Genomic DNA, 57,671 nt, shown 5'->3' with positions numbered 1-57,671 from the left:
AGATGGTATTAAAGACTGGATTAAAAACTCACAAGAGCTTAAACCAGGAAACATAATGCCAGAAGAAAAAGCTTTAAATAATGGTAAAGAATTCACAGATGAAGAGCTTGATGCTTTAGCCGCATACTTAATGGGTCTATCTGTAGAAAAATAATTTGATTTAAATCATATTGAGGGAGGTTAAAGTTGTGAGCTCAACTGCAAAGAAAAAGGGCTTTGGCGCAACTATTTGGGACTACTTAACAACAGTAGACCATAAAAAAATCGCCATTCTTTACCTTATTGCCGGTACGTTCTTCTTCGTAGTCGGTGGTATAGAAGCAATGCTTATTCGTATCCAACTAGCAAAACCAGATAATGATTTTGTGAGTGCGGGTCTTTTCAATGAAATTATTACAATGCATGGTACAACAATGATATTCTTAGCTGCAATGCCATTGTTATTTGCATTTATGAACGCCGCTGTACCACTACAAATTGGTGCACGTGATGTTGCTTTCCCATTCCTAAACTCTTTAGGTTTTTGGTTATTCTTATTTGGTGGTATTTTCTTAAACCTTTCATGGTTCTTAGGTGGAGCTCCTGATGCAGGTTGGACTTCTTATGCATCATTATCTCTAGCATCACCAGGTCATGGTATTGATTTTTATGCTTTAGGTTTACAAATTTCAGGTGCGGGTACACTAATCGCGGGGATTAACTTCCTTGTAACGATTATTAACATGCGTGCACCAGGTATGACATATATGCGTATGCCATTATTCACATGGACTACATTTGTAGCGTCTGCTTTAATTTTATTCGCATTCCCTCCACTTACTGTGGGATTATTCTTCATGATTTTCGACCGTATGTTCGATGCTAACTTCTTTGATCATATTAATGGTGGTAATACAGTTATCTGGGAGCACTTATTCTGGATCTTTGGTCACCCTGAAGTATATATCTTAGTACTTCCTGCATTCGGTTTATTCTCTGAGATTTTCGCGACATTCGCAAGAAAACGCTTATTCGGTTACTCTTCAATGGTATTTGCGACTATCTTAATCGGTTTCTTAGGCTTCATGGTATGGGCTCACCATATGTTTACTGTAGGTCTTGGACCAACTGCAAACGCAATCTTCGCAGTAGCAACAATGGCGATTGCTGTTCCAACAGGTATGAAAGTATTTAACTGGTTATTAACAATTTGGGGCGGTAACATTAAAGTTACGACACCTATGCTTTATGCATTAGGTTTCATCCCATCATTCGTAGCTGGTGGGGTAACAGGGGTAATGCAAGCATCTGCACCTCTTGATTACCAACTACATGATTCTTACTTCATCGTAGCTCACTTCCACTACGTTATCGTTGGTGGTATCGTATTAGCGTTATTTGCTTCAGCACATTATTACTGGCCTTTAATGTTCAATCAAATGTTAAATGAAACTCTTGGTAAGATTACATTCGTATTCTTCTTTGTTGGGTTCCACTGTACATTCTTTGTTCAACATTTCTTAGGCTTAATGGGTATGCCACGCCGTGTGTTCACATTCATGGGCGGACAAGGTTGGGACCAATTCAACTTAATTAGTACGGTTGGTGCTTTCTTAATGGCAATCGGTGTTATTTTACTAGTAGTAAACGTAATTATCACTGCTATTAAAAACGAACCAGCAGGACGCGATCCATGGAAAGATGGTCGTACTCTTGAGTGGGCTATTCCGCAACCAGTACCATATTATAACTTTAAACAAACTCCACTTGTTCGTGGATTAGATACTTTTTGGATTGAAAAAATGGAAGGAAACAAAGAGGGTATGACATATGCTGAACCAATTTCAGATATCCATATGCCAAACAACTCATTCATTCCATTTATGATTTCACTTGGTTTATTCGTTGCAGCATTTGGTGCACTTTATCACCAAGATGCAGATAAAACTTGGTCAATTCCAGTATTAATTATTGGTTTAGCGATTACATTCGCTTCAATGATTGTTCGTTCTCTAAAAGATGATTTAGGTTATCATATTCATAAAGAGGAATTAATGAATGAAAAAGGGGGTAAACACTAATGGATTTAAATAAGAAATTTACCCCACAATCTTGGCCAGCACATCCCGAGAACTCTACACTTGAAGGGAAAAACAAAACACTTGGTTTTTGGATTTTCCTTGGTGGTGAAACAGTTTTATTCGCTACTTTATTTGCGACTTTCTTAGCGCTAAAAAATAAAGGGCCAGCTGGAATGGAATTCTCAACTCAAAGTCTTTTTGAGTTACCACTTGCTTTCATTATGACGATGTTACTTTTAACTTCTTCATTAACAAGTGTTTATGCTATGTATCATATGAAAAACTATAATTTCAAAGCAATGCAAGCTTGGTTAATCGTTACTGTTTTATTAGGATTAGGATTCCTTGGTCTTGAAATTTATGAGTTCTATCACTATGTACACCTTGGCTTTACATTTACTCAAAGTGCATTCGGTTCTTCATTCTACACTTTAGTAGGTACTCACGGATTGCACGTAATTCTAGGTTTAGCTTGGTTTATCCTGTTAATGCTACGTAACTCTAAACGTGGCTTAAACCTTTATAATGCGCCTAAGTACTACTTAGCTTCATTATACTGGCACTTTATCGACGTAGTTTGGGTATTCATCTTCACTGTAGTTTACTTGATGGGAGTGTTGGGCTAATGTCACATGACGTTGAAGCACGTACAAGAAGTAAACACGAGTATGAATATGCTCGTAAACGCGCAAACCAAGGTATGCGTAATCAAGTAACAGTATTTGCGATTATGATTTTCTTAACATTCATCGCATTTGCTGCAGTTCAAGCAGGAATGTCTGCTTACTTAGTTGCACCGCTTATTTTATTATTTGCGGCTGTACAAGTAGCGCTACAATTGTATTACTTTATGCACTGGAGCGAAAAAGGTCATGGAATGGCACAATTCTTCATGTACTCTGCTGCATTCATCGCTTTTACAATGATTCTTGCTTTTGTAACAATCATTTGGTGGTAAGAACCAGAGCAAAAAAACCGAGTCTATTACAGGCTCGGTTTTTTGCTTTTTTGCTAGATAGTGTTAAGGATGGAAGATGCAATCAAACTTTATGTATTAAATTCTCGAATTGTTTTTTCTCACGGTCAAAGTAAGAAGAGATGACTTTAGTTTGCAACATCCAGTGCTTGTCGAGGGCCCACAGGATGTGGGTCACGTAACCGTTGCGGCAGGACGCCGCGAACTTAGGTTACGTTCCATAAGCGAGATATCCAGCTTTGCGCGTTAGCGGCTCGAGGTCACTTCCACTTTCTCGGTCAAAAGCTGGAAAGATGCTTTTGATTCGAAAGTTTCAGTGCTTGTCGAGGGCCCACAGGATGTGGGTCACGTAACCGTTGCGGCAGGACGCCGCGAACTTAGGTTACGTTCCATAAGCGAGATATCCAGCTTTGCGCGTTAGCGGCTCGAGGTCACTTCCATTTTCTCGGTCAAAGTCTGAAAAGATGACTTTGATTCGAAAATTCCAGTGCTTGTCACCGCTGAACGAACGTGCAAAGCATTTAATAATAAATTGTCATGATTCGTTCATTGAAGTTCGTGGGGCTGGGACTTATAATGGAGGTATTGAGACTAAAGGAGCGAAATACTATGCCTCTAAGTATATTTGGATTTCAAGCAATGTGGAGCCCTTATTTAATAGGCGTCATTTTGTTTTTAACTGTACTATATTTTCTTATTACTGTTAAATGGAGAACGGACTTCAAAGAGAGTGAACCTTTGAAGAAACGAGAGGCGATCAATTTCGTAATCAGTATGATATTGCTATATATTGTTATGGGTTCGCCAGTCGATTTAATGGCTCATATTATGTTTACAATGCATATGGTGCAAATGGCTTTACTACTTTTATTAATACCGATTTTCTTGATTCAAGGGATTCCAAATTGGTTATGGAAGTATGTCATTGAATTACCTTATATCAAACCTGTATTTCATTTTATGACTAAGCCCATGTTTGCTTTAGCATTTTTCGTTGCATTATTCTCTTTTTATCATATTCCAATGGTTTTGGACTATATAAAACTAAATGAAACGATGCATGGATTGTATACATTACTTCTGTTTGTATCAGCGTTATTTATGTACTGGCCTCTTATTAATTCTGTAGAGGGACAACCTCGTATGAAGGATTTACACAAAGTTGGTTATATTATCGGGAATGCGGTTCTTATCACGCCTGCTTGTGCGTTAATTATTTTTGCTTCATCGCCATTCTATGCTACATATACAGATGGTGAATTGTGGATGAAAGCAATGGAATTATGTGTGCCTGTATCAACATTAGCAGGACTATCATTATCGGGACCAGAATTATTTACTAATATGGACCCTATGTACGATCAACAGCTAGGCGGAATCATTATGAAAATTATTCAAGAAATTATCTTTGCAGCTGTATTAGGTAAAGTATTTGTTAAATGGTATCGTAATGAACAAGAGAACGCGGAAGAAATTACGCAAAAAGCTTTATTGGAAAGACAACAATTAAATGCTAATCAGTATAATTAATACCAAAAAGATTGTTAGGAGAAAAACGCATGAATGTACCTATTTTACCTACAATTAGTACAACTTTTATTGCATTAAGTGCTATCTTAGTAGCAATTGGTTGGGCACTAATTAAACAAAGAAAAATTGAAGCGCATAAGAAAACCATGATTGCAGCTGCAATATCTGCAATGTTATTCTTTATTATTTACGTATCACGTACTGTATTTATTGGTAATACAGCATTTGGTGGACCAGATAATTTGAAAATTTATTATACAATTTTCCTTGTATTCCATATTTGCTTGGCAACTACAGGTGCCGTTTTCGGTATCGTAACGTTATTAGCAGGATTCAAAAATAACCTTGTACGTCATCGTAAAATTGGACCGATTACAAGTGTGATTTGGTTCTTCACAGCCATTACAGGCGTAGCAGTATATATATTACTTTATGTATTATACAAAGGTGGAGAAACAACTTCAGTTATTAAAGCTATTTTAAGTCAGTAAAGATAAAAAGCTGTTCCCTTATTATTATTTAGGGGAACAGCTTTTTTATTTGATAAATTTGCTTAGTAATCCAGCTTCCTTAGCTGTTATAAATACCATGACAATTAATGGACCTATAAAAAAACCTAAGAACCCAAATAATTGTAAGCCGATATACATACTAATTAATGTAGCAAGTGGAGGTAATCCGATTTGAGCACTCATAACCTTCGTCTCTAATATTTGGCGAAGAATAATAATGACAATCGCTAATGCTGCCAACTTGATACCCATTGCCATTTGATCAGTAAGCATAGCGTAGATCGCCCAAGGAGCTAATATAACAATGGCACCTAATATAGGTAGTAAATCGACAAACCAGATGATTAAAGCCATAATAATGGCGTATTTAGGAATGATGAATAGTAAAGCGCAAAAAGTAACAACTAAAACACATAAGCTAACGATTATTTCAGCTTTAATATAACCAAATAATACAATATGGAGTTTTTGAAAAAGTACTTTCCACTTTTCAGCCTTATTTTGAGAAATATATGAGTTAAACTTTTTTTTGAGTTTCGGCATTTCAGACATAAATAAAAATAAAGCAAACATATAAACAAGTAAATTGAGTAAAAAAAACGGTAGCTTAGATACGATCATTTTTAACCTATCATAGTTAAAGAATTCGATAAATGAGGATTGAAGTCTTTCAATGACTCTGTCAATACCAAGTTGAATTTCAGTAATTACTTCAATAGGTAGATCGTGAGTGATCTTTGCTAATCGATTTTGAAGATTCATCCAAGAGGCGGTTAATTGGTCGAAAAGTTCAGGAGCTATTTTTGATAAATGAGAGACTTGAGTGATAGCATTTGTGATGGCGAAGTACAGGATACTTGATAATACGATTAAAAAGAGAGAGAATATAATGATGACTGAAAATCGTCTGGATTTAATCCATTTTCGCTGTAGAAGTTGTATAAGTGGCTCAAGTAACAGAGCGGTCACAAGAGATAGTAAAATAGGTATAGATGCTGGAATCAAAATGTATAATAGTAATAAGACTATAATAGTTAGTAAGATTTTTTTTAATATACTAAAAAAACTGGATTTAGCCAATCAAATCACCTATCTTTTAAATTTACGCTCATAGTATGGATAAATTTCTAATTTTTATCCAATAAAAAAAGTGCTGAAAGATACCAGCACTTAAATAAAACTATTAAGCATGAATTTCAAATGATTTAATTTGTTTTTCAAGAGATTTTAAAATTTCTTGGCAAGATTTTACTAGATGGGCAGGGAATACTTCACCTTCACCATATTCTACACCGTGTGGGAAGTAGTGTTTACCAAGAGCTGGTTTTAATAGTGTAATCATTGCATCATTAGCGCCGATGTCACCTTCTTTTGTGAAACCGAATACACGTAGGTAGAATGTACCTTCACGTACATCAAAGCGTCTGTCCCAAGTTACGCGTTCGTAGTCCCAGCCTGTAGCACGGATTAAACCATGTTCGCGCATAAGATCATCAAGAAGTGTAATGTCAGCTAAAGTGTTTTCAAGTCCTGTATTTTCGAAATACATAAATTTCGTCCTCCTTTGACTCATCGTACCATATATACGTTCCATTTTATAATAGAGCAAAAATGCATCGGTTGCAATGGCAACATTGTGAATACATCACGGCAATTGGTATAATAAAATAACTAAACAAATTGGGGAGAGGCCATGTGAAAGCGTTATTTCGAATATTAATTATATTAGCAGCTATATTAGTTGTTTTCTTCTATACAAATCAGTCCGTAAAGGAAAATGAACTATTAACAGCTCCAAATTCACAAGGAAAAGTAATACCTAATCAAGATGTTCCAAATGTGAATGATAAGGCAATACCTAGACCGAAAGATGGACTATCCTCATTAGTAGGAAAGTCTACTAATGCATTAGAAAAATTAAAAGGCAAGCCAAGCCGAGTAGAACCGTCTGCTTATGGTTATGAGTGGTGGGTATACGATGAGGGTTATGATGATTATTTAATGGTTGGTGTAGAGGGACGTAAAGTAACACAAGTGTATATTGCCGGTGTTAATGGTGAAGCTACACCTTTTAAAATAGGTCAGTCTTTAGATGATATATATCGTTCTACTATTATTGATACAGAAGTCAATGTACAAATTGAAGAAAATATTTACACTTTTATTTTAGATGAAGAAGATATGAAAACACGTATTTTAACGATGTATGATGGTTTATATGCTCAAATGTATTTTGATGCGAAAGATCGAACCTTACAGGCAGTACGCTTCATTGATGGAGAAACACTAGTGAAACAGCAGCCTTATGATATGACATATGTGGGCGACATGATTACACCAAACGTACCTTCATCTTATTTACAAGTTGAAATAGATTTAGCGAATCAGCGACAACTTTTTGATTTGACGAACGTTTATCGGACTCAAAAAGGGTTGCCAGCTTTAAACGCAGCAATTGATTTAAATAGTATTGCTCAAAGTCATGCTGCAAGTTTAGCGCTTGGCAATTTTTCAAAAGAGGGCGTTCAGCCAGATACTTTAAAAGAGCGATTAAAAAATGCAGTTGTTAATTTTGATATGGCAGCAGAAAATATAGCGGAGGATTACCTAGATGCTCCCGAAGCAATTAATGGATTACTTAATTCAGAGAAACACCGAGACACATTATTAAATGAAGACTATAATCAGCTCGGATCGGGTGCTTTTGGTAAACACTTTTCACAGGTGTTTATTCAAAGTATAGATAGTATATCGGATGAGCCATGATGAATAGCAGGTATGATTAGTGTTCCTTGATCCATAGAAAAAGTATTTCGAATATGCAGTGTGAGATGGTGTTTTTCTGCCGTCTCCGCTGCTTTTTTTTGCACTATTGGATGGCTATCATTGAGTAACTCGTGGAATTCGGGATACGTTAATTTCGAAATTAATTCTGCGTTAGCATTAATTTTAGGATTGTAGGTCATAACTCCAGGAACGTCTTTATAGTATTCAATAAATTGTGCCTTCAAGGCAGCTCCAAGTAGCGCCGCGGTTAAATCACTACCGCCACGTCCTAACGTAGTAATATCTCCCTCTGCAGTGGAACCTTGAAAACCTGGGACGATGACGCAAGAAGTCTCGCTTAAAGCTTTTTCAATGGCTGTTGTGTGAACAGCATGGATTTCTGCATCACCAAAGTTATCGGATGTTTCAATACCAATCCCTTGACCATACAACAAAGTATTATCGATACCACTTTGTTCTAATTCAGCTGAAATGACTGCTGCTGCAATCATCTCGCCACATGCTGCAACGAGGTCTTTAGATTTAGAATCGTTTTTAAAAGCGCTTGTTAAGGTTAACAAGGTGTCAGTGGCATAAGCATCACCACCGCGGCCCATAGCTGAAACAACGATAACTGCCTTTTCAAATTTATGAATAGCCTTACGTATATGAAGGATGCAATGTTTACGCGAAGCTTCGGATTGCATTGCGATTCCACCAAACTTTTGAATAATCATAGTGAATACTCCCATCTTTCTTCGTGTCATTTTGTGCACTCTCTTCATACGATACAAGTGAATAGCGGATTGTAATAATGTATTCGATGATGTTAAAAACGTGCAGGAGGAAAGCAGTTGATCTTAGCAGAGCTTATTAAGGATTGGCCTTGTGAAGTACAGGGCGGCTCGATACGTGTAGAAATTAGTGGAATAACTGATGTTGCAGAACAAATCCAGCCAGGTAATATTTTCGTTGCAAGGAAAGGAAAACAGCATAATGGTTGGCACTTTGTTTCCGAAGCAGTGGAAAAAGGGGCAGTAGCCATTGTGTATGATCAAGACCAGCCAATTGAACATTCAGAAGTGCCTCATGTTTGGGTACCTGATTGTTCAACATTTTTATCCTATGCATGTAAAGCTGTTGTAGGGGATAAAATTGAGTTATTGACTGTCATTGGGGTGACCGGAACAAATGGCAAGACAACTGTAACGCATTTTATTGGGCAGATATTACAAAAGCTTGGAGCTAAAGTAGCTGTACTTGGCACATTAGGATTATGGATAAATGGTGAGCGTCAGGATCAGAATACATCCTCTATGACCACACCACCTCCAACCTATTTGTACCCGATTTTTGCGCAATGCGTAGACTTGGGCGTGAAGTATATTATTATAGAAGCATCTTCTTTAGGATTGTCGCAACATCGATTAGATCATTGCCCAATTGACTATGGTGTATATTTAAATATGAGTAGAGACCATTATGATGAACATGGTAGTAAGGAAAAGTATGAATTAGCCAAGAGAAAATTGGCTACTTTTGCAAATAAAATAATCGTTAATGCTGACGATCCATTCTGTTTAAATATGAAACAGCATCATGTAAGATCCTTTACTTTTGGTCGACATCGAACCGCGGACATTAGCGTCATTCATAAAGAGATAAATGGTACTTCCACCGTTTTACTTGTGCAGTATTTGGAAAATCCAGTTGAACTAACGATGCCATTTGTAGGAGAGCACCACCAACAAAATGTATTAGCAGCAGTGGCAACTGTACAACAACTTGGATATTCGCTTCAAATCATTGCTCCAAGTATTCCTTATCTCACATTGCCTTCAGGAAGACAACAAGAAGTAGAGAATGATCTTGGTATACGAATCATCGTTGACTACGCTCATACACCGAGTGCTCTTGTAGCGGTTTTACAATCTCTTAAATTAATATCTAAAAAGAAATTAATAGTTGTTTTTGGCTGTGGGGGAGATCGGGATCAAGGAAAACGTCGTGAAATGGGGAAAGTAGCAGATAGTTATGCTCATAAAATATGGTTAACAAGTGACAATCCCCGTAGAGAACAAGCGGATATGATCATTGCTCAAATTGCACAGGGCATTGATCTGACACCATATGCAATTAAAATTAATCGAAAACAAGCGATTGAAAGTGCAATAGCTGAAGCTAATCCTGGGGATACTGTTTTAATCGCGGGAAAGGGGCATGAAACGACTCAAATAATTGGTAATGAAGTCGTCCCATTCTCAGATTATGAAATTGCTAAAGAATATATAAAACTATTAAAAATGCGGCTCAATGACGAAAAATGATCCAGTTATGAATGCGGTATGTTAGCCAACTTCCTTTTCAATCGAAAATTAGAGTACCATAGTACGATTACCTTGATAAATAGATTTAGTTTTGCAATTAATATATTTTGATAGAGGTTTTCACATAATATAATGTTAAATTATTCGTATCTACAAGGTAATCATCTGCTACAACGTAATTGGAGCATGTTTCTATACAAGTTTATCAATAGTAGTTGCTATGATATTAACATTTGGTAGGATAGTAAGTGAAATTGGAAAAGAAATCGTTCTAATACTACTATGTCATGTGCTTTGGAAGCATGAAATGTGAAGTAATTTGCAACTCGCATATTGAAAAACTCCTTGAATAAATAATAGTAAGATCCTATTTTTACAGAATACTCCACATTTCTTAATGTAATAAACGTAGAAATCAGACGTATTCGGCTTTACTGAAATTTATTTAGTTTGACCTAGATCTAGAAGTACCTGAAATTATTTATAGGAAAACCTCAATGTATTTAAAATAACAAGTATCATGACGGAGGATGAAAATTGACATCCTTCGTTTTTTTATTGTCTAGTAAATATTTTGGAAAATGGATTTATTAATGATAATGACGAAAAAACCTTTAATAAAAAAATATTAGAGCTAGGTTTAATTATACTTAGAATTTTCTTTTTTAAAATTGTCGTACAAGTAATGCGCCTTGAATATGATGCAAAGACACTATTATATCGGAGGGGTATTTCATGAATTCCATAGTTCCCTACTTCTTTTTAGGGGTATCTTTAGCCACACCAATTGGCCCTGTTAAAGCAACTTTATTAAATACAGGTATTAAAAATGGATTTTTCCATGCTTGGTTTTTTGGGCTTGGTGCAATCGTCACCGATATTTTATATATGGTCATGGTGTACTTTGGCATTGGGCACTTTATAGAAATACCTTTTATAAAAACGCTACTTTGGTCATTCGGTTTTTTCGTACTTATGTACACAGGGATTGAAAACCTACTTACATTACATACTATTGAGATGGATTCAAAATTTGGAAAAGTGGTTCGTTTAAGACATTCATTATTATCAGGTTTTTTAATGGCATTGTTAAATCCATTAACAATCCTTTTTTGGTTAGGTATATATGGATCGGTCCTTGTAGGAGGAGCGGGAACATTATCAGGGGTAGAAATAATTCTTTATAGTGCATTCATATTACTGGGCATTTCTTTAGTCGATTTAATAATGGCCACTATATCAGGTGGTTCACGGAAAATATTATCGACATCATTTTTAAGAATCATTTCCGTCATTTCTTCTTTATCGATGATTGGATTTGGTATTTATTTTGGTATTCAAGCTTACCATTCAATTTTTTAATTTGTCTAGATGTTCACAACACTCTTTTCCTTAATATACATAATGTATATCCAAACGAATAAAAAAAATAAGCAAGGAAATCATACCTTTAATAATTGAAAATAATCTAACAGTTAATAGAGGTGTGTGGATGGGGAATGTTGGTAATCGTAAAGACAATGTCAGCCTCTGGTGTATAATCAGTTTGGCCTCAATTCCATTAGTTATGACACTTGGGAATTCTATGTTAATTCCAGTGTTACCGATTTTGGAGAAAAATGTAGGGATTTCTTCTTTTCAATCAAGTATGATTATCACCAGTTATTCAGTAGCGGCAATTATTCTCATTCCAGTTGCAGGCTACTTATCTGATCGTTTTGGGAGAAAAATGGTCATTTTACCGAGTTTAATCTTAGCGTTAATCGGTGGTCTAATAGCTGGTATAGCCTCTTGGAAAATGGAAAATCCGTATATGGGTATTATAATTGGAAGAATTTTACAAGGTGCGGGTGCGTCAGGTGCTATGCCGATAGTATTACCTCTAGTAGGTGACTTATATAAAGATGATGATGAAAAAACAAGTTCCTGTTTAGGAATCATTGAAACCTCAAATACGTTCGGAAAAGTATTAAGTCCAATTCTAGGTTCATTGTTTGCAGCTTTTATATGGTTTTTACCTTTCTTCTCTATATCTGCTTTTAGCTTAATCTCAATCGTACTAATTTTCTTCTTTGTGAAAGTACCTAAAGAAAAAGATGAACCAGTAAAACTAAAAGAATTTTTGAACAATGTTAAAAACACATTTAAGCAAGAGGGAAAGTGGTTATTCACCGTATTTCTAAACGGGGCATTTGTTATGCTTATTTTGTTTGGGGCATTATTTTTTTTATCTGAAAATCTTGAAAAAACACACGATATTAAAGGTATTAAAAAAGGATTTGTGTTAGCCATTCCTTTAATGATGCTCTGTATAGCATCTTTTATTACTGGCAGGAAGATAAAAGGTGATATGAAGCTCATTAAGAAGCTAATGATTATCTGTTTAATTGTCCTTTCTATTAGTGTTGTGTTTGTTGGATATACAGCAGAAAAGTTGGTTCTATTGTTAGTAGTGACCAGTATTGTGGGTATTGCAATCGGAGCAATATTACCAGTGTTAGATGCTATCATTACTGAAAATATTCGGAAAGAGGAGAGAGGTACTGTCACTTCTTTTTATAGTTCAGCCAGATTTATCGGTGTTGCAGCAGGCCCACCTGTTATGTCACTGGTTATGGAGAAATATCTAAATATGAGTTATATTTCAGCAGGTGTAATAGGGCTTATTATCTTGTTTTTAGTATTTAAGTTCATTCAAATTGATAAAATCGGGCAAAAAAATAGTGCCACATAATAAAAAGGAGCGATCAGTTAATTTAGCTGAATCGTTCCTTTTTTTGAATATACATGATGTTTTTACTTACTTAGAATTCAAACTGAAAAGGATGAGGAAAATTCCTGAGAATAGGCAAACCATTTTGAGTAATGAAACCTTTTCGGCTAAGCCGAATAATCCAATACCAGTTGTAACAATTAAAACAGTAGGTCCAACTAATGCTAGGAGAGTATTAATATAAAATGCTTTTTCTAAATCGTTGAACTTAAACATAAACAGTGCTGCTGTCACCTCAATACTCCCTGAACATAGTCTTAATAAAATCATTAAAAGAAGAGCTTTTTCGATAAAAATGACCACCTTATTTTTTCATATTCAATGTAAGTAGATAATTTAGCTCGTACAGAAGTAGTGAAAACTGGATTAAGAGAAATATGTAAATTTAGTTTATTGGTAACTATCATTTTGGCTTTTTTATAGTGTATGTATGCTTTTCCACTATTATCAATAAGTCATGCTTTTTGATAAGATAGTTGCAACAGTTAATAAATGGGATGATTTGTTTATGTTTTTAGTGCAGTTATGCAAAGGGGATATATGGTTTGATTTGAAGAAAAAAATAAGGAATTTTAAGTGAATAACTTTTTTTTCAATCGCTAACTTAACAATCAAACAATAAATCTGTTATGATATTAATGGAATGGAGGAATGAAATATGATGATGACTTCTGAGTGGGCACAAATCCTTGATGAAGTAGATGTCCTGAGTAAAATGATACGATCCTCCAAAGAAATAGCAACGTTGCAGCATGCCTACAACAGTGTTTATTCCGATGTTGAACTTGTAGAAGAAATTGCTTCATTCCAACGGATGAAAGAGCAATACGAAGATGTTCAACGTTTTGGGAAGTATCATCCGGATTACCAAACAATAATGAAATCGATCCGTTTGCAAAAACGTAAACTCGATTTAAACGATAAAATAGCAGCCCTGAAAGTTGCCGAAAATGATTATCAAGATTTATTAGATGAAATCAGTTTGTTAATCGGCAAAACGGTATCAGAGGCTGTAAAAGTGCCTGTTAGTAACCCGTTCTTAAACTCTAGCTCATCATGTGGTTCGGGTTGTGGAACTGGCGGTAGTTGTTCTTGTTCAGCATAAGAAAAAGACTTATACGAATTTCGTATAAGTCTTTCTTTTTTTGTATATAACTCTGTTATTCATTTAATAGTTCAACTGCTAAATCAGGACGATCAGTAACAATACCTTTTGCACCTACTGCGAGTAATTGCTCCATTGTTGATACGTCGTTGATTGTCCAATAATGTACTGGAATATTCAAGTTTTCTAAGAAACGTATAAACCTAGCATTATCTAAAGCAAAAACACCAAATTTCGATGGAATTTGGAATACGTCAACTTTTGGATGATATAGATGGCTGAATTGACTAGTGAAAGAAGTATAAGCCTTTTTAACTTCACCCTGTCCAGCACCTAAAGCAACCTTATTTTGAGCATAAAGATTGAATCGATCGATTTGTTCGTCGAAGAAGCTTGTCACCACAACACGATTTTCGACACCTAGCTCTTCGATTAAACGCCAAAGTTTTGAAGGCATTAATCCTCCCTCATATGTATCTGGCGCATCTTTCATATCAATATTTACAAGCATTTGAGGAAATTCTTCTAACAATGAACGTAATGTAACAATTGATTGTTTATCCTCTCGGTATGGTAAGTAACCATCCAAATCAACAAAATTATAGCCAAAGTTTAATAACTGTAATTCTTCTAAAGTTAAATCTGCTACGCGACCTGATCCGTCACAAGTACGATCTACGTACTCATCATGGAAAACAACGATTTCTTCATCTTTTGTTAAACGAATATCGATTTCGAAGCCATGAACACCGAGTTCTGCTGCTTTACGGAATGCAGCCATCGTATGTTCTGGTGCTAAATGTGAGCCGCCACGATGTGCAAGTACAATAGGTTGGTCATATTGTAATGCATCTTTATCGCTTCGTTTTTGAGGTTTTGAAAGAGCTTTTGAACCTGCCCATGCTGCTGCGCTTGCCGCTGCAATTGCGATTGCAACTTTCGTTTTCTTTCCCATTATAGTCCTCCTCTAAATGCAGACTTCTAATTTTATTATAACGGATAAACCATATCTCTGTCAGCTAAACTTGGTTGCGATTGAATTCCAAGCTATGGTATTCTTGTTTGTAAGAAAAGAGGGAATCCATATGAAAGACCGACAAGGCCTGATTGTGTATGTCCATCATTTAAAACAAGCAAAATCTTTGCGAAGATATGGACATGTACACTATATTTCAAGAAAATTAAAATATGTTGTACTTTATTGTGATCAAGATGAAATTGAAGCGACGATGGCCAAAATGATACGACTTCCGTATGTTAAAAATGCTGTGCCCTCATATCGTCCTTTTGTATCAACTGAGTTTGAAAATGCGAAACCTGATAAGGCAAAAGAATACGATTATAAAACTGATTTATAAAACTTTGGTTATATTTGTCGATAAAAAGAACATCCAGTATATTGTTGTCAAACTGAATGGAAATTGATGAAACGTATCAGTTAGTACATGGATGGGATATAATGATTGAGACGCATAATACCAATAAGATATTGGTAATAGAGAGTACTTTCTGCAAATTCAGATGAGTGTTTTACGTTTAACGTAATTGCTTGTCTGCCGATTTCAGTTATTTTATTTTCGAATAGTTGAACTCGTTTAGAAGGCTTTGTTTGTGAATGCGAAATACCTTCTCTACAAATATAAAGTGGTGTAAATTTACTTTCACCAACTGGATTAAAAGCTACTGCAAGAGAAGCTACACTTTTGCCGTTATGTTCAGATACAAGTATGAAGGCATTACGATAGCGATGCTGATTTGTTTCTGCAAGTTCGCATAGTTCAAAAACGTCACCAAAACCTTTGCCGAGTTCAATAAATTGTTGAATCATTGTTCGTACACATCCTTTCCTAACACATAGTATCATGATGCAGGAGGATTAGCACATGAAATTTGCTGCCAGCTTATTTTCAATTTTATTATTTTTAAACGGCATAATGTTAACTTTTCAGTACCATGTCTTTTCGGATCAATTGTCTGAGGAGGATAAGGTATTTAACTATGACCAAGAAATAGAAGTGATTTATCGTAAAGGAAAGTTGATAGTGAACCATCACTTTACCGACCTCCCTCAAGATAATGTGAAGCTTATTTGGCCAACTAAGAGTAAGAAAAAGGCATGTCTCTTAGATGACGTAAAAAGTTGTGAACGTTTAAACGAGCAACTAACTCAGCTGAAAGCAGGAGATGAAGAGAAACAATCCATCTCTTATGAAATTCCAATATCTAAAAAAGGGCTTACTTCAGGTGAAATTTTACGTAATATTTTTTTAACTCTACAAAATGGGACCCCAGTACATACACAGGTTCACATTTCTGATGAGACAAAATCGGGTGGTCAATGGTTTACTGGTCTACAATTAGTAGGTCAAAAAACACTAGATCTAGTAGATTATTCAATGTATAGCGGTTACGGAGCAGTGACTGATTTATATTGGCAAAAACAAAAGTTGAAAACTGTCTTTGAAAATGAGCAAGTTACTTTATATAGTGACAAGGCGATATCGAAGGACTTAAAAACAGAATTAAAGGACTTTTCTTTGGATGGCTTTAATCATGTAGCGATTATGCAAAGTTCAAAGAAAAACTCAGCAACACGAATTTTATTTACACCAGTATTTAATGTTGGGTCTATTGAAAAGAAAATCGTCATGTCTCAGATTGGACAACAATATGACTTCGTAAGTAATAACAATTGGTTACCAATTGCCGTTGCGTCCTTTATATCGGGGAAAGAAATTGGTTCTGATAAGGCGCATGAAATCACTCAGATTGTAAATAAGTACATGACAAACGAACAATCAAAAGTATGGAAAGAAAGTTTGATTGCACAAAAAGGTGAAGTAATCTCACCAAAAGTACTCGACAAATTGTTGTCAAAAACACTTGATTTACAAACGTCATTTTTTGAAATGAATGACAATGATCGTACTGAGATTGCTCCGTTGTTATTTGAAGATGCGCGACATGTGTATTTGAAAGATAATGAGGATGAAGATACGCAAGTTATTTTCAAAGATGGTCGTATTTTTTATAAAGCAGTACCGGTATTAAATGGTCTTGGTTATGAAGTAAGCACGGGGAAAAATGGATTGTATATAGAAAGTGATACGCGAAATTTCAGATTCCCAATGAGTGAGTCATTCTATGTTTATAATCAAAAACGCTATAATATCATTTCGCAACCTTTCGAAAAATTTGGTGACGATTATTATGTGGAAGAAGCATGGCTTGTTAGGTTATTCTTGGTCGATGTAGAAAAGTCGGATGACAAAATTAATATTGCGCCATCTGCTATTTTGAATTAAAATCGATTAAAAATGTAAGTAAGAGAAGGTTTGGTGAAACAATGAGAGTGATTGCTGGTGACAGAAAAGGGATGCCTTTAAAAGCGGTATCTGGCACAACCACTAGACCAACAACAGATAAAGTTAAAGAATCATTATTCAATATATTAGGTCCGTTTTTTAATGGTGGTACCGTTTTGGACTTATTTGCAGGTAGTGGTGGACTTGGTATTGAAGCCATTAGTAGAGGAATGGATAAAGGTATTTTCATTGAAAAAGATGGACGTGCCTTCCAAAATCTAAAAGAAAATATACAAAAATGTCGTTATGAAGAACAGACTGAGCTCTATAGAAATGATGCGGTTAGAGCTATGAAAGCCCTTATAAAAAAGGAAATACAAGTTGACTTAATCTTTTTAGATCCACCTTATAAAAAACGAGCATATTATGATTTAGTAGAAGAAATAGTATCAAATAATGTTATCTCAAGCTCAGGTACGATTGTTTGTGAGCATGATCGGGATACAGATTTACCAGATAACTTCCTGCATTTCGAAAAAATACGTGAAGAGAGTTATGGTAGTATTATTATTTCATTTTATCGCTCGGTGAAGGAAGAAGGAGAATCCATTGAATAAAATAGCTGTTGTACCAGGGACTTTTGATCCAATTACGAACGGACATTTAGACATTATTAAACGTGCCGCCGATATTTTTGATGAAGTTTATGTTGCTGTGATGAATAATTCCTCGAAAAACCCATTATTTAATGTGGATGAGAGAATGGATTTAATCTCACAAGTAACGTGCGACATGCCAAATGTTAAAGTGGATTCCTCCTCTGGTTTATTAATCGACTATGCAAAAAAACGCAATGCAGATGCCATAGTACGAGGTTTGCGTGCAGTTTCAGACTTTGAGTATGAAATGCAAATCACATCGATGAACCGCTTCCTTGACGAGAAAATTGAAACATTTTTCATCATGACAAAAAATCAATACTCATTTTTAAGTTCTAGTATTGTTAAAGAAGTATCACAATATGGTGGAGATATCCATGGCCTAGTACCAGATATCGTTGAAGTTGCATTAAAAGAAAAGTTCAACTCCAAATAAAAGAAAGGCTGTTCTATGATGTACATCATAAAACAGCCTTTTTTGCGGTGATTTTCATAAGAAAATCACCCAGTATAGTAGAGGGAGTATAGGTATCATAATCAAGCGTAATAAAAAGTATGGAACAAGAGGGATATCAGCGTCCTTAGCTAAAACTGCAACTTGCAAATGAATACTTAAACCTTGAACCGCTAGAATAGTTATGAGCCATAAAGGTAAGTAAGCAGAACTTGCAAATGATTGTGTTGCAATATGTAAGCTAGAAGTCATTTCTAACACTGCATATAAAGAAACGGCCAAAACTGTAGGTAGATCGTGAAAGAAATGAAGTAATGTTTTTGCGATCACATGACTAATTGTGGTGAAAAATATAACAGTTGTACCAACCAAAAGGACAGTCGGAATACTACCTTTCATGCTTTCAATTAAAGGGAATGATTCACGTTTTATTTCCCTTTTCATGGACATTGTTTCAGCTGGGCGTTTAGAAAACAATATGAAAATACCAAGGGTTATTAAATTTACACTATGTATTAGCAGTAACATTTGCCAACCAATTGAGGCATTTTCAAGTAATTCATAACCAACAAAGCCAATCATAAAGAGTGGACTAGGGGCATGACAAATAGCAAGTAAAAACTTACCTTCTCGCAATGTTAATTGTTGTTCTTTTGTCATAAAAGCAATTGTAGCAGCGCCAGTCGGAAATCCTCCTAATGCACTTATGCCATATGCTTTTAAGTAAAGAGCAGTTTTAGAAGAATTACTACCACCTTGATTTGTCAGGCGTAGTAACCATTGGGTCAATATTAAATAGGGCAATAAATAAGGGAAGAGTGCATTCATAAATAATTTAATGCCCACATCTGCCCCTTCATGAGCAATACCTGGTTGCAAGAGTAATAAAGCAATAAGTACCCAACAAATAATGATGTTCATACGAGAAACGAGAATTAGCTCCACCCATTCTTATCTTTTTGTAAGTCGAATTCACAAATGCTAAAATTATTTTTAAAAAAATCGAACAAACCTTCTAATGTTTCGTCATATACATAGCTTAAGAGTTTGTTAATTGGAGGTGCATGTCTTGAATATCAAGAAATTTATAGGTTTTATAGTCATTGCTGCAATTGCGGTTTTAGGTTTTGTCTATCCATTACCTTATTATATTATGCAGCCTGGTGGAGCTTATGAGCTTTCACAATTTGTAGAGGTAGAAAATGCAAAATTAGACAGCGAAGGAACAATGAGTCTTATGACTGTATCGATGTCTAAAGCAACTCCTTTTACTTATGCGGGTGCAAAGTTAAGTAGTCGAAAAGAATTGCTTCCAGAAACGCAAGTGAGAAGTCCGCATGAGAGTGAGGATGAATATAATTTGCGTCAATTAAAACTTATGACGGACTCACAATTTAACGCCAAATATGTTGCTTTCAAAAAGGCAAATAAAGAATATGAGATTAAGTATAACGGCGTTTATGTTGTGTATGTTTTAGAAGACGGTGCTAGTGACGGTATTTTAAAACCTGGTGACGAAGTGATTGGAATAGATGGAAAAAAAATTATTCGTCAAACAGAATTGATCGACTATTTGGCTGAAAAAAAATCCGGTGATAAAGTAAAACTTACTATCATTCGAGATGAAAAAGAGCAAACAAAATCTGTTACTTTAAAAGAAATACCTGGGACAAAAGGGAAAGTAGGTATTGGCATTACTTTTACAGAAAATAAATCAATTACAACTAACCCAAAAGTAAAAATCGAAGCGGATAAAATTGGTGGTCCTTCTGCAGGGTTAATGTTCACTTTAGAGATTATTGATCAATTAACAGAAGGAGATCTAACGAAAGGTTATAACGTAGCAGGTACAGGTGAAATGTTAGAATCGGGTGAAGTTGGCCGAATTGGTGGTATTGATAAAAAAATAATTGCTGCAGATGACGGTGGTATCGAAATTTTCTTTGCTCCAGACGATAAAATAACGGATGAAGTAAAAAAATTAAATCCTGGAATCAAAACAAATTATGAAGTAGCTGTTGAAACCGCAAAAAAAATAGACACGAAAATGAAAATCGTGCCTGTAAAAACAGTGGATGATGCTCTAAAATATTTAGATGACTTAAAACAAAAATAATTTTTATACACGAATGGGCGGGGTTTTATAATCCAAGCCCATTCTTTTTGTATTTGCAGGTCCGCTAAGCGCAAGCATGTACAAATCGGTGGCATGGATATCTTGCATTAACATTGCATCGTCAGAGCTCGCTGCACGGCTAATAATAGGTAATGTAAAATGCTTTTTCTTTGAGGATAAATAACTTTGACCATTTCTTGTCATCCCTAATAAGCGAATATATGAAGGTTGCTTAAAGGATTTTAAAAGGTCCCACGTAAAACCGGTAAAAATATGTGTTAGCATACGTTGAATACGTGTCCATGTGTAGCGTTTCGATTTAACTTTTTGCATAAACGACACAAAAGATTCACTTTCTTTTGCAGCACGCAGTAGCAAATATTCAATACCTTCCGTCACTTCTGCGAAATTTGCTAGTTCTTGTGGTGTATGACGAATGATTGTAAAGCGTAATAATGGCCAGAAAGTCTCCCAACTTCCAAAAGAGATATTTGATTGACGCCATTCTTCTAATCCTTTAAAAGAATCTAGAGGCATGTAGGAGGCGATTCTATCTATAGAATTCTCTTCAAAAATGGCTTGTCTAATTCCGGTAGCACTAGCAATCGTTGAATCTGCTTCAATAGCATCATGATAACCAGCTTTAATACGCTGGATTGTCACAGCTTTTATATTTGAATGAATTTTATTTGCTGCTTCAATGTAATGAAAACCTAAAATATTATTTGGTTTTGATAAATCTACGAATGACATTTCATTTGTTGGGATAAGCTGTTTATATGCCGTATTTAACGCTTGAGGATAGCTTATACCTGTTTGAATAGAATCCCTTATCATTTGCTGTAAAGTATCGTTCTGCTCCTGTAGCAGGCTATAACTGTTTAAAAACGGTGTTATAGTGCCTTCTTCACTACCAAATGAAAAATAGTCACAGCACATAGCGTCTAATATGCTTATACCACCTTTAGCAAAATCGGATGCTTGAGCGGTTGCGTACACATAAGGTAATTCGACAACAAGATCTGCACCTGAAGCTAGAGCCATCTTTGTTCTCGTCCATTTATCGACAAAAGAAGGTTCACCTCTTTGTAAAAAATGACCACTCATCACTGCAATGACAATATCTGCATTTGTCTCTTTACGTGATTGTCTGATATGATGTAGGTGGCCGTTATGAAAAGGATTGTATTCTACAATTACACCGGTTGCTATCAAATCTTCACCCCATTTACACTCTATATCCGTAATTATACGGAGAGTTTGTAGTAGTGACAAGAAAATATCTTGACATCTATAATTTAGCATTATATAATCAACTTTGTTGTCTTGAGGTGATAAACGTATGAAATGGGCAATCCCACAATTATCTAAATATCGCCAAAACGGGATGCCGATTGACGAATTAGTTCAATTGGATGATGTGATGAAACGTAACCCGGACATCCGTCAGATTACACCTGTTCATGTAAAAGGGCACTGCACATTTGGTGCATCCCAAATCACTTGTCATTTTCAATTGACAGGCACGCTAACACTTCCTTGTGCACGAACATGGGAAGACGTTGAGTTTTCATTTGATATCGAGTCCGACGAAATATTCAGTTGGTCAGAAACTGCTAATGAAACAGACTATGATAATCTTCACATTGTAGAAGGTGAAGTAGTAAATGTTGACCCTGTGTTAGAAGAACTAATTTTATTAGAAATTCCGATGCAAGTGTATAAAGAAGATGCGACAATTCCGACACCTAAGAATAACTCTGATTGGAGTTTTTCAACGGAGGACGAGTTAGCCTATCAAAAACAGAATGACACAAAAAAAATAGATCCAAGACTTGCTGATTTAGCAAAGTATTTTGATCAAACAGACGAATAACCGATCTGTAAGGAGGTGCCATCGATGGCTGTACCATTTAGAAGAACTTCTAAAACTGCGAAACGTAAACGTCGCACACATTTCAAACTAGCTCTACCAGGTATGGTTGCTTGCCCAAACTGTGGTGAAAGTAAATTGGCTCACCACGTATGTAAAGCATGCGGTCAATACAAAGGTAAAGAAGTTGTGAGCAAATAATTCAGTATTTGTTCTGGAAAAGACTACTAGAGAGACCATGGCTCTCTAGTGGTCTTTTTTTATTTGTTAATAATGCTGAAGGCTATCTTTCGAACGCAACAAGTATTAATTTTAAATAACATTAAATAATACATAATATAATTGTCTAATCTTATCTTTATTGACAGCATCCTCTAGGTTGCTGTTTTCTTTTTCGGTTATTTTTTTGAAAAAATTCCTTTTGGTAATGTTTGAATTTAGCATCTCTTTTATATGCTGATAAAGTGAACTGGATTTGTGGGGTTCATTGCATCAACCAGTTAAAACAGGTATGATGATATTATTTCTATTTTCTAATTATTCTAAAAGGAGTAGAGCTAAATGGCGTATCATTTTCAAGAACAAGATGGAGTATTAACATTTACTATTGATCGTCCAGAACGGCGAAATGCGATAAATGATGAAGTGATGGAAGGTTTTAAAAAAGTAATTACATATGTACATGATCATGATACCGTACGTTTTTTAGTCATTACGGGAGCAGGGGATCATGCATTTTGCTCTGGAGGGGATTTAGCCGAGTTTCATTCCTTAACAACTGAAAAGCAAGCTTTTGGAATGCTAAGTAAAATGGCTAAAATTCTTTACGATCTGGCGACTTTACCAGTCCCAACTATTGCTTTAGTTAATGGTGCGGCTGTTGGTGGAGGTTGTGAAATTGCGACAGCTTGTGATTTCCGTTTAGTAGCTTCAGAAGCAAAATGTGGTTTCATTCAAGGAACTTTAGCAATTACTTCTGGCTGGGGTGGCGGAACATATTTATTTGAACGTGGATTACGTCATGATCGCGCCTTGAAAATGTTAGTAGATGCTAAAGCATATCCGGCTGGACTTTTATATGAAATCGGATGGGCTATGCGTGTGTTTGAGGGGGATAAAGAAGTAGCTCTTGAGACGTTTATAGAGGACATGCGTAAAGTCCATCCTTCAGTTCATAAAGCTTATAAAGAAATGGAGCTACGCAAATGGAGAGAAATGGGACTGTTTGATCGTGTTATGGAGGAAGTTCACACCTGCGCAAAATTGTGGGAAAGTGATGCCCATCATGAAGCTGTAAATCGTTTTCTATCAAAATCAAAATAACTTCTAAAATTGAAAAACTCGCATATAGTAATAAAAATGCGAGGTGATTGAGATAGAAGTTAAAAAAAGAAAAGATCAATGGTTAGCTGTAGATGATACACGTTTGGTGGAAATTATATTAATGGCAGTTCGTGAAGGTCGCTCGCAGCTTGCGGGTTTTGAAGAAGCAGCTGAAGAGTTAGGCCGTACAAAGCAAGCTTGTGGCTTTCGATGGAATAAAACATTAAGAGCGCAATATGAGGCTGAATTGGAAGATGCTAAAACCAGACCAAAGCAAATGATGCGGTCGCATCTAAAACAAGCGCTTATGAGCTTTGATCAATTATCTGAAGCTTATCAATCATTGAAAAAATCTCATGAAACATTAAGGCATGAGCATGATGAGTTAGTAAAATGGCTCGAACAAGGTTTAGAGAAGGTTAGACAATAAAAATGCAGTTGAATATTTCGTATGGAAGATCATTCTAAAGCTATTTTGGAATGATCTTTTTATTGTGAATAAAATAACAAAGATGAAAAAATACACAATAATACGTAAAATTTGCTAGTTAATAGTTGAAATCGCTTTCTTATTTCGTTTAGACTAATAAGGAAAGGGAGAAACGGTTCAAGCAAAGGGGGATGAATATGCGCAAAGTTCTAATTGCCAATCGTGGGGAGATTGCGAGAAGAATTATCTCGACATGCCACAAGCTAGGTATTGAAACAGTTGCTATCTATTCAGATGCAGATCAAGATTTACCTTTCGTAAAAGAAGCGACAAATGCTGTTCGTGTAGGTGGAAATCAGGTTGTACAGTCTTATTTAAAGGCTGATGATATTATTCAACTTGCCATTGAGCATCAGGTAAGTGATATTCATCCAGGTTACGGGTTGTTATCGGAAAATGCGGATTTTGCTAGAAAAGTAGAGGCTGCGGGAATTCGCTGGATTGGTCCAAATGCAAATGTAATCGAGCAAATGGGTGATAAAATTCAAGCACGCCAAACGATGAAAAGTGCCGGTGTTCCAGTTGTACCAGGTTCAGAAGAAGGCCTAACTTCATTAGAAGAGGCACTACAGTTTGCTAGCCTAATTGGATACCCTGTAATGCTGAAGGCGTCAGCTGGCGGAGGCGGTATTGGCATGGTGTGCTGTGAAGATGAGCAAGCGCTCAGTCAAAGCTTTGAAAATGTAAAAAAACGTGCACAATCGTATTTTAAAAACGATCTCGTTTTTATTGAGAAGTATATTCCGAATGCCCGCCATATTGAAGTGCAAATTTTTGGCGATGATGAGGGGAATATCGTTCATTTATTTGAACGAAATTGTTCGATTCAACGACGTCACCAAAAAGTTATTGAAGAATCGCCATCACCTAATTTTCCGCAAGAGGAGCGCGTAAAATTATTGCAAGCTGCTGTGGATGCAGCAAAAGCTGTTCGTTATACCAATGCTGGAACAGTAGAATTTATAGTGGATGCGGAAAACCACTTCTATTTTCTCGAGATGAATACACGTTTACAAGTTGAGCATCCAGTTACTGAGGCTATTACTGGATTTGATCTTGTTGAGTGGCAATTGCAAGTAGCTGAAGGCAAGACATTACCTGTAAAAGACCAAACAGCTATAAAGTGCACTGGACATGCAATTGAATATCGTATTTACGCAGAGGATCCAGAGAGGTTTTTGCCATCACCGGGTAAGTTGCAAGTATTGATGTTCCCGCAAAAAGGTAATTGTCGAATAGATAGTGGTTACGTTGAAGGGAATACAGTTTCGCCGTTTTATGATCCGCTTATTGCAAAACTTATCGTGTTTGGGGAAACAAGAGAGCAAGCATTGGCTAATTCTGAAACGGCTATCAAGGACATAGATATACAAGGGGTAAAATCAAATCTGTTATTATTTGATCGATTATTGCAAGAAGAAATGTTCCAATCAGGAGTTTATCATACAAGTTCGCTAACAGAATGGTTAGCCAATCACAAGGGGGATAAGATTTATGGGAGAAATTAAAGCATCAATGGCAGGTACTGTATTTCGTGTAGAGGTAAAAGAAGGAGACGCAGTAACTGCTGGTCAAACTGTCATCGTTTTAGAGTCTATGAAAATGGAAATCCCAGTAGATGTTGAAGTGTCAGGCGTAGTTGCTGAAGTGAAGGTCAACGAAGGCGACTTCGTTAACGAAGATGATGTGCTAGTCGTCTTAGGTTAATGTAAATGTAAGTGTAGAACACAAAGGGGAGGCCTTGATATGACTGAACAAACAGTATATAACGAACGTCTAGCAAACAAACTTGAGGGGATTTTTGCAGGTGGACATCCGAAATACCATGAAAAACTAAAAGAGACAAATAAATTGTTCGTACGAGATCGTTTAGCGCTTCTTTTTGATAATGGAGAATATGAAGAGGATGGACGTTTTGCGAATTGTGAAGCAGGCGATTTACCTGCAGATGGCGTGGTCACTGCAATGGGGAAGGTGAATGGTCAAACAGTTTGCGTCATGGCGAATGATTCAACTATTAAAGCAGGCTCGTGGGGTTCTCGTACTGTAGAGAAAATTATCCGTATACAAGAAGTGGCAGAAAAAAATCAAGTACCTATGATTTATTTAGTAGATTCAGCAGGAGCACGTATTACAGATCAATTGGAAATGTTTCCTGGGCGTCGTGGAGCAGGACGTATTTTCCATAATCAAGTGAGAATGTCAGGGATGATTCCGCAAATTTGTTTATTGTTTGGTCCTTCTGCTGCAGGTGGAGCATACATACCCGCGTTTTGTGATATCGTTGTTATGGTAGAAGGTAATGCTTCCATGTACTTAGGTTCACCTCGTATGGCTGAGAAGGTTATTGGTGAAAAGGTGTCCCTTGAGGAGATGGGTGGAGCACGTATGCATTGTACTGTTAGTGGGTGCGGAGATGTACTTGTTTCAACTGAGGAGGAAGCTATTTCCGAAGCACGTCGATATTTAACTTATTTTCCAGCGAATTTCGCTGATAAGCCAGCAGTAATTAATGGAAAACAACCAAAACAAGGTCGCAAATTAGAAGAAATAATTCCTGAAAATCAAAACGCACCATTTAATATGTATGAAGCGATTGATCAGTTAATAGATGAGGGAAGTTTTTTTGAAATAAAAAAACTTTTTGCACAGGAATTGATTACTGGTTTAGCGCGTATGGATGGTCAAGCGGTGGGAATTATTGCGAACCAACCGAAAGTAAAGGGTGGCGTATTATTTGTTGACTCGGCAGATAAGGCGGCTAAATTCATTAATTTATGTGATGCATTTTCAATTCCATTATTGTTCCTAGCTGATGTGCCAGGCTTCATGATTGGTACAAAAGTAGAACGTGCTGGAATTATTCGCCATGGTGCGAAGTTAATTTCAGCGATGAGTTCGGCAACAGTACCTAAAATTTCAGTAGTGGTACGAAAAGCTTACGGAGCAGGACTATATGCAATGTGCGGTCCGGCATTTGAACCTGATGTCTGTATTGCTCTTCCAACTGCGCAAATTGCAGTAATGGGTCCAGAAGCTGCAGTTAATGCAGTTTATTCAAATAAAATTGAAGCTATTGAAGATCCGAAAGAACGAATACAGTTTGTAAAAGAAAAACATGATGAATATAAAAAGGAAATCGATATATACAAAATGGCATCCGAAATGATTGTAGATGAAATCGTAGCGCCATGTGATTTAAGAGCGGTCATTACAAAACGTTTGACTTATTATGACTCAAAACAAATCATGCTGCCATATCGAAAACATCCTGTTTATCCTGTATAATAAGTGTTGCAATTGAGGTCTGCCTATCTAAGGTGGACCTCAGTCTATTTTTATTGAAAGGAGATATCGATATGCAAATTGTTGTTGTAGGTGGAGGAGCGGTTGGTTTGCTGCTAGCATCCTTGCTACAAAAAGATCACACCCAGATGAATATTCTTGTTCACCGAGAAACTCAAGCAAGTGAACTGAATGACAAAGGTCTACAGCAAATCGATGTCTTGCAACAGTCGCACCATACATATATTAAAGCTTCACATGACTTTAAAGTATTTCCGACAGATGCAATATGGATAATTGCCGTAAAATATCATCATCTAGCAAGTTTACAATCTCTATTTAATTCGTTACCAGAAAGCACACCTTTACTTTTTATTCAAAATGGTGTGAAACATTTTAAATTTGCAAAGAACTTGAAACAGACACATATTGCTTTTAGTTCAGTAGAGTTTGGAGCTGAGAAGTTATCGAGTTCAAGGGTTGCACACAGAGGGATTGGTAAGATGAAAATAGCTATTGAAAGAGGAGATGGACAGCCGTTTAAAAAGTTCTTTCAACTATCAGATTCTAAACTACCAATTGAATGGATAGAAAATGCAGAACAAATGTTAATACGAAAAGCACTATTAAATTGTCTTATTAATTCTCTAACGACTATACTAAATGTTAAAAACGGTTCTCTTATTACGAATGAGCACAGTTTAATACTATTAGAGAAATTATATAATGAACTCATGGAAGCATTCTCGGAACAACAGGATCAACTTCTATTTGAGGATGTACTCGCTTTATGTACAAAAACAGAAACGAATACATCTTCTATGCTTACAGATCGATTAAATGGAAGGATAATGGAAGTAGATACGATTGTTGGTGGGATATTGGAGATAGCGCAAAATCGTGGTCACGAAATGCCAATATTAAAAACTCTTTATATTATATTAATGGCAGTGCAACAAGGCGGTGTAGAAAGATGATATATATACTGTCAATTTTTTTGCATTTCGTTATACTTTGCCCAGTCATCTTATTTCTCATTATTTATTCACTACTAAAAAAATTATCTAAGAAGCGAGTAAAAGTATTCGGAAGGGCGGCAGATATAACTACGTTTATACTGTTTTTTTCTGTGCCAGAATCTGTGAGTTTTTTATGGGGATATGATATCGGGTTTATAACTTTTATCGTTGCAATAATAATTGCGATAGTTTTTACGATAATTGAATGGCGCTCGACAAAAGAAATTGAAATACTACCGTTATTCAGGAAAATTTGGCGCTTCTTATTTTTAGCGTTAACCATTACTTATGTGGTTATTTGGATTATTATAATAGTCCAAAGAATCATTTTTTATGTGACGATGACGTGAGCGTATTTTTTCAATCCAATCGATTAAAATGCTATACTCGAAAGTAGTTAACAATATAGAGGAGTTTATACTAATATGAAACTGGAACAAATAGATGTACCGGTAACGAATCAATTATTGGTAGATTATTGTAATCAAGAATCAACAATCTCGTCGTTTTTTCATTATACAAATGAAGATAAATCTTTTGAAAAACGCTTTGAAGAACTAAAAAATCATCCGATTCGTCGAGCTGAACTCGTAAAAGTTATCCGTGAATTTATGGAACCGCTAGAGAAATCGGTAAAAGTGGAACAACATTTGAAGGAATTGGAAGACAATGCAGTTGTTGTAGTTGGTGGACAACAAGCGGGCTTATTAACAGGACCTTTATATTCCGTTCATAAAGCTATTTCTGTTTTACTATTAGCTAAAGAACAGCGTGCAAAATTAGATATTCCAGTCGTACCGGTATTTTGGATTGCTGGCGAAGATCATGATATTGATGAAATTAATCATACATTTACAGTATTAAATGGTCGATTGCAAAAACATATTCATCCTGACCGTTCAAAGAAGAAGACGATGGCTTCAACAACAATTTTAGATATTGAAGATACACGTAAATTTATAAAAAATGTCTTCCAACAATATGGTGAAACTGCATATACAGAAGATTTGTTGGCGAAAATTGATACATTTTTATTAAAGAGTCATACATATACTGACTTTTTCGCTCAATTAATGCACTGGTTCTTTAAAGAAGAAGGATTACTTCTATTAGATGCAGCCGATCCGAAGCTTCGTGCTTATGAAGCGCCGTATTTCGAGAGATTAGTGGATCACTCGGAAGAGATTGCAACTGTTGTTTCAAACCGAGAGGCGCTTTTGGCCGACAATGGTTATGGTACGCCAATTGGTGCAACAAAAGAAAATGCCAACCTTTTTTACGTCAAGGAAGGCGAGCGCTTCTTATTAGAGCGTAAAGATGGCATGTTTATTAATGATGTAGCGAATGTCCAATTTACGAAAGAAGAACTACTACAACTAGCAATAGAACAACCTGCTTGTTTAAGTAATAATGTAGTAACAAGACCGCTTATGCAGGATATGGTCTTGCCTGTACTTGCATTTGTTGGTGGACCAGGTGAGCTTGCGTATTGGTCTACATTAAAAGACGCATTCGAGTTACTTGGTATGAAGGTGCCAGTTTTTGTACCGCGTATGAATATGACACTTGTCAATCGCCAGGTGGAACACTTAATAGAAGCTCATGACTTAACTATTACTGAAGTATTAAGTGGTAAAGTGGCCCAAATGCATCAGACATTTGTAAATGAAGTATATGACAACGCTGCAAAAGAGACTATTGAAAAAACAAAAGCGTTACTACAGCAGCAATATGTGGAATTGCAAAAGCATTTGCATAACAATAACGTACATCTAGATAAAGTAGTCATAAAAAATCTAGATATTCATGAAAATCAATTAGACTTCCTATTGAAGAAAATAGAAGCAGAAGTATTGCTTCAGCATGATGTTACTATTCGTAAATTTACCGAGATGGAAGGCCATCTGATTCCAGAAGGTAATTTAATGGAACGTATATTTAATCCGTTCCAATATATCAATGAATATGGCATGACTTTAATTGATGATATTTTACAATTGCCACTAGAAGTTAGTGAATTGCATCAAGTAATATATATATAATTTGGAATAATGCGGATTAAAAAAGTGACATTTTTTTTAAATATAATAGATATAATATTATCCTAATTATAGGGTATAAAAAGCTATCTCAATCGAGATAGCTTTTTTTATTAAAAATATCAAAAAAATACTACTGTTTGGTAATAAAATAATAAAATAATAATAAGAAGTATGAAGTTTTTTAAACAAAAAGGGAAAAATTAGTAGAAATACTGTTGTTGATAAGGACGATTTACGCATTTTAATGTAAACGCCCTTATTTTCCAATGAATTAGTGGTGGAATGTGGGGGGATGTGGTACATTAATTTCATATAGTGGGGTGAGTAATATGTTCATGGGAGAGTATCAACATAGTATTGATGCAAAGGGCCGATTGATTATACCTGCTAAGTTTCGTGAACATCTTACGGAAGGCTTTGTCATTACTCGTGGATTGGATAATTGTTTATTCGGGTATCCTATTTTGGAGTGGCGTAAGCTGGAAGAAAAACTGAAGCAATTACCTGTTACTAAGAAAGATGCCAGAGCTTTTACGCGTTTCTTCTTTTCAGGTGCTACAGAGGTGGAAGTGGACAAGCAAGGCCGTATTAATATCCCAGGTAACTTATTAACACACGCTAATGTTCAAAAGGATTGTGTAGTACTCGGCGTTTCTAATCGTATTGAAATTTGGTCCAAAGAATCTTGGCAAAATTATTTTGCTGAATCTGAGGAATCCTTCAATGACATTGCTGAGAATATGATTGATTTTGATATATAACCAATTTAGAGGAGGGACAAACCTTGTTTAATCATACGACTGTATTATTAAAGGAAACCGTTGATGGATTGAACGTTCGTCCTGACGGCATTTATGTAGATTGTACTTTAGGTGGGGCTGGACACAGTGAATATTTAGTTAGCCAATTATCATCAAAAGGTAGACTTATTTGCTTTGATCAAGATACTTCAGCCATTGAAAATGCTAAAGAACGTTTAGCACCATATTTAGATAAAATAACTTTCGTACATTCAAACTTCCGTTATCTGAAGGAAGAATTAGAAGCATTAGGTATAGATAAAGTTGACGGGATTTTATACGACTTAGGCGTATCATCTCCTCAATTAGATAACGCAGAACGAGGATTTAGTTACCATCAAGATGCACCACTTGATATGAGAATGGATACAACAGCTGAACTTTCCGCATTTCATGTTGTGAATGAATGGTCATTCGAAGATCTTGTACGTATTTTCTATCGATACGGTGAAGAAAAGTTTTCTAAACAAATTGCCAGAAAAATTGAAGAAGCTAGAAAGACTAGCCCTATTGAAACCACGGGTGAACTAGTAGATTTAATTAAGGAAGGTATCCCAGCTGCAGCAAGACGTAAAGGCGGACACCCAGCGAAACGTGTATTCCAAGCCATTCGAATTGCTGTAAATGATGAACTTGGTGCAGCGGAAGATTCGTTAATACAAGCACTTAAAGTCATTAATGTAGGTGGACGAGTTAGCGTTATTACTTTCCACTCATTAGAAGACCGATTATGTAAAACTATCTTCAAAGAAGCATCCTCTTTGCCTGAATTACCACCAGGTTTACCTGTTATTCCCGAAGAATTAGCTCCAGGGATAAAACTTGTTACTCGTAAACCGATATTACCTTCAGAGCAAGAATTAGAAGAAAATAATCGAGCTCGCTCAGCGAAACTAAGAATAGCAGAAAAAATCAAAGAAAAAGGGAAGTGATTAAATGGCATTGCTTAATCGGCAACAACAACAAACGTACATCCAGCAGCCACAGCCAACAGTACCGGAGAGACCCGTCCAGCAGCCAACACCAAGACCTTCCAAAAGAATATTGTCTAAGGGGGAAAGAGTTCTCCTTGTGGCCATGGTGACGATAATAGCATTATTGTCAGTTATGAATTTAAATACGCAATCTGCAATTAATACAACATCTGTTGAAATTCAAAATATCGAAAATAAAATTGATGAAACGAAGAAACAAAATGCGGAATTGTCCATCGAGGTGAGCGAACTCTCTACATATGAGCGTATTTGGAATAAAGCGAAAGAATTAGGCTTGAAGCTAAACGAAAAAAACGTGAAAGTAGTGTCTGGACAATGAAGAGAAAGTTTCGATTTCAATGGGGAGCCTTTCTAATGTTAGTCGTTTATGGAGGGCTCTTTTTTGCTATGTTTTTCCGTATATTTGTAATCCAAGCTTCTGGTCAAGTAGAGGGGCAAGCTTTGGCAGCAAAAGCGGCAGCAAAATATGAAAGATCAAAAGTAATTACAGCCAATAGGGGTAAAATTCTCGATCGGCAGGGACAAGTTATAGCAGAAGATACTATTAACTATCGCTTAGTAGCTGTAATTAGTCCTAAGGCATCTGAAGGAACTAAAACTCTTATGCACGTCGCAGATAAAGAGAAAACTGCTAAAATATTAGCGAAATATCTTTCTATTAGCGAAAAAGATATATTTGATAAATTAAATTCAAAAGCGAAGAATGCACAAGGTAATGAAATTCGCCAAGTAGAATTTGGTGCTGCAGGTCGTAATATTAGCCATGGCGTAATGGAGAAGATTAGTAGTGAAAAGTTACCAGGCATCATTTTTATGGAAGAAACAAAGAGATTTTATCCAAATGGTACCTTTGCATCAAACTTAATCGGCTTAGCGCAAAGGGATACTCAGCAAGATGGACAAACTAGAACTGTAGGTAAAATGGGCCTAGAATCCATCTATAACAAAGAATTATCCGGTACTGATGGAAGGGTTCAATATAAGAGTGATTTATGGGGCTATTTGCTACCTAATAGCGATAAGATGGTAGAACCTGCAAAAGATGGTGCGGATGTATATCTAACGATAGATAAAACTATACAAAACTTTTTAGAAGATTCAATGTCTAAAGTTTATAAAAAATATAATCCTGAATCTATGGTGGCGGTTGTTGCCAATCCGAAGACGGGAGAAATACTTGCTGTCTCGCAAAGGCCTACATACAACCCACAAGATGGTACTGGACTTGAAAATAGCTGGTTAAACCAGTTAACAGAATTGACGATTGAACCGGGTTCAACAATGAAAACATTCACATTAGCAGCTGCAGTCGAAGAAGAGAAATGGTTCCCGAATGCTACATTTCAGTCTGGTCAGTATACTGTACTCGATCGAACTATTCGAGATAGTAACCAAGTTGGATGGGGAAATATTTCGTATTTAGAAGGGATCCAACGTTCTTCAAACGTAGGTATGGCTCACTTATTGAAGTTAATGGGAGATGATACCTTTATTTCTTATATGAAAAAGTTTGGTTTCGGAGAAAAGACAGGTATTGATTTACCAAATGAAGCGACGGGGCAAATTTTGGATAAATATCCAATTAATCGTGTCACAACTACTTATGGGCAAGGATCTACTGTTACTCCTATACAATTAATTCAGGCTGTTTCTGCCATCGCAAACGATGGTAAAATGATGCAACCGTATGTAATTGAGAAAATCGTGAATCCTAATACGAAAAAAATCGTCAAAGAGAACACCCCAACAATTAAAGGGCAGCCTATTTCTGAAAAAACGGCTAAGGAAGTTAGGAAGATTTTAGCTTCTACCATTTATTCTGAAAAAGGAACTGGTCAAAACTTTGCAAGTAAAGAATATGAAGTATCTGGTAAAACCGGTACAGCTCAAATTCCGAATGCATCTGGTGGGTACTCTTGGGGGAAAAATGAATTCTTGTATTCATTTTTAGGTATGGCTCCTGCAAATGACCCTCAGTTGGTTATGTACATTGCTGTGGAAAAACCTAAGCTTGGACCTACAGAATTCGGCTCAGAACCAACAGCAACCGTATTTAATACAGTTATGGGAAGTAGTTTAAAATACTTAAATATTAAGCCACAACAAATTAAGAAATCAAATTCTATAACTATGGAGAACTTAAATGGTCAACTTGTTGAAGAAGTTGAAAAAGAATTTGAAGAAAATGGCATAGAAACGGTTATCATAGGTAATGGCGATAAGATTATAGATCAATATCCTGCAGAAAAATCAGAAGTCTTATCTGGTGGTTATGTATTCTTAAAGACAGATGGGGATTCAAAAGTACCTGATTTTACAGATTGGTCACTCCGAAACGTTCTTACGTATCAAACAATGTCAGGTGCCAATATAGAAATTAATGGTGAAGGCTATGTACAGAAACAAAGTATTAAAGCTGGTACTGTACTAAATGCAAACAAGAAAATTATTTTGAAGATGAAAAAACCAGAGGAAAGTTACAAATAGTTCATATGATTTCGCAAAGAATTTGAATAGTACGGGGAGTCATATCATACTTTGTAAGAAAAAAAGGTGTGATATGTCGAACAATGTGGGCCACTAAAAGTACAAAAAAACGAATGCAGTGGATGTGGATTGTCTTTGTTGTTTTATTCCTTATGCTTATCGGGAAATTAGTACATGTACAGTTTATACAACATGATTTGTTAACAAAAAGGGCAGAAGAAAGCTGGGATCGTGAAATACCAGTTTCAAGTTTAAGAGGGAACATAGTAGATCGTAATGGTAAGTTAATCGTCGGTAATAAACTAGCCCCAACACTGTATTTTATGCCAGCTCAAAATGATAAACCTTTAGAGGCTGCAAAAGAGTTGGCATTGATACTAGGAGTAGATGAGCAAGCGTTAGCAAAAAAAATGCAACAAAAAACGTCTATAGTAAAGCTTGCCCCTGAAGCTAAAAACATATCTAAAGAACTTGCTGAAAAAATACAACAAAAAAATATACCAGGAATTTATGCAGGGCTTGATTACATACGTTATTATCCGTATGATCAATTACTCTCTAGGCTAATTGGTTTCACTGGTTATGATCAGCAAGGATTAGCCGGATTAGAGTATCAGTATGATGATTTATTGATGGGAAAAGCTTCAGCAATCCGCTTATTTACAGATGCGAAAGGTGCAGCATTGCCTCATGTCCAAGATAGCTGGAAAGAAGGTAAAGATGGTGCAACAATGGAACTGACCATTGATGTTGATGTTCAAAAGGTCGTAGAACGTGAGCTTTCTCAAGCGATGGAGAAATACGAAGCAGACCAGGCAATGGGTATAGCTATGAATCCTAAAACTGGTGAAATATTAGCGTTAGCATCTTATCCAACATTCTCTCCTCCTTCATTTTCCAAAGTCGATTCCAAAATTTATAACAGAAATCTACCGGTGTGGATGACCTTTGAGCCAGGTTCTACATTTAAAATCATTACATTAAGTGCAGCGTTAGAAGAACAGGTTGTTGATTTAGATAAAGATCATTTCTTTGACCCAGGCTACTCAATGGTAGAAGGTGCTCGTTTACGTTGTTGGAAGCGTGAAGGCCACGGAAGCGAAACCTTTTTAGAAGTCGTACAAAATTCGTGTAACCCAGGTTTTATAGAGCTTGGAAGAAGAGTAGGGCCAACAAAACTTCAAAAATATATACGTGATTTTGGATTTGGTCAAACAACGGGATCGAATATGGCGGGCGAATCAAGTGGGATATTGTTCTCTGAAAAGGCATATGGTCCTGTTGAACACGCTACAACTTCTTTTGGGCAAGGGATCTCTGTCACACCAATTCAACAAGTCCAGGCAGTATCAGCAGCGATTAATGGCGGTACGCTTTATCAACCCTATATAGTTAAAAATCTAATCGATTCTAATACAGGCAAGGTATTGAAAAGCTACAATCCAGTAAAAAAACGTCAAGTGATTAAGCCTGAGACGTCCAAAAAAGTTCGTGAAGCACTAGAATCGGTTGTTGCTTTAGGTTCTGGTAGAAATGCCTTTAGAGATCACCTACGTATAGGTGGTAAGACTGGAACTGCTCAAAAAGTTGAAGATGGACGGTATAAGGATGGCGAGTATATTGTATCCTTTATCGGCTTCGCACCAGCGGATGATCCAGAAATCGTTGTTTATGTTGCAATAGATAATCCTAAGAATGTTACACAATTTGGTGGTGTTATTGCGGCACCAATTGTGGGGCAAATCATTGAGGATGTTCACGATAAAGTTGGTATTACAGAACGGAAGGGACAATTAGAAAAGATATATAAATGGGGGGATGTCGAGAAAGTGCGCGTACCTAATTTGGTCGGTCAGACAAAAGAAGATATTGCTAAATTACAATATCCGTTTCGTTTAGAATGGCATGGAAATGGCTCCAAAATTGCCTCTCAACTGCCAAAAGCAGATGCACAAATCGGACTAGATGGCATAATTCACGTTTATTTAGAAAAATAGCGTGTATTAGTCTTTAAAAATAGAATTGAAACTACTATGATAGTACATGTACTAAAGAAGGTTAGAAGGAGAATTTTCATGACAATTGCAACAACTTTAATTGTTTTGGCCACTTCATTCGTCTTAACTGCAATTACAGCACCAGCTGTTATTCCGTTATTACGTCGAATGAAATTTGGTCAAAGTATTCGAGAAGAAGGACCAAAATCACATCAGAAAAAAGCGGGAACACCAACGATGGGTGGCGTAATATTTTTATTCTCTATTATCGCTACTACAATTGTATTAGGCTATCTAAATGATGCCTTTACTTCACAATCCGTTGTATTAATTCTCGTCTTATTCGGCTTTGGTTTAATCGGCTTTTTAGACGATGGTCTTAAAATTATTTTCAAGCGTAATTTGGGATTAACATCCCTCCAAAAGTTAATCGGACAAATTATTATTTCGATTGCTGCCTATTTCTTATTAGGTCTAGGCGTTTTCCATAATACAATTCAGATACCACTTACTGATTTCGCCTTTAACTTAGGTGGATTTTATGTTTTATTCTTAATCTTTTGGTTAGTAGGTTTCTCTAACGCTGTCAATTTAACAGATGGGTTAGATGGACTTGTGTCGGGTACAGCTTCCATTGCTTTTACTGCATTTGGTGTGCTAGCGCTTGTAAACGATCAAGTTGATATCGCGATATTTGCATTTGCTGTAACAGGTGCTTTACTTGGTTTCTTATTATTTAATGCAAATCCTGCAAAAGTATTTATGGGAGATACGGGTTCACTTGCTTTAGGTGGAGCACTTGCAATGCTTTCAGTATTAGTTGGGCATGAAGTGTTATTATTATTGATTGGTATTATCTTTGTCGCTGAAACACTATCTGTTATTTTACAAGTAGCAAGCTTCAAATTAACAGGTAAACGAATTTTTAAAATGAGTCCACTACATCACCATTTTGAGTTATCAGGCTGGTCTGAATGGCGTATTGTTCTAACATTCTGGTTGACAGCAGTAGTTGCAGCGTTGATCGCAGTGGTTCCGGAGGTCTTGAAATGAAAAGCGTAAATGGGATGGAACATAAAAAAGTACTTGTACTAGGGTTAGCGAAAAGTGGTGTCGCAGCTGCGGAATTACTGCATAAAATGGGCGCATTCGTTACTGTAAATGATGCTAAACCTTTTGAAGAGAACATTGATGCACAGCGTCTGTTACAAAAAGGAATTACAGTGATTTGTGGCCGTCATCCAGAAGATTTACTAGATGAAGGTTTCGAATTAGTTGTGAAAAACCCTGGGATTCCTTATACAAACATTCTAGTAGCAGATGCTGTAAAACGAGGTATTCCAATTTGGACTGAGATAGAGCTCGCTTATTTAATAAGCGAGGCTCCAATGATTGGTATTACGGGTTCAAATGGTAAAACAACAACGACCACCTTGCTTTACCATATTTTAAATCAAGGTGGTTTAAATCCTCTCATTGCTGGAAATATAGGTACAGTAGCATGTTCAGTCACTGAAAATGCTACAGCAGATAATGTAGTCGTTACAGAATTATCTTCATTCCAATTAATGGGTACTGAACAATTTAAGCCGAAAATTGCGATTTGGACGAATTTATACGAAGCGCATATTGATTATCATGGTTCAATGGAAGAATACAGTAATGCTAAATTTGCTGTAACACGCAACCAGGATGTATCAGACTATTTAATCTATAACGCAGATCAAGAAGTAGTTGTAAGTTATGCGAATAAATCACATGCACATAAAGTTCCATTCACAACAAAAGGTATAAATTATTTAGGAATAAGTGCAGATGATGACATGATTTACTGGTTAGGTAAACCATTTATCAAACGCAGCATTATAGCTCTTCCTGGACAACATAATTTAGAGAATGTTTTAGTAGCAGTTGCTGCAGCGATAATTATGGATTGTCCGAAAGATAAGATTGAGCATGTTTTATCATCATTTACGGGTGTTAAGCACCGTACACAATTTGTTCGAGAATGGCAAAGTCGTAAAATCTTCAATGATTCTAAAGCAACTAATACATTAGCTACTCGCAGTGCGTTAGCAGCCTTTAAACAGCCGATTGTTTTACTTGCAGGTGGCTTAGATCGAGGGCACTCATTCGAAGAACTACGTCCACATATGGGGAATGTTCATGCGGTTGTCGTAGCTGGGGAAACAGCTAAGCGATTTGCTGAATTCGCAGAATCATGTGGTGTTGAAAAAATAGCATATGCTGATGATATGGAATCAGGTGTTAAACAAGCAGCAGATTTATCAAATGAAGGAGATGTCATCTTATTATCTCCTGCATGTGCAAGCTGGGATCAATACCCAACTTTTGAGGTGCGTGGTGATAAGTTCATCGAAGCTGCAATGAAGTTGTAAGGAAATTCGAACAACAGAAAGGATGCCATAGCTGAATCAACGTGAACGCACACTTTTTATGAGTGCAATCATTTTATTGACATTGATAGGCATTGTTTTCGTCTATTCTGCAGGGACTTATTGGGGAAAGGTACACTATGGTAATACTGCTCCTTTTCTTTTTAAGCAACTAATTTATCTAGGTGTGGCAGTCGCAGCATTTTATGTTGTTTCCAATAGCTCCCTTCTAAGAATGGAAAAAAGTTGGACAATACTGTACATATTTTCACTCCTACTTTTAATAGCGGTATTGATTCCTGGGATAGGCGCCGTGCGAAATGGTTCTCAAAGCTGGATTGCTTTTGGACCCCTTAGTATTCAGCCCGCTGAATTTGCTAAGATTGCATTGCTTGTAAAATTAAGCTTTGTATTAGCACGTAAGAAAAGTACGGAAAGAACTATTCAATTAAGTCACTTTGTTTTGATTTTATTGCCAGCAGCGCTTATAATGCTGCAACCTGATTTTGGGTCTGCGTTTATTTTACTCGTATCATCCTTTGCTTTACTTTTTATAGCCGGTTATCCAATTCGTTTTTACGTTTTTCTAATGATGATTGGTATAAGTGGTTTAGTGGGATTAATAATGGCTGCTCCATATCGATTAAAGCGTATAGAGGCGTATTTGGATCCTTGGTCTGACCCTTTAGGTAGTGGCTTCCAAGCAATCCAATCCCTACTAGCAATTGGGCCAGCTGGTTTGTTTGGACATGGTTTTGGTAACAGTCGGCAAAAGTATCTTTACTTACCTGAACCACAAAATGATTTTATATTTTCGATCATTGCTGAGGAAACAGGCTTTATAGGCGCAGCATTGATCGTTATAACCTTCGCGGTGGCTTTATACTCCGGTTATGCTTTGGCCGTCAGAACGCAGCAATTAAGCTATTATTACAGTGTTGCAGCATTGATCAGTATGCTAGGTTTTCAAGCGTTTTTGAATATTGGAGTTGTTTCAGGCTTACTACCTGTTACAGGAGTTACTTTACCTTTTATCAGTTATGGTGGTTCATCCCTAATGTCCGCTTGGCTTATAGTCGGTGTAATTTGGAATTTTACAAAAAGAGTATAAATAAAAGAGGAAGGAGTGCACAGTATGGAGAAAATTATAGATATAGAAGAACGTATTCCTACGCTTCGTGAACGTCGTAAAAAACGGACGAATCAGCGGTTTACAATATTGCTAGCCATTTTCGGCATTATCTTACTGGCACTTCTTTATTTTCAATCATCATTAAGTCATATAGGGGAAATTAAAGTAACTGGTGGTCAATTAAAAAAAGCAGAATACTACACAAAGCATAGTAACATCCGTGTAGGAGATTCTTTGTGGGGGTTTAAGCCGAAAAATATCGAGGAGACCCTTCAAAAAAAAGATTGGGTCGAGAGTGTATCAGTTGAACGTAATTGGTTAAACACTGTGACTATAAAAGTAAAAGAGTATGATAAAAAAGCTTTTATTAAGAATGGTGGACAATATAATTTGGTGTTGCAAAATGGTGTAATTTACAGTCTAGATGAAATACCACATGATTTAAATTTACCCATCTTGATTGGTTTCAAAGAAGACGCTTTATTACTTAAAATGATTAAACAGTTGGACAAGGTCGATCAAGAATTAATGACTTTAATTTCTCAAGTAAATGCTGTTCCAACAAAATCCAATCCTTATGCGGTACGTTTATTTATGAATGATGGTTTTGAAGTTCGTGCAACTATTACGACATTGGCTGAAAAATTGCGGTATTATCCATCTATTATTTCGCAAGTCAAAAAAGGTGAAAAAGGGGTTATTGACTTAGAAGTAGGTTCATTCTATCGCTCGTATTCGAGTGAATATGGTAAACCAACTTCAAAGGAGGAAGTAGATGACCAAACAACCGGCCAATAAAAAACGTCATTCATTTAAACATCAATTTGCCTTTTTAGTAGTTTCGATTGCACTGGGCTTTCTTTTCGCGTATGCCTATAATATGGCAAAGACAAAAGATACGACGATCACTGAAACAAACTCTTCTGATTTTGAAAAAAAAGAACAATTACGTGAAGGTTTAATTGCTCAACAAGAACGTAATAAAGAACTTGAAGAAGAAAAATTACTTTTACAACAAAAAATAAAAGATTATGAACAAGACTTTTCGGGTAGTAAAGAGGGATATAAAGATTTAGTGAAGCAGGCTGATGATCTACGCCTTTTACTTGGTAAAATACCAGGACGAGGATCTGGTGTTACAGTTACGCTACAAGATGCTGAATATGATCCGAATTCGGTTAATCCGAATGACTACATCGTACATGAAAGTCACGTATTCAAAGTATTAAATGAATTAAAGATTTCTGGAGCTCAAGCTATTGCCATTAATGGTCATCGATTAAAAGCTAATTCTTATATAAAATGTAATGGTCCAGTAATCACAATTGATGATGACCAATTCCCAGCACCGTTTGTCATTGAAGCAGTAGGTGACCCAAAGGTATTGTCTGCAGGCTTAACACTAGCAGGTGGCGTTTTTGACCAGCTCATTGATGATAATATTATTGTGACGATAGATGGTAGTAAGCAGCTCGTCATGCCTGCCGTCCATGGAAATTCTTAATGGCCCAAGGTAAGGAGGCGTTAGATTGAATCGTAAAATGCATACACCTTTCATCATCGTATTATTCATCATTGGATTTATGTTAGCGATGCAGTATAACACAGTGAAAAATCCACAACAACGTGATACACGTGATTTATGGGATATTCGCCGGGAACTATCGCTAGAAAAGCAGCGTCATTCAGAACTGTTAGCAAACATTCAGCAATTAAATTCCACGATCAGTAAATATGAGAATATGGATAATGACAGTCCAGATCGCATATTGAGGGAAACAGTTCAAGGGTTGAAAGAAGAAGCAGGTTTAACAGCAATAACATCTCCGGGTTTAGTGCTTAGAGTTGATGCATCTCCTGAGGCACAGGTATTAGGACAAGTAGTACAAAATATCTCGCCAGATTTATTAGTAAAGCTTGTCAATGATATTAATCGTTTTAAGGGAAATGCAGTTGTGATTGATCGTAAGAGAATCGTTCAAACGACAGCTATTCGTGATATTAATGGACAAACAACTGTTAATAGCTTGGCTGTTCGAACGCCACCATTTATGATAATTATTGGTACTAGTACTTTAGAGGATGCTAAAAAGCTTGCAAGTTATTTGGAGTCTTCATCCATTGAAGATGATTTTTATCTTGATAATTTAACTTTATCAATTGGAAAACCACAAAATAAGGTAACTTTAAATGGATTTGATCAATCTTTTCAAAATAAATTTTTATCAGAAACGACAAAGGGGGAATAGGATTTGTGGTTACCGTTACTAGGTTTACTATTAGGTATTTCCCTCGGTCTGTTAACTGACGTTCAGATACCTACAATTTATGAAAGCTATTTATCAATTGCAGTCCTAGCAGCTTTAGATACTCTTTTTGGTGGGATAAGAGCACAATTACAACAAGTATATGATGATTATGTTTTCGTGACAGGTTTTTTCTTTAATATTGCTTTAGCAGCAGGATTAGCTTTTTTAGGAGTTCACTTAGGTGTAGATCTTTATTTGGCAGCCGTTTTCGCTTTTGGAGTGCGACTTTTCCAAAATATTGCTATCATAAGAAGGATATTATTATCAAAATGGAATGATAAAAAAGCAAATCAATCTGAAAAAGCAGTCTAATAGAAGGAATTTTTTCAAAAAAACAGGAATTTATTTAGACAAGTTACTCAATTTACAATAGAATATTGATAAGAGTTGTTGAAGGAGGTGCCACAGATTGAGTCACTCAGAATTATATGTATCACTAGATATAGGATCATCATCCATTAAAGTCGTTATTGGAGAAGTAAATAATGAGACTTTACATGTAATAGGAGTAGGGAATGTAAAATCTACTGGCATTCGTAAAGGGAGTATTGTAGATATTGATGCTACAGTACAATCTATTAAAAAAGCGGTCGAACAAGCCGAAAGAATGATAGGGATGACTATTAATAAAGTTATTCTAGGTATTCCTGCCAATCAGGCTATGCTTCAACCTGTTAAAGGGGTAGTTGCTGTTAATAGTGACAACCGTGAAATAGGCGATGAGGATTTAGATCGAGTAATGGAATCGGCACAAGTGATGTCTATTCCGCCAGAGAGAGAGCTAGTCAATTTAGTTCCTAGACAATTTATAGTAGATAATTTAGATGAAATCAAAGACCCTCGAGGTATGATTGGTATCCGATTAGAAATGGATGGTACATTAATTACTACTTCTAAAACAATCCTGCATAATGTACTCCGTTGCGTTGAAAAAGCGGGATTGGATATACAAGAAATTTACTTACAGTCACTTGCTGCAGGGGAATTTGCATTAACTGAAGATGAAAAGAACCGAGGCACTGCATTTATTGATATTGGCGGTGGTTCAACAACAATTGCTGTTTTCAAAGATGAGCATTTCACTCATACAGCTGTTATTCCAGTAGGTGGAGAACATATTACGAAAGATTTATCGATTGTCTTAAAAACACCTACAGAACAAGCTGAGAAGATTAAAATTGACTATGGACATGCATTTTACGACGATGCTTCAGAAGATGAACTATTTGAAGTACCAGTTATTGATGGAGATACAAAGGAACAATTTAGTCAAAGGTACATATCCGAAATTATCGGTGTTCGATTGGAAGAATTATTCGAATTGATAATCGATGAGTTGTATCGGATGGGTATTCAAGATTTACCAGGTGGCGTCGTTTTAACTGGTGGCGTTGCCAAATTAGAAGGTATTTCTCAACTAGCTCGCCATGTGTTACAAACGAGAGTAAGAGTTTACACGCCTGAATATATCGGTGTAAGAGAACCTGAATATACATCAGCAGTAAATTTAATCCGTTATGCATATATGGAATCCGAGTTTCTCGGAGATTATAGCGATGACAAACCGCTAGGACCAATTCAAAATACAGAGTCAAATACAAAAGTGCCAACCGCTTATGATACACAAGAGCAAAAAGAAGGCGTAGTTGGTAAGGTTCGGAATTTCTTAACCAAATTTTTAGAATAATATAGGCGGCTTTCTCTACACACAATGAGCTAAAATAGGAGGAATAGAGATGTTAGAATTTGATACAGATGTCGAACAACTAGCAGTGATTAAAGTAATCGGCGTTGGCGGCGGCGGTAATAATGCAGTCAATCGTATGATTGAACATGGTGTACAAGGTGTAGAATTCATTGCCGTGAATACAGACTCACAAGCATTAAAACTATCGAAAGCTGATGTAAAATTACAGATTGGTGGTAAATTAACACGTGGTTTAGGTGCAGGAGCAAACCCTGAAGTTGGGAAAAAGGCTGCTGAAGAAAGTAAAGAACAGTTAGAAGAAGCGTTAAGTGGAGCAGATATGGTATTCGTTACTGCAGGTATGGGTGGCGGTACAGGTACAGGTGCTGCACCTGTTATCGCTCAAATTGCTCACGATTTAGGTGCATTAACAGTAGGCGTTGTAACACGTCCATTCACTTTTGAAGGACGAAAACGTCAATCACAAGGATATGGCGGTACAACTGCAATGAAAGAAGCGGTTGATACATTAATTGTTATTCCAAATGATCGTCTGCTTGAAATAGTAGATAAAAACACACCAATGTTAGAAGCATTCCGTGAAGCAGATAATGTTCTTCGTCAAGGTGTACAAGGTATCTCAGATTTAATTGCAACACCTGGTCTTATTAACTTAGACTTTGCAGACGTAAAATCTATTATGTCTGATAAAGGTTCTGCATTAATGGGTATTGGTATTGCATCTGGAGAAAATCGTGCAATAGAAGCTGCTAAAAAAGCGATTTCAAGTCCATTACTTGAAACATCGATTCATGGTGCTAAAGGTGTCCTAATGAATATGACTGGTGGTTCAAACCTAGGTCTTTATGAAGTAGGAGATGCAGCTGATATTGTATCTGCAGCATCTGATGAAGATGTGAATATTATCTTCGGTGCGGTAATTAATGATAACTTGAAAGATGAAATCATCGTTACAGTTATTGCAACTGGATTCTCAGATGATGATATGCCTGTAGACCCGCGTTCAGCTAGCCGAGGTGGAATCGGTGCTGGCCGTCAAGCTGTTACAGCGGCTTCTCAACAAGCTGTTCGTGAAGTAAGACAAGAAGAAGTAAAAGTACATCAAGAGCCTGTGCGCCAAACACAAACGTCACAATCTCAAGATGATGCTTTGGATATTCCAACATTCTTACGTAATCGCCAAAAAAGACGTTAATTTTTCGATCTAACTAGCTCACACAATTTATTGTGTGGGCTTTTTATTTTGTGGGAAATATCTGCAAAAAAATGTCAGTATTCACTTTTTTCTGTCGCAATTTTTTGCGAAATCACTTCACAGTTTGACATTTTTTGAAGTTTGAGAATGTTAACCTTTCAGTAGGGAGGCGGTGTCATGTACGGAGAAGTTATTTTAGCGCTCAATACAATTTTCAATTACATTGTCTTGTCCTTTTCAAGTAAGATTGGTGCATTGCAAGTGTCGAGAAAAAGATTGTTGTTAAGCGCGCTAATAGGTGCATGTGTCGTTGTCTTTATTGGTCAATCTGTTATACCAATGATTTTTGCTTTTGTCGTGATGACAATTAGTGCCTTTGGTTTTCATTTTATGAAATGGCTAAAAAGTGCTGTTATTTGTATTGTTGCAGCATTATTTGCAGGTGGTCTTTTAACTGCTCTTGAGCCACTATTTTTTAAAATGCCTACTGTTTATTTTGCGTCGACCAGCAGTATCATAGCTGTTGCTGGGCTTGTTCTATTACAAAATAGATGGACCGTTAGTAAACAGCAATCGCTTGAGCGTGGGCTTGTATTTGATACGACAATGACGTTTCAAGGGCAGAGTTGGCAATTAAGAGGATTTATCGATACAGGGAATAGTTGCATCGAACCATTAACAGGTAGGGCTGTTCATTTTATTGCTTGGAGTGCGTTAGAAGATCGTATGGATGATGTGCTAAAAACTGCACTACAGAGCTGGCAATCATCTAACCCTTACAAATTATCGATGTTCCCGAAAGAGTTACAAAGTAAGTTGACGGTTATTCGATTCTCAACGGTACAAGAAAAGGCAGTTTATGGAATCGCTTTCCGCTTTGATCAGTGGGAGGTACACGGGGAAGATGGTTTCTTTATCGCACCGGGTTTTTTCGTACTTACAAAGGAATCAGATCATTTCCCACAGCAAGTAGATGTCATTCTAAATGTCTCAACACTTTGTCAATAATAATGGAAGGGGTTTTTACATGATTCGAAAAATTTGGCACTGGCTACAGCAGAAGTTCATTACTTGGAGAACGAAGGGTACTTTTTATATAGGAAGTCATGAATCGCTGCCTGTACCATTGAAAAAAGAGGAGGAGAAGGAAGTTATTGCGGCGTTTATGAGAGGAGATATGAGTGCTAGAGATACGTTAATCGAACGTAATTTACGTTTAGTAGTGTATATTGCTAGACGTTTTGATAATTCAAATACACCAATTGAAGATTTAATCAGTATTGGATCTATTGGATTAATAAAAGCAATTGAAACTTTTAATACTGAAAAAAATATCAAACTCGCTACATACGCTTCTAGATGTATCGAAAATGAAATTTTAATGCACTTACGCAAAACAAGTCGAACTAAAGGTGAAGTGTCATTAGATGAACCGCTCAACTCAGATGCTGATGGTAATGAATTATTACTATCGGATATTTTAGGGACGGACGAGCATATTATTACGGATAATGTTGAAAAAAAAATCGAGCGCCAACATATGTTTCAAGCGATTCATATTTTGGAAGAGCGCGAACGCTATATTATGGAATGTCGTTTTGGGCTAAATGGTAGAGAAGAGATGACACAGAAGGAAGTGGCGGATCATCTCGGCATTTCTCAATCTTATATTTCTCGTTTAGAAAAGAAAATTATTCATGAATTACGTGAAAATTTAAATCAACCAACTATGTAATGGGTGAAATTGGTCATTTTTCCACCGCATATTCTGACGTTAAACGGACAAACTGAATTTACAACAAAGAAAGAAGCGTCCGGAGGAAATGACTATGCGAACAAAAGTGGATTTATGCGGTGTAGATACTGCAAAGTTACCTGTATTAAAGCATGAGGAAATGCGTCAGTTATTTATCCAATTGCAAAGTGGCCAAGAGGAAGTAAGAGATCAGCTCGTTATGGGCAATCTACGATTAGTACTCAGTATTGTGGGGCGTTTTGCATATCGTGGTGAACAGGCTGATGACCTGTTTCAAGTCGGCTGTATTGGTTTATTGAAATCAATTGATCATTTTGATTTGTCTCATAATGTGAGATTTTCAACCTATGCAGTGCCAATGATTATTGGGGAGATTCGCAGGCATTTGCGGGACCATCACCCACTGCGCGTTGCTCGTTCATTGCGTGATATTGCCTATAAGGCGATGCAGGCTAAAGAACAGTTTATCAATGAGCAATTGCGTGAACCAACGCTATCTGATTTAGCGCGTATGACAGGCTTGCCGCAAGAGGATATATTATTTGCATTAGATGCAATTCAAGAACCAATGTCACTCCATGAACCAATTTATTCAGATGGTGGTGATCCAGTTTATATGATGGATCAACTAAAAGATAATGCAGTTTCTGAAGAACGATGGTTGACTTATGTAACCATGAAAGAAAATGTTATGAAGCTAGATGAACGGCAACAAAAAATCTTAGCAAAACGTTTTTACTATGGTGAGACGCAGACAGAAATAGCTAACGAATTAGGAATTTCGCAAGCTCAAATTTCTAGGTTGGAAAAAAGTGCAATCAAAACAATTCAAAAGCAAATATCACAATACGATAATTAATTACTATGGCAAAAACGTATCAAACTATAAAAGTTGATGCGTTTTTTGCTATTTCCCTTCATAGACTGAATTAGGAGGGATGTAGATGAGATTTTCTGATATCCAAAGAAAAGAAATTATTGAAGCAGGTAATGGTCGTTTTTTAGGGTTTGTCCTAGATGCAGTATTGTCGGAAGAAACTGGCTTGATAGAGGCATTCGTCGTATCCGAACCGAAGAGATTCTTTCAATTTTCACAAAGTGATCAAGATGCAATGAAAATTCGTATAGAAGATATTCTTGTAGTTGGGAAGGATGTTATATTAGTGAAAGCACGATAGTGAAATGTATGACTATTCATTGATAATTCATGCGTGGCTTGGTACAATAAGTTAACAAGTATCTTTGAAAAGATGGGAATAAAATGACGTTAATTATAAATAACTTAGAAGAAATTCAGCTAAAGATTGAAAAAGCAGCAAACAGGGTAGGTAGACAAGTAGCCGATGTATCAATTATCGCAGTTACAAAGCAAGTGTCTACTGAACGGGCTATTGAGGCGCTTGATGCAGGATTAAATCAATTAGGCGAAAATCGTCCAGAAGGCTTGTTAGAAAAAAGAGAATCAATTATTGATGGTGCTGTATGGCATTATATCGGCTCGATGCAAACTCGTAAAGTCAAACAAGTCATCGACAAAATTGATTATCTACATTCTTTAGATCGTATTAGTTTAGCAGATGAAATCGAAAAACGAGCAACACGTATTGTGAATTGTTTTGTACAAGTAAATGTTTCAGGTGAAGAATCAAAGCATGGTCTGCAACCAGAAGAAGTCATACCGTTTATAGAGCAACTATCGCAATATTCTCGTATTCGCGTAGTGGGTTTAATGACAATGGCCCCAAATACAGAAGACTTAGAAGTAGTTCGCAACGTTTTTAAAAATCTTAAAAAACTACAATTGGAAGTCGAAAAAAACGGATATGTTCATGCACCATGTCATGATTTATCGATGGGAATGTCAAATGACTATGAAATCGCTGTCGAAGAGGGTGCAACGTATGTTCGAATTGGTACGGCTCTAGTTGGCAACGAAAGAAGGGATTCTTAATGAGCATGAAGGATAAAATTAAGAACTTTTTTTTACTAGAAGAAGATGAAGAAGACTACTATGAGCAACCACAACAGCAACCACAACAGCAAGAGCAACGCCAACAAAGAGTCATGTCACAACCTGTTCATCAAACTGCAGTAAGTCAACCAGCAGTTAAAAAAGTAAGCAACAAGGAGCGACGGAATGTGGCAACTGAACATACAAATACACCTAATCTAGTAAGTATTACACAAAAAGCTTCAAAGGTTGTCTTAGCCGAACCACGTGTCTATGCAGAAGCTCAAGATATTGCTGAACATTTAAAAAGCAAGCGTGCAGTCGTTGTAAATCTACAACGTATAGATAAAGAGCAAGGTATTCGTATAATTGACTTTTTAAGTGGTACAATATGTGCACTGGGTGGAGATATAAAACGTATTGGCACGGACATATTCTTATGCACACCAGACAATGTAGAAGTTGACGGTAATATTTCTGAATATTATTATGAAGACTGATCAAACTGAGGAGTTTAATAATTTATGTATATAGTAGGTACTATCATTTCAAGATTAATTTTCTATTATTCAATTGCGCTTATCATTTATATTTTGATGTCGTGGGTTCCAGCGGCATATGAGTCTAAATTCGGACAAATTTTAGGTAAAATTTGTGATCCATATTTAGAGTTATTTAGACGTTTTATTCCACCATTAGGTATGATTGATATTTCGCCAATCGTAGCATTATTTGTATTGAATTTGGCAAATCAAGGAGTAATAAGTTTGTTTAATGGGCTTTTGCTCTGATTTTTAGACAATATCACTCTTCCCCACAATATGAATGTGGGGTTTTTTTATTAAGAAAGGAGGGGTGTTATGGAAGAGATATTCCAGCATTTCCGACCAGAAGAGCGTGAATTTATTGATCAAGTTAGTGGCTGGCGTATGGAAGTAGAAGATCGCTATGCGCCAAAGTTAACGGACTTTCTAGATCCGCGTCAACGATTTATTGTACAGTCAATCATCGGACATCAGGGCGATATTACAATGGCGTTTTTTGGTGCATTTGATGAAGCTGAGCGCAGAAGAATTCTAATATACCCTTCCTATTTTGAACCAGTAGAAGAGGATTATCAAATCACGGTATTTCATTTGCGTTATCCTTCTAAGTTTGTTCAGCTTGAGCATCCAGATGTTTTAGGGGCGTTACTATCACTGGGTTTAGGTAGAGAGAAATTTGGGGATATAAGATTAGACAACTCTACAGCCCAATTCGCTATTGCTTCGGAAGTAGAAGATTATGTAAGAGCTAACCTCACTTCAATTGGTAAAGTAAAAGTATATGTTGAAGCGCTAAATTCAAGTGAAATGTTATTACCGAATGAAGAAGTTTGGACGGATGAAATGATGACAGTAAGTTCGATGCGTTTAGATACGGTTATCGCCTCTGTATTTAATATATCTCGTCAGAAATCTGCAGCACTTATTAATAGCGGAAAAGTGAAGGTTAACTTTACGATCCGAGAAAATATTTCTTTTGAGCTGCATGAACTTGATCTACTATCAATTCGAGGCTTTGGGAGATTTATGATAAAAGCTATTGAAGGAAGAACAAAAAAAGATAAAATCCGCATTAATATTGGTCGGATGGAAAGAAAAACATAACAATTTCATTAAATTTGTTGTTTTTTCGATGTACTTACCATTAATGACCTGTATAATAGTTTACAATATATATTATGCTATAAGGGAGAGTGTAGAAAATGCCGTTATCGCCTGTTGATATACATAATAAAGAGTTTACCCGTGGTTTCAGAGGTTACAATGAAGATGAAGTAAATGAGTTTTTAATGCAAATCATAAAAGACTATGAAGTTGTTTTAAAAGAGAAAAAAGAGCTGGAAAGCAAATTACTAACTTCAAATGAGCAGATTGGTCACTATAACTCTATTGAATCAACTCTTCAAAAATCAATTGTCATTGCACAAGAAGCTGCTGAGGAAGTGCGACGTAATTCTACGAAAGAAGCAAAATTGATTGTTAAAGAGGCTGAGAAGAATGCCGATCGTATTGTTAACGAAGCTTTATCAAAAGCACGTCGTATTGCATTAGAAATTGAAGAGTTGAAAAAACAATCTAAAGTATTCCGTAATCGCTTCAAAATGATTGTTGAAGCCCAGTTAGATTTGATTGAATCCGATGATTGGGATCATTTATTGGAGTATGAAATTGATTCGACAGAATTAGAGCGCTTAGATACACCGGTAGAATAAACGATACTTGACTGAATGCTTTCTGTTTTCTATAATGTCAACATATCAAAGAAAAAGTTATGATGGAGACAGTATTTTTTGAGTGAAGTAAAAGCGATCTGAGGACGGTGCAAGCTCAGACTAAACACTCAAGGAAGAAAATCACTCTGGAACTAGATTACTGAACAAAAACAGTAAGTAATCTCGGCTCACACCACGTTAAGGTGTCTAAGAGGCGTATTATTTATATTACGCAATTAGGGTGGTACCGCGAGATAATTCCTCCTCGTCCCTTTTTTGGGATGAGGAGTTTTTTATTTGCTAAAAAAAGAGGAGGATTTATATGGAATATAAAGATACGCTATTAATGCCGAAAACAGATTTCCCGATGCGCGGAAATTTGCCGGCTAATGAACCGAAAATTCAAGAAAAATGGGAAGAAATGGACATCAATGCGTTGGTGTTAGAGCGTACAAAAGATCGCCCAGCATTCATCTTACATGATGGCCCTCCATACGCTAATGGTGATCTTCATATGGGTCATGCATTAAACAAAGTATTAAAAGATATGGTTAATCGTCACCGTTCAATGACTGGTTACTTCGTTCCTTATGTACCAGGTTGGGATACGCACGGTCTACCAATCGAGCAAGCATTAGCCAACAAAGGTGTAAAACGTAAAGAAATGACTACTGCCGAATTCCGTAAACTTTGTGAAGAGTATGCTTACGAGCAAGTTGATCGTCAAAGAACTCAATTCAAACGTATCGGTGTACGTGGTGACTGGGATAATCCATATATCACATTACAACCTAAATTCGAAGCCCGTCAAATTAAAGTATTTGGTGAAATGGCGAAAAAAGGTTATATCTATAAAGGTTTGAAACCAGTTTACTGGTCTCCATCAAGTGAATCGGCATTAGCTGAAGCAGAAATCGAATACCAAGATATTAAATCGCCATCTATCTATGTTGCATTTGATGTAAAAGACGGTAAAGGTGTAGTTAATACTGACGAAAGCTTTATCATCTGGACAACAACACCATGGACAATTCCTGCCAACTTAGGTATTTCCGTAAATCCAGAATTCACATATGTTGTAGTAAAAGTAGCTGATAAGAAATTTATCATCGCTAAAGGTTTACTTGAAAAAGTAGCAGAAACGTTAGAATGGGAAAACTACGAAATTGACCGTGAAGTTGCTGGGCAAGATTTAGAATACGTTGTAGCATCTCACCCTATATATGGCCGTGATTCATTGATCATGTGCGGTGATCACGTTACTCTTGACGCTGGTACTGGATGTGTTCATACAGCCCCTGGGCATGGTGAAGACGACTTTAATATCGGAAAAAAATACGATATCGGTATTTTAAGCCCAGTTAATAACCGAGGTGTATTAACTGAAGAAGCTCCTGGCTTTGAAGGATTATTCTATAATGATGCCAATAAAGAAATTACAAAAGCGTTAGAAGAAAAAGGAGCATTACTAAAACTTTCATTCTTCACGCACTCATATCCACATGACTGGCGTACAAAAAAACCAGTTATTTATCGTGCAACTGCACAGTGGTTTGCATCAATTGAAGCATTCCGTCCTGAATTGTTACAAGCAATTCGTGATACAAACTTTACACCTTCATGGGGTGAAACTCGTCTATTCAATATGATTCGTGACCGTGGGGATTGGTGTATTTCTCGTCAACGTGCTTGGGGTGTTCCAATTCCAGTGTTTTATGCTGAGAACGATGAACCAATCATCACAGAAGAGACAATTGAGCACGTTGCAAATCTATTTAAAGAACACGGTTCAAACATTTGGTTCGAACGTGATGCGAAAGATTTATTACCAGCAGGATTCACTCATCCTGGTAGCCCAAATGGCGAATTCACTAAAGAAACAGACATTATGGACGTTTGGTTTGACTCAGGTTCTACACACCAAGGCGTGTTAGATGAACGCCCAGAATTACGCTACCCTGCAGACCTTTATTTAGAAGGCTCTGACCAATACCGCGGTTGGTTCAACTCTTCACTAATTACAAGTGTTGCTATACATGGACATGCGCCGTATAAAGGGTTACTTTCTCACGGCTTTGTATTAGATGGCGAAGGTCGCAAGATGAGTAAATCTATTGGGAATATTATCGCTCCTATCAAAGTAATGAACCAATATGGTGGCGATATTCTACGTTTATGGGTAGCATCAGTAGACTACACAGCTGACGTTCGTATTTCGATGGACATCATGAAGCAAGTTTCTGAAGTATATCGTAAAATCCGTAATACGCTTCGATTCCTACACGGGAATGTAAGTGACTTCAATCCTGAAGCAGATCGCGTAGCATATGCAGACCTTCGTGAAGTAGATCGCTTTATGTACATGAAATTACAAGATGTGATTAAAGCGGTACGTACGCATTATGATAACTATGAATTTGCAAGCGTATATCACACAATTAACAACTTCGTAGCAACTGAGTTAAGCTCATTCTACTTAGATATTGCAAAAGATGTTGTCTATATCGAAGGTCAAGATAATACAGACCGTCGTGCAATGCAATCGGTTATGTATGATACATTACAAGCATTATTAAAATTATTAACTCCAATCATCCCACATACAACAGATGAAATGTGGTCATATTTAGATAACACAGAGGCAGTGAGCGTTCAATTAACTGATATGCCAGAAGCTGTTGAACATGAAGATTTTGAAGCATTACGCACGAAGTGGGCTCAAATTATTACTGTTCGTAATGCAATTTTAAAAGCTTTAGAAGAAGCGCGTAACGCGAAAGTAATCGGTAAATCATTAGAAGCGAAAGTAACTGTCTTTGCAGATGAAGCAACTAAGGCTTTACTATCAGACCAAGATATTAATTTTGCTCAATTGAATATCGTTTCAGAATTCGTTGTAGGTGGCGAAACTGCACAAGCTCCCGCAGAAGCAGTTGTAGTTGATAACGTAGCTGTTCTTGTAGAAAAAGCTACAGGTGAAAAATGTGAACGTTGCTGGTCAATTTCTGAAACAGTTGGTCAAAGTGAATCACACCCAACATTATGTGCAAACTGTGCGGATGTTGTAGAAAAATACTATACTGAAGCATGATAAAAAATGAGCGTCCGATAATTTTATCGGACTGCTCATTTTAAAAATAAAAAAAGTACATTAAATGAAATCTGAAACAACATAATAATATATTTATCTGTTTAAGTGACTGCCTTTTTCAGCTATTATTCATTGAAAAGGGTTTTTTTGTTGCAAAAAGAAGTATATTATGAGTAGTTTTTTTCATTCATAGCCCTATTATGTTAAAATGGTTAAGATATAGAGTAAACGGAGGATATTGCGGTGTATAAATATTATGGGCTAGCAGCTTTTGTAGTAATTATCGATCAACTATCAAAATGGAGTATCGTTAAAAACATGCAACTTGGTGAAAACATCATGCTATGGGATCCGTATTTTGGACTTCTTTCGCATCGTAATCGCGGAGCAGCATGGGGAATGTTACAAGGACAATTTTGGTTATTTGCAATTGTTACGGTAGCTGTAATAATCGGTATTCTTTATTATTTTCATAAAGAAGCAAAAGGAAAGCCATTATTTCAAGTGAGCTTAATGTTCATATTAGGTGGAGCGATTGGTAATTTTATTGATCGTGTGTTTCGCGGTGAAGTAGTGGATTTTGTAAATGTACTAATCCCAGTTATTAATTATGATTTCCCGATTTTTAATATTGCAGATGCAGCGCTATCAATTGGCGTTGTGATGTTAATTATTTATATGCTCTTTGAAGAGAAACTCAATCAGAAAAAGGTGAAGCAATGACAGCAGTAAGTTACACAGTAATGCAAGAATTGAATGGTGAGCGTATTGATAAAGCATTTGCAACAATGCAAAAAGACTGGTCACGTTCCCAAATTCAAGCTTGGTTAAAAGATGGAATCGTTATGGTAAATGATGAGCCTGTTAAAACAAAATATAAAGTAAAAGAAGGGGACGTTATTTCAGTAACTCCTCCAGAAACAGAACCACTTGAAATAGTAGCGGAAGATTTAAATTTAGAAATCGTCTATGAAGATAGCGACGTAATTGTAGTTAACAAGCCAAAAGGCATGGTCGTACATCCAGCGCCAGGTCACGCAACTGGTACTCTTGTGAATGGGCTAATGTATCATTGCAAAGATTTATCAGGTATTAATGGTGTAGCACGCCCAGGAATCGTGCATCGTATCGATAAAGATACTTCAGGTTTACTAATGGTTGCTAAAAACGATAAAGCACATGAATCATTAGTACAGCAACTTGTAGATAAGACAGTAACTCGTCGTTATACTGCGCTTGTTCATGGTCATATCCCACACGACAAAGGAACGATTGATGCTCCAATAGGTCGTGATTCACGCGATCGTCAAAAAATGGGTGTTGTTGATAATGGAAAGCATGCGATTACGCATTTTACTGTAATCGACCGTTTGGGAGTGGATTACACTCTTGTCCAATGTAGACTAGAAACAGGACGTACACATCAAATCCGTGTCCATATGAACTATATTGGTTATCCATTAGCGGGTGATCCAAAATACGGACCGAGAAAAACATTAGACTTTGGCGGACAAGTACTACACGCTGGTGTATTAGGCTTTATCCATCCTTCAACTGGTGAATATTTAGAATTTGAGGCGCCATTACCAGCCGATTATGAAGAGTTATTAAAAGAATTGAAAAGTAACTATTGACATTTTAAGTCCTAGAGTAATATACTTGTCGTAGTGAAAAACTAAATATTCACCTTTAAAGACAGTCCAGAGAGGCTGAGAAGGTATGCGTGAAATGTGGGAAATCCTTGTGATGCAAGTTTTTTCGACACATCTTAAGTACACCTATATCCTCTTGGGCTCATTGCTCAAGAGGTTTTTTTATGCCCATAACGAAAGGAGGAAAAATAATGACACAGAAGGCAGTATTACTTGATGAACCTGCTATGAATCGTGCTTTAACTCGAATCGCTCATGAAATCATCGAACGCAATGAAGGGATCGATGAGTGCATTTTAGTAGGTATTAAAACGAGAGGCGCTTATTTAGCAAGAAGGCTAGCGCAGAAGATAAATAGAATTGAAGGTAAGGAAATTCGTACCGGAGAACTTGATATCACACTATATCGTGATGATTTATCAACAAAAACAGACAACGAAGAGCCACTAGTACAGCAAGTTGATATTACGGACAACGTATCAGAGCAAAAAATCATTCTTGTAGATGATGTGCTATACACAGGTCGAACAGTAAGATCAGCGATGGATGCGGTCATGGACTTAGGAAGACCTTCACAAATCCAACTAGCCGTATTAGTCGATCGTGGTCATAGAGAACTACCTATTCGTGCTGATTACGTAGGGAAGAACATTCCGACATCAGGAAACGAAAGAATCGTAGTTAACATGGTTGAAGTTGATGCTACAGATTGCGTCACAATTCACGAGTAAGCAAGGTAAAGAATGTGAGGGTAAAAGGATATGGCAAACGCAGTAATAGATATAGATGAAAAACCAAAAGCTCTACAACTTATTACACTTAGTGCTCAACATATGTTTGCGATGTTCGGATCAACAATATTAGTACCTAAACTTACTGGTTTGAGCCCGGCGATGGCCCTTTTAACAAGCGGTATCGCAACGCTGATATTCTTATTAGTAACAAGATTTCAAGTCCCAGCTTACTTAGGATCATCATTCGCTTTTATCACACCGATTATCTTTGTATCAAACTCGGGTGGTGTTGGAAGTGCGATGATTGGATCAATGTTCGTCGGTTTAACTTACGGCATAGTCTCACTACTCATTTGGAAAACGGGTTATAAATGGATTATGAAGTTATTACCGCCAATCGTTGTAGCGCCGGTTATTATGGTTATCGGTCTTGGTCTTGCAACAGTCGCAGTTGATATGGCGATGAATATTCCAGATGGTAACGGTGGGAAGATATATAGTTTCCCAGACTTCTCTGCAGCGCTAGTTACGTTAGCAGCAGCTATTATTTGTACAATCTTCTTCAAAAATATCATTAGCACAATGCCAATTCTAAT

Annotated in this window: 62 protein-coding genes and 1 other annotated feature (2 of these 63 only partly in view); of the genes, 54 read left to right on the top strand and 8 right to left on the bottom strand. The window is 36.5% G+C overall.

Going from position 1 to position 57,671, the window contains the following annotated elements:
- From coxB to MHH85_RS15550, 6 genes are all read left to right on the top strand, one after another.
- Positions 1-154, top strand: the 3' end of a protein-coding gene (gene coxB, locus MHH85_RS15575; protein ID WP_038183693.1) for a cytochrome c oxidase subunit II. The gene continues 932 nt to the left of window position 1, outside the view; the window shows 154 of its 1,086 coding nt (coding positions 933-1,086); its start codon lies beyond the left edge, outside the window; the stop codon is at positions 152-154.
- A 34-nt stretch (positions 155-188) separates the two neighbouring features.
- A complete protein-coding gene (gene ctaD / locus MHH85_RS15570) occupies positions 189-2,060 on the top strand; it encodes a cytochrome c oxidase subunit I (RefSeq protein ID WP_193738627.1) in 1,872 nt (623 codons plus the stop codon).
- Positions 2,060-2,686: a cytochrome (ubi)quinol oxidase subunit III gene (locus MHH85_RS15565; RefSeq protein WP_038183699.1), complete on the top strand. Its 627-nt coding sequence runs from the start codon at positions 2,060-2,062 to the stop codon at positions 2,684-2,686. Before ctaD ends, MHH85_RS15565 begins: the two co-directional genes overlap by 1 nt.
- The gene (locus MHH85_RS15560; RefSeq protein WP_038183700.1) at positions 2,686-3,018 is read left to right on the top strand and encodes a cytochrome C oxidase subunit IV family protein; all 333 of its coding nucleotides are present in this window, start codon (positions 2,686-2,688) and stop codon (positions 3,016-3,018) included. Before MHH85_RS15565 ends, MHH85_RS15560 begins: the two co-directional genes overlap by 1 nt.
- Positions 3,019-3,645: 627 nt before the next feature.
- Complete coding sequence (gene ctaG / locus MHH85_RS15555; protein WP_340707667.1) at positions 3,646-4,566, top strand: cytochrome c oxidase assembly factor CtaG; 921 nt, start codon at positions 3,646-3,648, stop codon at positions 4,564-4,566.
- A 29-nt stretch (positions 4,567-4,595) separates the two neighbouring features.
- On the top strand, positions 4,596-5,057 hold the full coding sequence (locus MHH85_RS15550; protein WP_053417569.1) for a DUF420 domain-containing protein: 462 nt from the start codon (positions 4,596-4,598) through the stop codon (positions 5,055-5,057).
- A 45-nt stretch (positions 5,058-5,102) separates the two neighbouring features.
- Here MHH85_RS15550 and ytvI read toward each other — a convergent pair whose 3' ends face one another.
- Both ytvI and MHH85_RS15540 read right to left on the bottom strand, forming a co-directional pair.
- Entirely contained in the window at positions 5,103-6,158 is a 1,056-nt protein-coding gene (gene ytvI, locus MHH85_RS15545; RefSeq protein WP_340707666.1) for a sporulation integral membrane protein YtvI, read from the bottom strand.
- A gap of 103 nt (positions 6,159-6,261) precedes the next feature.
- On the bottom strand, positions 6,262-6,627 hold the full coding sequence (locus MHH85_RS15540; protein ID WP_193738632.1) for a YugN family protein: 366 nt from the start codon (positions 6,625-6,627) through the stop codon (positions 6,262-6,264).
- A gap of 146 nt (positions 6,628-6,773) precedes the next feature.
- Here MHH85_RS15540 and MHH85_RS15535 point away from each other — a divergent pair, with 146 nt between their 5' ends.
- Positions 6,774-7,844, top strand: a complete 1,071-nt coding sequence (locus MHH85_RS15535) for a CAP domain-containing protein (RefSeq protein WP_193738633.1) — start codon at positions 6,774-6,776, stop codon at positions 7,842-7,844.
- Here MHH85_RS15535 and MHH85_RS15530 read toward each other — a convergent pair.
- Positions 7,811-8,611, bottom strand: coding sequence for an amino acid kinase family protein (locus tag MHH85_RS15530; protein WP_227751999.1), 801 nt, complete (start codon positions 8,609-8,611; stop codon positions 7,811-7,813). The genes MHH85_RS15535 and MHH85_RS15530 overlap by 34 nt on opposite strands.
- An 87-nt stretch (positions 8,612-8,698) precedes the next feature.
- On the opposite strand from MHH85_RS15530, the gene MHH85_RS15525 reads away from it, so the two are divergent.
- The 3 genes from MHH85_RS15525 to MHH85_RS15515 all read left to right on the top strand — a co-directional run bounded on the left by MHH85_RS15525 (position 8,699) and on the right by MHH85_RS15515 (position 12,905).
- Positions 8,699-10,171, top strand: coding sequence for a UDP-N-acetylmuramoyl-L-alanyl-D-glutamate--2,6-diaminopimelate ligase (locus MHH85_RS15525; RefSeq protein ID WP_340707665.1), 1,473 nt, complete (start codon positions 8,699-8,701; stop codon positions 10,169-10,171).
- 735 nt (positions 10,172-10,906) lie between these two features.
- Positions 10,907-11,533, top strand: a complete 627-nt coding sequence (locus MHH85_RS15520; protein ID WP_193738635.1) for a LysE family transporter — start codon at positions 10,907-10,909, stop codon at positions 11,531-11,533.
- Between the two features lie 130 nt (positions 11,534-11,663).
- Positions 11,664-12,905, top strand: coding sequence for an MFS transporter (locus MHH85_RS15515; RefSeq protein WP_340707664.1), 1,242 nt, complete (start codon positions 11,664-11,666; stop codon positions 12,903-12,905).
- Between the two features lie 66 nt (positions 12,906-12,971).
- On the opposite strand, the gene MHH85_RS15510 is transcribed toward MHH85_RS15515, so the two are convergent.
- Positions 12,972-13,247 (bottom strand): YqhV family protein, encoded by a 276-nt coding sequence (locus MHH85_RS15510; protein WP_340707663.1) that lies wholly within the window; start codon positions 13,245-13,247, stop codon positions 12,972-12,974.
- Between the two features lie 355 nt (positions 13,248-13,602).
- On the opposite strand from MHH85_RS15510, the gene MHH85_RS15505 reads away from it, so the two are divergent.
- On the top strand, positions 13,603-14,049 hold the full coding sequence (locus MHH85_RS15505) for a YlbF family regulator (RefSeq protein WP_193738638.1): 447 nt from the start codon (positions 13,603-13,605) through the stop codon (positions 14,047-14,049).
- A 55-nt stretch (positions 14,050-14,104) separates the two neighbouring features.
- On the opposite strand, the gene MHH85_RS15500 is transcribed toward MHH85_RS15505, so the two are convergent.
- Positions 14,105-15,004 carry a glycerophosphodiester phosphodiesterase gene (locus tag MHH85_RS15500; RefSeq protein WP_193738639.1) on the bottom strand — a complete coding sequence of 300 codons (900 nt, stop codon included), beginning with the start codon at positions 15,002-15,004 and terminating at the stop codon, positions 14,105-14,107.
- A gap of 130 nt (positions 15,005-15,134) precedes the next feature.
- Here MHH85_RS15500 and MHH85_RS15495 point away from each other — a divergent pair, with 130 nt between their 5' ends.
- Entirely contained in the window at positions 15,135-15,407 is a 273-nt protein-coding gene (locus MHH85_RS15495; protein WP_053417558.1) for a YlbG family protein, read from the top strand.
- An 80-nt stretch (positions 15,408-15,487) separates the two neighbouring features.
- Here MHH85_RS15495 and MHH85_RS15490 read toward each other — a convergent pair whose 3' ends face one another.
- Positions 15,488-15,877: a DUF7147 family protein gene (locus tag MHH85_RS15490; RefSeq protein WP_038183750.1), complete on the bottom strand. Its 390-nt coding sequence runs from the start codon at positions 15,875-15,877 to the stop codon at positions 15,488-15,490.
- A gap of 55 nt (positions 15,878-15,932) precedes the next feature.
- Between MHH85_RS15490 and MHH85_RS15485 the strand changes: the two genes are divergently transcribed.
- The 3 genes from MHH85_RS15485 to coaD are packed head-to-tail and all read left to right on the top strand — an operon-like array spanning position 15,933 to position 18,449.
- Positions 15,933-17,354 carry a hypothetical protein gene (locus tag MHH85_RS15485; protein ID WP_340707662.1) on the top strand — a complete coding sequence of 474 codons (1,422 nt, stop codon included), beginning with the start codon at positions 15,933-15,935 and terminating at the stop codon, positions 17,352-17,354.
- A gap of 41 nt (positions 17,355-17,395) precedes the next feature.
- Complete coding sequence (rsmD, locus tag MHH85_RS15480; protein ID WP_340707661.1) at positions 17,396-17,971, top strand: 16S rRNA (guanine(966)-N(2))-methyltransferase RsmD; 576 nt, start codon at positions 17,396-17,398, stop codon at positions 17,969-17,971.
- A complete protein-coding gene (gene coaD, locus MHH85_RS15475; protein WP_193738642.1) occupies positions 17,964-18,449 on the top strand; it encodes a pantetheine-phosphate adenylyltransferase in 486 nt (161 codons plus the stop codon). Before rsmD ends, coaD begins: the two co-directional genes overlap by 8 nt.
- A 54-nt stretch (positions 18,450-18,503) precedes the next feature.
- Here the strand turns inward: coaD and MHH85_RS15470 are convergent, their stop codons facing one another.
- On the bottom strand, positions 18,504-19,412 hold the full coding sequence (locus MHH85_RS15470; RefSeq protein WP_340707660.1) for a hypothetical protein: 909 nt from the start codon (positions 19,410-19,412) through the stop codon (positions 18,504-18,506).
- A gap of 115 nt (positions 19,413-19,527) precedes the next feature.
- Here MHH85_RS15470 and MHH85_RS15465 point away from each other — a divergent pair, with 115 nt between their 5' ends.
- Complete coding sequence (locus tag MHH85_RS15465; RefSeq protein ID WP_340708188.1) at positions 19,528-20,583, top strand: SepM family pheromone-processing serine protease; 1,056 nt, start codon at positions 19,528-19,530, stop codon at positions 20,581-20,583.
- Positions 20,584-20,586: 3 nt separating this feature from the next.
- Here the strand turns inward: MHH85_RS15465 and MHH85_RS15460 are convergent, their stop codons facing one another.
- On the bottom strand, positions 20,587-21,798 hold the full coding sequence (locus MHH85_RS15460; protein WP_340707659.1) for a nucleotidyltransferase: 1,212 nt from the start codon (positions 21,796-21,798) through the stop codon (positions 20,587-20,589).
- A 127-nt stretch (positions 21,799-21,925) separates the two neighbouring features.
- Between MHH85_RS15460 and MHH85_RS15455 the strand changes: the two genes are divergently transcribed.
- The 38 genes from MHH85_RS15455 to MHH85_RS15270 all read left to right on the top strand — a co-directional run.
- Positions 21,926-22,459, top strand: coding sequence for a YceD family protein (locus MHH85_RS15455; RefSeq protein WP_053417550.1), 534 nt, complete (start codon positions 21,926-21,928; stop codon positions 22,457-22,459).
- 24 nt (positions 22,460-22,483) lie between these two features.
- Positions 22,484-22,657, top strand: a complete 174-nt coding sequence (gene rpmF / locus MHH85_RS15450) for a 50S ribosomal protein L32 (RefSeq protein WP_038183775.1) — start codon at positions 22,484-22,486, stop codon at positions 22,655-22,657.
- A gap of 360 nt (positions 22,658-23,017) precedes the next feature.
- Positions 23,018-23,779 (top strand): enoyl-CoA hydratase/isomerase family protein, encoded by a 762-nt coding sequence (locus tag MHH85_RS15445; protein ID WP_340707658.1) that lies wholly within the window; start codon positions 23,018-23,020, stop codon positions 23,777-23,779.
- Between the two features lie 43 nt (positions 23,780-23,822).
- Positions 23,823-24,209 carry a transcriptional regulator gene (locus MHH85_RS15440; protein ID WP_227752001.1) on the top strand — a complete coding sequence of 129 codons (387 nt, stop codon included), beginning with the start codon at positions 23,823-23,825 and terminating at the stop codon, positions 24,207-24,209.
- Positions 24,210-24,406: 197 nt separating this feature from the next.
- Positions 24,407-25,777, top strand: coding sequence for an acetyl-CoA carboxylase biotin carboxylase subunit (locus tag MHH85_RS15435; RefSeq protein WP_340707657.1), 1,371 nt, complete (start codon positions 24,407-24,409; stop codon positions 25,775-25,777).
- Positions 25,764-25,976 (top strand): acetyl-CoA carboxylase biotin carboxyl carrier protein subunit, encoded by a 213-nt coding sequence (locus MHH85_RS15430; RefSeq protein ID WP_193738647.1) that lies wholly within the window; start codon positions 25,764-25,766, stop codon positions 25,974-25,976. The genes MHH85_RS15435 and MHH85_RS15430 overlap by 14 nt, the downstream gene beginning before the upstream one ends.
- Before the next feature lie 39 nt (positions 25,977-26,015).
- Positions 26,016-27,557: an acyl-CoA carboxylase subunit beta gene (locus MHH85_RS15425; RefSeq protein ID WP_193738648.1), complete on the top strand. Its 1,542-nt coding sequence runs from the start codon at positions 26,016-26,018 to the stop codon at positions 27,555-27,557.
- 71 nt (positions 27,558-27,628) lie between these two features.
- Positions 27,629-28,531 (top strand): ketopantoate reductase family protein, encoded by a 903-nt coding sequence (locus MHH85_RS15420; RefSeq protein WP_340707656.1) that lies wholly within the window; start codon positions 27,629-27,631, stop codon positions 28,529-28,531.
- Positions 28,528-28,923, top strand: coding sequence for a DUF3397 family protein (locus MHH85_RS15415; RefSeq protein ID WP_340707655.1), 396 nt, complete (start codon positions 28,528-28,530; stop codon positions 28,921-28,923). Before MHH85_RS15420 ends, MHH85_RS15415 begins: the two co-directional genes overlap by 4 nt.
- Before the next feature lie 75 nt (positions 28,924-28,998).
- Positions 28,999-30,615: a bacillithiol biosynthesis cysteine-adding enzyme BshC gene (gene bshC, locus MHH85_RS15410; protein WP_340707654.1), complete on the top strand. Its 1,617-nt coding sequence runs from the start codon at positions 28,999-29,001 to the stop codon at positions 30,613-30,615.
- A 329-nt stretch (positions 30,616-30,944) separates the two neighbouring features.
- Positions 30,945-31,376: a division/cell wall cluster transcriptional repressor MraZ gene (gene mraZ, locus MHH85_RS15405; RefSeq protein ID WP_193741161.1), complete on the top strand. Its 432-nt coding sequence runs from the start codon at positions 30,945-30,947 to the stop codon at positions 31,374-31,376.
- A gap of 23 nt (positions 31,377-31,399) precedes the next feature.
- On the top strand, positions 31,400-32,347 hold the full coding sequence (rsmH, locus tag MHH85_RS15400; protein ID WP_193738652.1) for a 16S rRNA (cytosine(1402)-N(4))-methyltransferase RsmH: 948 nt from the start codon (positions 31,400-31,402) through the stop codon (positions 32,345-32,347).
- A 4-nt stretch (positions 32,348-32,351) separates the two neighbouring features.
- Positions 32,352-32,729 (top strand): cell division protein FtsL, encoded by a 378-nt coding sequence (ftsL, locus tag MHH85_RS15395; protein WP_053417542.1) that lies wholly within the window; start codon positions 32,352-32,354, stop codon positions 32,727-32,729.
- 35 nt (positions 32,730-32,764) lie between these two features.
- A complete protein-coding gene (locus MHH85_RS15390; protein WP_193738653.1) occupies positions 32,765-34,897 on the top strand; it encodes a penicillin-binding transpeptidase domain-containing protein in 2,133 nt (710 codons plus the stop codon).
- A gap of 83 nt (positions 34,898-34,980) precedes the next feature.
- Complete coding sequence (locus MHH85_RS15385; RefSeq protein WP_340707653.1) at positions 34,981-36,894, top strand: stage V sporulation protein D; 1,914 nt, start codon at positions 34,981-34,983, stop codon at positions 36,892-36,894.
- A 78-nt stretch (positions 36,895-36,972) separates the two neighbouring features.
- Complete coding sequence (gene mraY / locus MHH85_RS15380; RefSeq protein WP_340707652.1) at positions 36,973-37,947, top strand: phospho-N-acetylmuramoyl-pentapeptide-transferase; 975 nt, start codon at positions 36,973-36,975, stop codon at positions 37,945-37,947.
- The gene (murD, locus tag MHH85_RS15375; protein WP_340707651.1) at positions 37,944-39,293 is read left to right on the top strand and encodes a UDP-N-acetylmuramoyl-L-alanine--D-glutamate ligase; all 1,350 of its coding nucleotides are present in this window, start codon (positions 37,944-37,946) and stop codon (positions 39,291-39,293) included. The genes mraY and murD overlap by 4 nt, the downstream gene beginning before the upstream one ends.
- A 58-nt stretch (positions 39,294-39,351) precedes the next feature.
- Positions 39,352-40,401, top strand: a complete 1,050-nt coding sequence (ftsW, locus tag MHH85_RS15370; RefSeq protein ID WP_193738657.1) for a putative lipid II flippase FtsW — start codon at positions 39,352-39,354, stop codon at positions 40,399-40,401.
- A gap of 24 nt (positions 40,402-40,425) precedes the next feature.
- Positions 40,426-41,220, top strand: a complete 795-nt coding sequence (locus MHH85_RS15365; RefSeq protein WP_193738658.1) for a cell division protein FtsQ/DivIB — start codon at positions 40,426-40,428, stop codon at positions 41,218-41,220.
- Positions 41,198-41,926, top strand: coding sequence for a DUF881 domain-containing protein (locus MHH85_RS15360; RefSeq protein ID WP_340707650.1), 729 nt, complete (start codon positions 41,198-41,200; stop codon positions 41,924-41,926). The genes MHH85_RS15365 and MHH85_RS15360 overlap by 23 nt, the downstream gene beginning before the upstream one ends.
- 25 nt (positions 41,927-41,951) lie before the next feature.
- Positions 41,952-42,671, top strand: a complete 720-nt coding sequence (locus tag MHH85_RS15355; protein WP_340707649.1) for a DUF881 domain-containing protein — start codon at positions 41,952-41,954, stop codon at positions 42,669-42,671.
- A 3-nt stretch (positions 42,672-42,674) separates the two neighbouring features.
- Complete coding sequence (locus MHH85_RS15350) at positions 42,675-43,043, top strand: small basic family protein (RefSeq protein ID WP_340707648.1); 369 nt, start codon at positions 42,675-42,677, stop codon at positions 43,041-43,043.
- A 97-nt stretch (positions 43,044-43,140) separates the two neighbouring features.
- A complete protein-coding gene (gene ftsA, locus MHH85_RS15345) occupies positions 43,141-44,418 on the top strand; it encodes a cell division protein FtsA (RefSeq protein WP_053417533.1) in 1,278 nt (425 codons plus the stop codon).
- A 49-nt stretch (positions 44,419-44,467) separates the two neighbouring features.
- On the top strand, positions 44,468-45,634 hold the full coding sequence (ftsZ, locus tag MHH85_RS15340; protein ID WP_193738660.1) for a cell division protein FtsZ: 1,167 nt from the start codon (positions 44,468-44,470) through the stop codon (positions 45,632-45,634).
- A gap of 177 nt (positions 45,635-45,811) precedes the next feature.
- On the top strand, positions 45,812-46,642 hold the full coding sequence (locus MHH85_RS15335; protein WP_193738661.1) for a sigma-E processing peptidase SpoIIGA: 831 nt from the start codon (positions 45,812-45,814) through the stop codon (positions 46,640-46,642).
- 19 nt (positions 46,643-46,661) lie between these two features.
- Complete coding sequence (gene sigE, locus MHH85_RS15330; RefSeq protein ID WP_193738662.1) at positions 46,662-47,369, top strand: RNA polymerase sporulation sigma factor SigE; 708 nt, start codon at positions 46,662-46,664, stop codon at positions 47,367-47,369.
- 94 nt (positions 47,370-47,463) lie between these two features.
- Positions 47,464-48,249 carry an RNA polymerase sporulation sigma factor SigG gene (gene sigG, locus MHH85_RS15325; protein ID WP_038183877.1) on the top strand — a complete coding sequence of 262 codons (786 nt, stop codon included), beginning with the start codon at positions 47,464-47,466 and terminating at the stop codon, positions 48,247-48,249.
- Between the two features lie 85 nt (positions 48,250-48,334).
- Positions 48,335-48,568, top strand: a complete 234-nt coding sequence (locus MHH85_RS15320) for a PRC-barrel domain-containing protein (protein ID WP_193738663.1) — start codon at positions 48,335-48,337, stop codon at positions 48,566-48,568.
- An 83-nt stretch (positions 48,569-48,651) separates the two neighbouring features.
- On the top strand, positions 48,652-49,341 hold the full coding sequence (locus MHH85_RS15315; RefSeq protein WP_193738664.1) for a YggS family pyridoxal phosphate-dependent enzyme: 690 nt from the start codon (positions 48,652-48,654) through the stop codon (positions 49,339-49,341).
- A complete protein-coding gene (locus MHH85_RS15310; RefSeq protein WP_340707647.1) occupies positions 49,341-49,841 on the top strand; it encodes a cell division protein SepF in 501 nt (166 codons plus the stop codon). The genes MHH85_RS15315 and MHH85_RS15310 overlap by 1 nt, the downstream gene beginning before the upstream one ends.
- A gap of 24 nt (positions 49,842-49,865) precedes the next feature.
- Positions 49,866-50,132: a YggT family protein gene (locus MHH85_RS15305; protein ID WP_193738666.1), complete on the top strand. Its 267-nt coding sequence runs from the start codon at positions 49,866-49,868 to the stop codon at positions 50,130-50,132.
- Positions 50,133-50,201: 69 nt separating this feature from the next.
- Complete coding sequence (locus MHH85_RS15300) at positions 50,202-50,990, top strand: YlmH family RNA-binding protein (RefSeq protein ID WP_340707646.1); 789 nt, start codon at positions 50,202-50,204, stop codon at positions 50,988-50,990.
- A gap of 98 nt (positions 50,991-51,088) precedes the next feature.
- Entirely contained in the window at positions 51,089-51,598 is a 510-nt protein-coding gene (locus MHH85_RS15295) for a DivIVA domain-containing protein (RefSeq protein WP_038183899.1), read from the top strand.
- Between the two features lie 50 nt (positions 51,599-51,648).
- Positions 51,649-51,874 (top strand) — a binding site (T-box leader).
- Positions 51,875-51,920: 46 nt separating this feature from the next.
- Positions 51,921-54,689, top strand: a complete 2,769-nt coding sequence (ileS, locus tag MHH85_RS15290; RefSeq protein WP_340707645.1) for an isoleucine--tRNA ligase — start codon at positions 51,921-51,923, stop codon at positions 54,687-54,689.
- Between the two features lie 243 nt (positions 54,690-54,932).
- Complete coding sequence (gene lspA, locus MHH85_RS15285; protein ID WP_193738669.1) at positions 54,933-55,412, top strand: signal peptidase II; 480 nt, start codon at positions 54,933-54,935, stop codon at positions 55,410-55,412.
- The gene (locus tag MHH85_RS15280) at positions 55,409-56,323 is read left to right on the top strand and encodes an RluA family pseudouridine synthase (RefSeq protein WP_340707644.1); all 915 of its coding nucleotides are present in this window, start codon (positions 55,409-55,411) and stop codon (positions 56,321-56,323) included. Before lspA ends, MHH85_RS15280 begins: the two co-directional genes overlap by 4 nt.
- 209 nt (positions 56,324-56,532) lie before the next feature.
- Positions 56,533-57,072, top strand: a complete 540-nt coding sequence (gene pyrR, locus MHH85_RS15275) for a bifunctional pyr operon transcriptional regulator/uracil phosphoribosyltransferase PyrR (protein ID WP_053417522.1) — start codon at positions 56,533-56,535, stop codon at positions 57,070-57,072.
- A 30-nt stretch (positions 57,073-57,102) separates the two neighbouring features.
- Positions 57,103-57,671: the start of a uracil-xanthine permease family protein gene (locus MHH85_RS15270; RefSeq protein WP_340707643.1), read on the top strand. Its footprint extends 727 nt past the window's final position; 569 of the gene's 1,296 nt are visible here — the first part of the coding sequence; its start codon is at positions 57,103-57,105; its stop codon lies off the right edge, out of view.

The sequence above is a fragment of the Viridibacillus sp. FSL E2-0187 genome (genome assembly GCF_038006425.1).
Taxonomy (GTDB): Bacteria; Bacillota; Bacilli; order Bacillales_A; family Planococcaceae; genus Viridibacillus; species Viridibacillus arvi.
The sequence above is the reverse complement of the archived record's forward strand: the minus strand, read 5'-3'. Positions and strand labels throughout refer to the sequence as shown.

Coding starts and splice junctions, on each gene's coding strand:
- MHH85_RS15565 (WP_038183699.1), top strand. CDS start 2,060: ATGGATTTAAATAAGAAATTTACCCCACAATCTTGGCCAGCACATCCC.
- MHH85_RS15560 (WP_038183700.1), top strand. CDS start 2,686: ATGTCACATGACGTTGAAGCACGTACAAGAAGTAAACACGAGTATGAA.
- ctaG (WP_340707667.1), top strand. CDS start 3,646: ATGCCTCTAAGTATATTTGGATTTCAAGCAATGTGGAGCCCTTATTTA.
- MHH85_RS15550 (WP_053417569.1), top strand. CDS start 4,596: ATGAATGTACCTATTTTACCTACAATTAGTACAACTTTTATTGCATTA.
- MHH85_RS15540 (WP_193738632.1), bottom strand. CDS start 6,627: ATGTATTTCGAAAATACAGGACTTGAAAACACTTTAGCTGACATTACA.
- MHH85_RS15530 (WP_227751999.1), bottom strand. CDS start 8,611: ATGACACGAAGAAAGATGGGAGTATTCACTATGATTATTCAAAAGTTT.
- MHH85_RS15520 (WP_193738635.1), top strand. CDS start 10,907: ATGAATTCCATAGTTCCCTACTTCTTTTTAGGGGTATCTTTAGCCACA.
- MHH85_RS15515 (WP_340707664.1), top strand. CDS start 11,664: ATGGGGAATGTTGGTAATCGTAAAGACAATGTCAGCCTCTGGTGTATA.
- MHH85_RS15505 (WP_193738638.1), top strand. CDS start 13,603: ATGATGATGACTTCTGAGTGGGCACAAATCCTTGATGAAGTAGATGTC.
- MHH85_RS15500 (WP_193738639.1), bottom strand. CDS start 15,004: ATGGGAAAGAAAACGAAAGTTGCAATCGCAATTGCAGCGGCAAGCGCA.
- MHH85_RS15495 (WP_053417558.1), top strand. CDS start 15,135: ATGAAAGACCGACAAGGCCTGATTGTGTATGTCCATCATTTAAAACAA.
- MHH85_RS15490 (WP_038183750.1), bottom strand. CDS start 15,877: ATGATTCAACAATTTATTGAACTCGGCAAAGGTTTTGGTGACGTTTTT.
- MHH85_RS15485 (WP_340707662.1), top strand. CDS start 15,933: ATGAAATTTGCTGCCAGCTTATTTTCAATTTTATTATTTTTAAACGGC.
- rsmD (WP_340707661.1), top strand. CDS start 17,396: ATGAGAGTGATTGCTGGTGACAGAAAAGGGATGCCTTTAAAAGCGGTA.
- MHH85_RS15455 (WP_053417550.1), top strand. CDS start 21,926: ATGAAATGGGCAATCCCACAATTATCTAAATATCGCCAAAACGGGATG.
- rpmF (WP_038183775.1), top strand. CDS start 22,484: ATGGCTGTACCATTTAGAAGAACTTCTAAAACTGCGAAACGTAAACGT.
- MHH85_RS15445 (WP_340707658.1), top strand. CDS start 23,018: ATGGCGTATCATTTTCAAGAACAAGATGGAGTATTAACATTTACTATT.
- MHH85_RS15435 (WP_340707657.1), top strand. CDS start 24,407: ATGCGCAAAGTTCTAATTGCCAATCGTGGGGAGATTGCGAGAAGAATT.
- MHH85_RS15430 (WP_193738647.1), top strand. CDS start 25,764: ATGGGAGAAATTAAAGCATCAATGGCAGGTACTGTATTTCGTGTAGAG.
- MHH85_RS15425 (WP_193738648.1), top strand. CDS start 26,016: ATGACTGAACAAACAGTATATAACGAACGTCTAGCAAACAAACTTGAG.
- MHH85_RS15420 (WP_340707656.1), top strand. CDS start 27,629: ATGCAAATTGTTGTTGTAGGTGGAGGAGCGGTTGGTTTGCTGCTAGCA.
- MHH85_RS15415 (WP_340707655.1), top strand. CDS start 28,528: ATGATATATATACTGTCAATTTTTTTGCATTTCGTTATACTTTGCCCA.
- bshC (WP_340707654.1), top strand. CDS start 28,999: ATGAAACTGGAACAAATAGATGTACCGGTAACGAATCAATTATTGGTA.
- mraZ (WP_193741161.1), top strand. CDS start 30,945: ATGTTCATGGGAGAGTATCAACATAGTATTGATGCAAAGGGCCGATTG.
- ftsL (WP_053417542.1), top strand. CDS start 32,352: ATGGCATTGCTTAATCGGCAACAACAACAAACGTACATCCAGCAGCCA.
- MHH85_RS15390 (WP_193738653.1), top strand. CDS start 32,765: ATGTTAGTCGTTTATGGAGGGCTCTTTTTTGCTATGTTTTTCCGTATA.
- MHH85_RS15385 (WP_340707653.1), top strand. CDS start 34,981: ATGTGGGCCACTAAAAGTACAAAAAAACGAATGCAGTGGATGTGGATT.
- mraY (WP_340707652.1), top strand. CDS start 36,973: ATGACAATTGCAACAACTTTAATTGTTTTGGCCACTTCATTCGTCTTA.
- murD (WP_340707651.1), top strand. CDS start 37,944: ATGAAAAGCGTAAATGGGATGGAACATAAAAAAGTACTTGTACTAGGG.
- ftsW (WP_193738657.1), top strand. CDS start 39,352: ATGAGTGCAATCATTTTATTGACATTGATAGGCATTGTTTTCGTCTAT.
- MHH85_RS15365 (WP_193738658.1), top strand. CDS start 40,426: ATGGAGAAAATTATAGATATAGAAGAACGTATTCCTACGCTTCGTGAA.
- MHH85_RS15360 (WP_340707650.1), top strand. CDS start 41,198: ATGACCAAACAACCGGCCAATAAAAAACGTCATTCATTTAAACATCAA.
- ftsZ (WP_193738660.1), top strand. CDS start 44,468: ATGTTAGAATTTGATACAGATGTCGAACAACTAGCAGTGATTAAAGTA.
- MHH85_RS15335 (WP_193738661.1), top strand. CDS start 45,812: ATGTACGGAGAAGTTATTTTAGCGCTCAATACAATTTTCAATTACATT.
- sigE (WP_193738662.1), top strand. CDS start 46,662: ATGATTCGAAAAATTTGGCACTGGCTACAGCAGAAGTTCATTACTTGG.
- sigG (WP_038183877.1), top strand. CDS start 47,464: ATGCGAACAAAAGTGGATTTATGCGGTGTAGATACTGCAAAGTTACCT.
- MHH85_RS15320 (WP_193738663.1), top strand. CDS start 48,335: ATGAGATTTTCTGATATCCAAAGAAAAGAAATTATTGAAGCAGGTAAT.
- MHH85_RS15315 (WP_193738664.1), top strand. CDS start 48,652: ATGACGTTAATTATAAATAACTTAGAAGAAATTCAGCTAAAGATTGAA.
- MHH85_RS15310 (WP_340707647.1), top strand. CDS start 49,341: ATGAGCATGAAGGATAAAATTAAGAACTTTTTTTTACTAGAAGAAGAT.
- MHH85_RS15305 (WP_193738666.1), top strand. CDS start 49,866: ATGTATATAGTAGGTACTATCATTTCAAGATTAATTTTCTATTATTCA.
- MHH85_RS15300 (WP_340707646.1), top strand. CDS start 50,202: ATGGAAGAGATATTCCAGCATTTCCGACCAGAAGAGCGTGAATTTATT.
- MHH85_RS15295 (WP_038183899.1), top strand. CDS start 51,089: ATGCCGTTATCGCCTGTTGATATACATAATAAAGAGTTTACCCGTGGT.
- ileS (WP_340707645.1), top strand. CDS start 51,921: ATGGAATATAAAGATACGCTATTAATGCCGAAAACAGATTTCCCGATG.
- MHH85_RS15280 (WP_340707644.1), top strand. CDS start 55,409: ATGACAGCAGTAAGTTACACAGTAATGCAAGAATTGAATGGTGAGCGT.
- pyrR (WP_053417522.1), top strand. CDS start 56,533: ATGACACAGAAGGCAGTATTACTTGATGAACCTGCTATGAATCGTGCT.